Annotated in this window: 55 protein-coding genes (1 of these 55 running past the window's edge); 37 read left to right on the forward strand and 18 right to left on the reverse strand. The window is 74.4% G+C overall.

Features of this window, described 5'->3' with window-relative positions:
• On the forward strand, positions 1–282 hold the end of the coding sequence (locus FJQ57_RS15740; protein ID WP_139981962.1) for an amidohydrolase family protein. The gene continues 801 nt to the left of window position 1, outside the view; 282 of the gene's 1083 nt are visible here — the last part of the coding sequence; the start codon falls outside the window, past its left edge; it ends in the stop codon at positions 280–282.
• Between the two features lie 6 nt (positions 283–288).
• Here the strand turns inward: FJQ57_RS15740 and FJQ57_RS15745 are convergent, their stop codons facing one another.
• The 3 genes from FJQ57_RS15745 to FJQ57_RS15755 form a co-directional block, all read right to left on the reverse strand.
• A complete protein-coding gene (locus FJQ57_RS15745; RefSeq protein WP_139981964.1) occupies positions 289–840 on the reverse strand; it encodes a hypothetical protein in 552 nt (183 codons plus the stop codon).
• Positions 837–1754 (reverse strand): VanW family protein, encoded by a 918-nt coding sequence (locus tag FJQ57_RS15750; RefSeq protein ID WP_139981967.1) that lies wholly within the window; start codon positions 1752–1754, stop codon positions 837–839. The genes FJQ57_RS15745 and FJQ57_RS15750 overlap by 4 nt, the downstream gene beginning before the upstream one ends.
• A 66-nt stretch (positions 1755–1820) precedes the next feature.
• Positions 1821–3944 (reverse strand): sulfatase, encoded by a 2124-nt coding sequence (locus tag FJQ57_RS15755; protein ID WP_211348960.1) that lies wholly within the window; start codon positions 3942–3944, stop codon positions 1821–1823.
• A gap of 225 nt (positions 3945–4169) precedes the next feature.
• Between FJQ57_RS15755 and rpsP the strand changes: the two genes are divergently transcribed.
• From rpsP to FJQ57_RS15795, 7 genes are all read left to right on the forward strand, one after another.
• On the forward strand, positions 4170–4688 hold the full coding sequence (rpsP, locus tag FJQ57_RS15765) for a 30S ribosomal protein S16 (RefSeq protein ID WP_139981970.1): 519 nt from the start codon (positions 4170–4172) through the stop codon (positions 4686–4688).
• Positions 4688–4930, forward strand: a complete 243-nt coding sequence (locus FJQ57_RS15770) for an RNA-binding protein (protein ID WP_139981973.1) — start codon at positions 4688–4690, stop codon at positions 4928–4930. The genes rpsP and FJQ57_RS15770 overlap by 1 nt, the downstream gene beginning before the upstream one ends.
• Before the next feature lie 68 nt (positions 4931–4998).
• Positions 4999–5538, forward strand: coding sequence for a ribosome maturation factor RimM (rimM, locus tag FJQ57_RS15775; RefSeq protein ID WP_139981976.1), 540 nt, complete (start codon positions 4999–5001; stop codon positions 5536–5538).
• A 19-nt stretch (positions 5539–5557) separates the two neighbouring features.
• Positions 5558–6712, forward strand: a complete 1155-nt coding sequence (gene trmD / locus FJQ57_RS15780) for a tRNA (guanosine(37)-N1)-methyltransferase TrmD (RefSeq protein ID WP_139981979.1) — start codon at positions 5558–5560, stop codon at positions 6710–6712.
• Positions 6713–6920: 208 nt separating this feature from the next.
• Positions 6921–7271 carry a 50S ribosomal protein L19 gene (gene rplS / locus FJQ57_RS15785; protein WP_139981982.1) on the forward strand — a complete coding sequence of 117 codons (351 nt, stop codon included), beginning with the start codon at positions 6921–6923 and terminating at the stop codon, positions 7269–7271.
• A 46-nt stretch (positions 7272–7317) separates the two neighbouring features.
• Positions 7318–8178: a signal peptidase I gene (lepB, locus tag FJQ57_RS15790; protein WP_246081843.1), complete on the forward strand. Its 861-nt coding sequence runs from the start codon at positions 7318–7320 to the stop codon at positions 8176–8178.
• 22 nt (positions 8179–8200) lie between these two features.
• A complete protein-coding gene (locus FJQ57_RS15795) occupies positions 8201–8953 on the forward strand; it encodes a ribonuclease HII (protein WP_139981985.1) in 753 nt (250 codons plus the stop codon).
• On the opposite strand, the gene FJQ57_RS15800 is transcribed toward FJQ57_RS15795, so the two are convergent.
• The gene (locus tag FJQ57_RS15800) at positions 8882–9658 is read right to left on the reverse strand and encodes a YqjF family protein (protein WP_139981988.1); all 777 of its coding nucleotides are present in this window, start codon (positions 9656–9658) and stop codon (positions 8882–8884) included. The two genes, FJQ57_RS15795 and FJQ57_RS15800, sit on opposite strands and share 72 nt — an antisense overlap.
• Positions 9659–9737: 79 nt before the next feature.
• Between FJQ57_RS15800 and FJQ57_RS15805 the strand changes: the two genes are divergently transcribed.
• From FJQ57_RS15805 to FJQ57_RS15835, 7 genes are all read left to right on the forward strand, one after another.
• The gene (locus tag FJQ57_RS15805) at positions 9738–10046 is read left to right on the forward strand and encodes a DUF2469 domain-containing protein (protein WP_139981991.1); all 309 of its coding nucleotides are present in this window, start codon (positions 9738–9740) and stop codon (positions 10044–10046) included.
• A 176-nt stretch (positions 10047–10222) separates the two neighbouring features.
• Positions 10223–10705 carry a TadE/TadG family type IV pilus assembly protein gene (locus FJQ57_RS15810; RefSeq protein ID WP_139981994.1) on the forward strand — a complete coding sequence of 161 codons (483 nt, stop codon included), beginning with the start codon at positions 10223–10225 and terminating at the stop codon, positions 10703–10705.
• Positions 10705–12771, forward strand: coding sequence for a pilus assembly protein TadG-related protein (locus tag FJQ57_RS15815; protein ID WP_139981996.1), 2067 nt, complete (start codon positions 10705–10707; stop codon positions 12769–12771). Before FJQ57_RS15810 ends, FJQ57_RS15815 begins: the two co-directional genes overlap by 1 nt.
• 140 nt (positions 12772–12911) lie before the next feature.
• Complete coding sequence (locus FJQ57_RS15820) at positions 12912–13292, forward strand: YraN family protein (RefSeq protein ID WP_139981999.1); 381 nt, start codon at positions 12912–12914, stop codon at positions 13290–13292.
• The gene (locus FJQ57_RS15825; protein ID WP_139982002.1) at positions 13292–14899 is read left to right on the forward strand and encodes a YifB family Mg chelatase-like AAA ATPase; all 1608 of its coding nucleotides are present in this window, start codon (positions 13292–13294) and stop codon (positions 14897–14899) included. Before FJQ57_RS15820 ends, FJQ57_RS15825 begins: the two co-directional genes overlap by 1 nt.
• Entirely contained in the window at positions 14896–16032 is a 1137-nt protein-coding gene (gene dprA, locus FJQ57_RS15830; RefSeq protein WP_139982004.1) for a DNA-processing protein DprA, read from the forward strand. The genes FJQ57_RS15825 and dprA overlap by 4 nt, the downstream gene beginning before the upstream one ends.
• Positions 16033–16111: 79 nt before the next feature.
• Positions 16112–17011: a tyrosine recombinase XerC gene (locus FJQ57_RS15835; protein WP_139982199.1), complete on the forward strand. Its 900-nt coding sequence runs from the start codon at positions 16112–16114 to the stop codon at positions 17009–17011.
• 9 nt (positions 17012–17020) lie between these two features.
• On the opposite strand, the gene FJQ57_RS15840 is transcribed toward FJQ57_RS15835, so the two are convergent.
• Entirely contained in the window at positions 17021–17563 is a 543-nt protein-coding gene (locus FJQ57_RS15840) for a murein hydrolase activator EnvC family protein (protein ID WP_139982007.1), read from the reverse strand.
• A 403-nt stretch (positions 17564–17966) separates the two neighbouring features.
• Here FJQ57_RS15840 and rpsB point away from each other — a divergent pair, with 403 nt between their 5' ends.
• The 9 genes from rpsB to FJQ57_RS15880 all read left to right on the forward strand — a co-directional run bounded on the left by rpsB (position 17967) and on the right by FJQ57_RS15880 (position 25631).
• Positions 17967–18959, forward strand: coding sequence for a 30S ribosomal protein S2 (gene rpsB / locus FJQ57_RS15845; protein WP_139982010.1), 993 nt, complete (start codon positions 17967–17969; stop codon positions 18957–18959).
• Between the two features lie 40 nt (positions 18960–18999).
• The gene (gene tsf, locus FJQ57_RS15850) at positions 19000–19812 is read left to right on the forward strand and encodes a translation elongation factor Ts (protein WP_139982013.1); all 813 of its coding nucleotides are present in this window, start codon (positions 19000–19002) and stop codon (positions 19810–19812) included.
• A gap of 202 nt (positions 19813–20014) precedes the next feature.
• The gene (gene pyrH / locus FJQ57_RS15855) at positions 20015–20728 is read left to right on the forward strand and encodes a UMP kinase (RefSeq protein WP_139982016.1); all 714 of its coding nucleotides are present in this window, start codon (positions 20015–20017) and stop codon (positions 20726–20728) included.
• Between the two features lie 78 nt (positions 20729–20806).
• On the forward strand, positions 20807–21361 hold the full coding sequence (frr, locus tag FJQ57_RS15860; RefSeq protein WP_139982202.1) for a ribosome recycling factor: 555 nt from the start codon (positions 20807–20809) through the stop codon (positions 21359–21361).
• 21 nt (positions 21362–21382) lie between these two features.
• A complete protein-coding gene (locus FJQ57_RS15865) occupies positions 21383–22261 on the forward strand; it encodes a phosphatidate cytidylyltransferase (protein ID WP_139982019.1) in 879 nt (292 codons plus the stop codon).
• Between the two features lie 98 nt (positions 22262–22359).
• Positions 22360–22833 carry a hypothetical protein gene (locus FJQ57_RS22610; protein ID WP_170219464.1) on the forward strand — a complete coding sequence of 158 codons (474 nt, stop codon included), beginning with the start codon at positions 22360–22362 and terminating at the stop codon, positions 22831–22833.
• 43 nt (positions 22834–22876) lie between these two features.
• The gene (rlmN, locus tag FJQ57_RS15870; protein WP_139982022.1) at positions 22877–24007 is read left to right on the forward strand and encodes a dual-specificity RNA methyltransferase RlmN; all 1131 of its coding nucleotides are present in this window, start codon (positions 22877–22879) and stop codon (positions 24005–24007) included.
• A gap of 5 nt (positions 24008–24012) precedes the next feature.
• Positions 24013–24849 (forward strand): GNAT family N-acetyltransferase, encoded by an 837-nt coding sequence (locus FJQ57_RS15875; protein ID WP_139982025.1) that lies wholly within the window; start codon positions 24013–24015, stop codon positions 24847–24849.
• Positions 24846–25631 carry a GNAT family N-acetyltransferase gene (locus FJQ57_RS15880; RefSeq protein ID WP_139982028.1) on the forward strand — a complete coding sequence of 262 codons (786 nt, stop codon included), beginning with the start codon at positions 24846–24848 and terminating at the stop codon, positions 25629–25631. The genes FJQ57_RS15875 and FJQ57_RS15880 overlap by 4 nt, the downstream gene beginning before the upstream one ends.
• 123 nt (positions 25632–25754) lie before the next feature.
• Here the strand turns inward: FJQ57_RS15880 and FJQ57_RS15885 are convergent, their stop codons facing one another.
• The gene (locus FJQ57_RS15885; RefSeq protein WP_139982030.1) at positions 25755–27512 is read right to left on the reverse strand and encodes a TIGR03767 family metallophosphoesterase; all 1758 of its coding nucleotides are present in this window, start codon (positions 27510–27512) and stop codon (positions 25755–25757) included.
• Between the two features lie 116 nt (positions 27513–27628).
• Here FJQ57_RS15885 and FJQ57_RS15890 point away from each other — a divergent pair, with 116 nt between their 5' ends.
• Positions 27629–28843 carry a glycosyltransferase family 4 protein gene (locus FJQ57_RS15890; protein ID WP_139982033.1) on the forward strand — a complete coding sequence of 405 codons (1215 nt, stop codon included), beginning with the start codon at positions 27629–27631 and terminating at the stop codon, positions 28841–28843.
• Positions 28844–29033: 190 nt separating this feature from the next.
• On the opposite strand, the gene FJQ57_RS15895 is transcribed toward FJQ57_RS15890, so the two are convergent.
• The 6 genes from FJQ57_RS15895 to FJQ57_RS15920 all read right to left on the reverse strand — a co-directional run bounded on the left by FJQ57_RS15895 (position 29034) and on the right by FJQ57_RS15920 (position 37380).
• Entirely contained in the window at positions 29034–30146 is a 1113-nt protein-coding gene (locus FJQ57_RS15895) for an LOG family protein (protein ID WP_139982035.1), read from the reverse strand.
• Between the two features lie 28 nt (positions 30147–30174).
• Positions 30175–31026, reverse strand: a complete 852-nt coding sequence (locus FJQ57_RS15900) for a serine protein kinase RIO (RefSeq protein WP_139982038.1) — start codon at positions 31024–31026, stop codon at positions 30175–30177.
• A 219-nt stretch (positions 31027–31245) separates the two neighbouring features.
• Positions 31246–32487 carry a YeeE/YedE family protein gene (locus FJQ57_RS15905; RefSeq protein ID WP_139982041.1) on the reverse strand — a complete coding sequence of 414 codons (1242 nt, stop codon included), beginning with the start codon at positions 32485–32487 and terminating at the stop codon, positions 31246–31248.
• 12 nt (positions 32488–32499) lie between these two features.
• The gene (locus FJQ57_RS15910) at positions 32500–33882 is read right to left on the reverse strand and encodes a hypothetical protein (RefSeq protein WP_139982044.1); all 1383 of its coding nucleotides are present in this window, start codon (positions 33880–33882) and stop codon (positions 32500–32502) included.
• Positions 33883–33887: 5 nt separating this feature from the next.
• Positions 33888–35852 (reverse strand): hypothetical protein, encoded by a 1965-nt coding sequence (locus FJQ57_RS15915; protein WP_211348961.1) that lies wholly within the window; start codon positions 35850–35852, stop codon positions 33888–33890.
• 157 nt (positions 35853–36009) lie between these two features.
• Positions 36010–37380, reverse strand: coding sequence for a rhodanese-like domain-containing protein (locus FJQ57_RS15920; RefSeq protein ID WP_139982047.1), 1371 nt, complete (start codon positions 37378–37380; stop codon positions 36010–36012).
• A gap of 128 nt (positions 37381–37508) precedes the next feature.
• Between FJQ57_RS15920 and FJQ57_RS15925 the strand changes: the two genes are divergently transcribed.
• The 4 genes from FJQ57_RS15925 (at position 37509) to mctP (ending at position 42516) form a co-directional block, all read left to right on the forward strand.
• Positions 37509–38978 (forward strand): M1 family metallopeptidase, encoded by a 1470-nt coding sequence (locus FJQ57_RS15925; RefSeq protein ID WP_139982050.1) that lies wholly within the window; start codon positions 37509–37511, stop codon positions 38976–38978.
• A gap of 73 nt (positions 38979–39051) precedes the next feature.
• Positions 39052–40479, forward strand: a complete 1428-nt coding sequence (locus FJQ57_RS15930) for a M1 family metallopeptidase (protein WP_139982053.1) — start codon at positions 39052–39054, stop codon at positions 40477–40479.
• Between the two features lie 76 nt (positions 40480–40555).
• On the forward strand, positions 40556–40837 hold the full coding sequence (locus FJQ57_RS15935) for a DUF3311 domain-containing protein (protein WP_139982056.1): 282 nt from the start codon (positions 40556–40558) through the stop codon (positions 40835–40837).
• A 17-nt stretch (positions 40838–40854) separates the two neighbouring features.
• Complete coding sequence (gene mctP / locus FJQ57_RS15940) at positions 40855–42516, forward strand: monocarboxylate uptake permease MctP (protein ID WP_281284280.1); 1662 nt, start codon at positions 40855–40857, stop codon at positions 42514–42516.
• 25 nt (positions 42517–42541) lie between these two features.
• On the opposite strand, the gene FJQ57_RS23035 is transcribed toward mctP, so the two are convergent.
• The gene (locus FJQ57_RS23035; protein WP_139982058.1) at positions 42542–43465 is read right to left on the reverse strand and encodes a calcium-binding protein; all 924 of its coding nucleotides are present in this window, start codon (positions 43463–43465) and stop codon (positions 42542–42544) included.
• Positions 43466–43529: 64 nt separating this feature from the next.
• Between FJQ57_RS23035 and FJQ57_RS15950 the strand changes: the two genes are divergently transcribed.
• From FJQ57_RS15950 to FJQ57_RS15970, 5 genes are all read left to right on the forward strand, one after another.
• Positions 43530–44663, forward strand: a complete 1134-nt coding sequence (locus FJQ57_RS15950) for a 1-deoxy-D-xylulose-5-phosphate reductoisomerase (protein WP_139982061.1) — start codon at positions 43530–43532, stop codon at positions 44661–44663.
• Positions 44660–46042 (forward strand): M50 family metallopeptidase, encoded by a 1383-nt coding sequence (locus tag FJQ57_RS15955; RefSeq protein WP_139982063.1) that lies wholly within the window; start codon positions 44660–44662, stop codon positions 46040–46042. Before FJQ57_RS15950 ends, FJQ57_RS15955 begins: the two co-directional genes overlap by 4 nt.
• A 447-nt stretch (positions 46043–46489) precedes the next feature.
• Positions 46490–47650, forward strand: a complete 1161-nt coding sequence (gene ispG / locus FJQ57_RS15960; protein WP_139982067.1) for a flavodoxin-dependent (E)-4-hydroxy-3-methylbut-2-enyl-diphosphate synthase — start codon at positions 46490–46492, stop codon at positions 47648–47650.
• A gap of 57 nt (positions 47651–47707) precedes the next feature.
• Positions 47708–48553 (forward strand): GNAT family N-acetyltransferase, encoded by an 846-nt coding sequence (locus FJQ57_RS15965; protein WP_139982069.1) that lies wholly within the window; start codon positions 47708–47710, stop codon positions 48551–48553.
• A gap of 27 nt (positions 48554–48580) precedes the next feature.
• On the forward strand, positions 48581–48949 hold the full coding sequence (locus FJQ57_RS15970; RefSeq protein WP_139982072.1) for a DoxX family protein: 369 nt from the start codon (positions 48581–48583) through the stop codon (positions 48947–48949).
• On the opposite strand, the gene FJQ57_RS15975 is transcribed toward FJQ57_RS15970, so the two are convergent.
• The gene (locus FJQ57_RS15975; protein ID WP_139982075.1) at positions 48946–49926 is read right to left on the reverse strand and encodes a hypothetical protein; all 981 of its coding nucleotides are present in this window, start codon (positions 49924–49926) and stop codon (positions 48946–48948) included. The two genes, FJQ57_RS15970 and FJQ57_RS15975, sit on opposite strands and share 4 nt — an antisense overlap.
• A gap of 110 nt (positions 49927–50036) precedes the next feature.
• Here FJQ57_RS15975 and FJQ57_RS15980 point away from each other — a divergent pair, with 110 nt between their 5' ends.
• The gene (locus FJQ57_RS15980) at positions 50037–51818 is read left to right on the forward strand and encodes a proline--tRNA ligase (protein ID WP_139982078.1); all 1782 of its coding nucleotides are present in this window, start codon (positions 50037–50039) and stop codon (positions 51816–51818) included.
• Between the two features lie 219 nt (positions 51819–52037).
• Here the strand turns inward: FJQ57_RS15980 and FJQ57_RS15985 are convergent, their stop codons facing one another.
• Genes FJQ57_RS15985 through FJQ57_RS15995 form a run of 3 tightly spaced genes read right to left on the reverse strand, consistent with a single transcriptional unit; the run spans position 52038 to position 54397 of the window.
• The gene (locus FJQ57_RS15985) at positions 52038–52652 is read right to left on the reverse strand and encodes a TetR/AcrR family transcriptional regulator (protein WP_139982081.1); all 615 of its coding nucleotides are present in this window, start codon (positions 52650–52652) and stop codon (positions 52038–52040) included.
• Between the two features lie 9 nt (positions 52653–52661).
• Positions 52662–53564 carry a serine hydrolase gene (locus FJQ57_RS15990; RefSeq protein WP_139982084.1) on the reverse strand — a complete coding sequence of 301 codons (903 nt, stop codon included), beginning with the start codon at positions 53562–53564 and terminating at the stop codon, positions 52662–52664.
• The gene (locus FJQ57_RS15995; protein WP_246081844.1) at positions 53561–54397 is read right to left on the reverse strand and encodes a LysR family transcriptional regulator; all 837 of its coding nucleotides are present in this window, start codon (positions 54395–54397) and stop codon (positions 53561–53563) included. Before FJQ57_RS15995 ends, FJQ57_RS15990 begins: the two co-directional genes overlap by 4 nt.
• An 82-nt stretch (positions 54398–54479) precedes the next feature.
• Here FJQ57_RS15995 and bla point away from each other — a divergent pair, with 82 nt between their 5' ends.
• Positions 54480–55382 (forward strand): class A beta-lactamase, encoded by a 903-nt coding sequence (gene bla, locus FJQ57_RS16000; RefSeq protein WP_139982090.1) that lies wholly within the window; start codon positions 54480–54482, stop codon positions 55380–55382.
• A gap of 38 nt (positions 55383–55420) precedes the next feature.
• The gene (locus FJQ57_RS16005; protein WP_139982092.1) at positions 55421–56131 is read left to right on the forward strand and encodes an HAD family hydrolase; all 711 of its coding nucleotides are present in this window, start codon (positions 55421–55423) and stop codon (positions 56129–56131) included.
• A 16-nt stretch (positions 56132–56147) separates the two neighbouring features.
• Here the strand turns inward: FJQ57_RS16005 and FJQ57_RS23645 are convergent, their stop codons facing one another.
• On the reverse strand, positions 56148–56273 hold the full coding sequence (locus FJQ57_RS23645) for a hypothetical protein (RefSeq protein WP_281284281.1): 126 nt from the start codon (positions 56271–56273) through the stop codon (positions 56148–56150).
• Positions 56274–56324: the final 51 nt, after the last annotated feature.

A 56324-nucleotide genomic window follows, 5' to 3' on the forward strand; every position in this document is an offset into this window, starting at 1 on the left:
GGTGTCGCGCTGTATGTCGGCTCCGACGGCGGCGGCACCGGCCGGCACGGCTACCTGGCCGAGGAGGTCGCGGCCATGGTGGCGACGGGGCTGCCCGCGGCCGACGTGGTCGCGGCGGCGTCGTGGCGCGGACGGGGGTGGCTCGGGTTCGAGCCGCTGCTGGGCGAGGGCGCCCCGGCCGACTTCGTGGTGCTCGACGCCGACCCGCGGGTCGACCTCGACACCCTGGCCCGGCCCGCGTGCGTCGTGCTGCGGGGCGCGGTGGTGGCGACCCGCGTCTGAGGCGGTCTAGGGGCGTGCGGGCCGGGTCAGCCAGAGGACCCCGGTGACGACGAGGACCACGAGGCCGGCCAGGCCGAGGACGGTCGAGCCGCCGATGGCCAGGACGAGGCCTGCGGCGATGCGGTCGCCCGACGGGACCTCGCCGATCCGCACCCGGGCGTCCGTGCCGTTGCCCGAGGCGGTGCAGTCGAGCACGACGTCGCCGGCGCCGGTGTCGAAGCGCTCCCGGGCCGTCCACTCGTTGACGGTGGTGGTGCTCGAGACCGGGCGCAGCTCGACGGTGGCGCCGTCGGCGTCGGTCGCCGTGCAGGAGACCTGCCGGCCGTCCTCGGTGAACAGCGCACGCTCCTCGCCCGGAGGCACCTCGACCATCACCGGTCCCTGGCCGACGGTCACCACGGCGTCCTCCTGGGCCAGCGGAGCGAGGGCGAGGAACAGTCCCCCGGCCAGGGACGCCGCCGCCAGGACCAGCAGGAGGACGCCGACGCCGAACCACCGGGCGCGGGGTCGGGGCTTGCCGGCGGGCGGCTGGGGCGGGGCGGCGTACGGCGGGGTCATGCCCTCCGGGGTGCCCGCTCGGTGGCGGGCCGAACCAGCGCCTCGTCGGGCACGTACGTCACGAGCGCGTGGTTGCGCTTGACCAGCTCCTCGCCGACGGTGCGGCCGGTGCGCTTGTCGATGACGGTGCGCCAGATCTCGTTGTGCCGGTAGACCTGCCGCTCCGCGCCAGCGCCGTACGCCGTGAACCCCTCGGCCCGGGCCTCGACCCGGTAGGAGCGGTCGACCGGCCGGTCGGCGCGCAGCTCGCCGCGCAGGTGCCGCTCGCCCACCCAGGTGCGGAGCTGGAAGGTGGTGTCGGTGTCGTTGCGGACGACCAGGTCGACGTAGTTGTAGACGATCGAGCAGCCGACGCCCCACGGCAGCACCCGCCCCTTGTCGGGGAACGGGTCGAAGGAGTGCTCGCTGCGCTCGACGACGGTGAGCGGGGAGTGGAGCACCATCCAGTGCACCAGGTTGGCCAGCTGGCAGATGCCGCCGCCGACGCCCGGCGCGGCCCGGCCGTTGGAGAGCCGCATGCCGGCGACGTACCCCTTGCGGGCGGTGCAGCTGCCGACGACCTTGTTGAACGAGAACGTCTCGCCCGGTCGCAGCACGATCCCGTCGGTGCGGGCGGAGGCGAGGCGCAGGTTGGTGACCTTGCCGTGCTGCAGCGCCATCTCGTCCTCCGACAGCTCGCGCACCAGCAGCGACCCGTGCTGCTTGACCCGCACCGGGAGGTCGGTGGTCTCCCGGCTGGTCGCCCAGGTGACGTCGGAGCGCAGCCACTGCACCTGGCGGCGGGCCTGGTGGGCGCGCACCGCCCACGGGTAGAGCCACGGGTGGCGCTGGGAGAGCCGCGGCGTGGGTGGCGGAGGCGGTGCGGGTGGCGCCGCGACGATCGCGCCGTCGAGGAGCTGGTCGGTGGTGGTCATGCCCGTACGACGCAGCGGGGACCGCAGGTTGTTGCGGTCGAGGACGAAGAATCCGCTGAGGACGCCTCAGCGGGCCCGGCGGCGCCCTCGCGCGGCGCCGGTGGTGAGCGGCCCGAGCTCGAGCGTGGTGCCCTGGACCCGCGCGCCGGCCGTCCACCGGGTGCGCCCGCGCAGCGCCCGGTCGCGCAGGTCGAACGCACCCGCGGTGTCGAGCTGGAAGAGGAACTCCCAGCCGGCGCCGCGCGCCTGGTCGGCGTACGCCGCCACCTGGGCGCCGCGCAGGCAGAACGCCAGGCGCGACCCGGGGGCGGAGAGGTCGGTGGTGCCGTCGAGCGTGGTCAGCGGCTCGGCGCCGCCGTCGAGGAGGGTGCCGTCGACGCGCAGGTCCCAGCCGACACGCTGCAGGTCGTGGCGGTAGCGGACGAGCAGGTAGGTGGCGGCGTCGACGGCCAGGCCGACGAACGCCGTCTCCTGGGTACCAATGCCGCTGAACCCGCCGAGCTCGAGCACCGCGGCGGCCCGGTCGGAGGCCGGGGCGGTGCGCGAGCGCAGCAGGGCGTGGGCGACCTTGCCCGCGCTGACCCGGACCCGGTCGCCGGCGACCCGCGTGGTGGCGGTCGCGCCGTTGGTGCCGGGCACCGCGAGCACGTCGGCGGTCGACCAGTCGACGGTCGTCGCCGCGCCGGGGTACGCCGACCGCGACGGTGCGGGCGGCAGCACCTCGACCTCGCGCAGGTGGGCGTCGAGCAGCCGGCCCAGGCGCCGGGCGTCGCCGCGACGGGTGCGGGCGAGATCGGTGGTCTCGGCCTCGTCGGCGGCGAGGTCGTAGAGCTCGTCGGTCCCGTCACGCAGCGACCGCACGAGCTTGAGGTCGCCCGCCCGCACCGCGGCGTGGGGGTGGGTCTGGCCGATGTGGTGGGGGTAGACCCAGTACAGCGCCTCGCGGTCCTCGACGGTGCCCGGGCGCTCGGCCACGAGCGGGGCGAGGCTGATGCCGTCGAGGGCCCGGCGACGGCCGTGCGGCTGCCGTCCGCCGGCGAGCTCGATCGCGGTCGGCAGGAGGTCGACGGTGCTGACCGGGGTGTCGACGGTGCGGGCCTCGCGCTGCGGGCCGCCGGCCCACGCCGCCACCATCGGCACCCGGATCCCGCCCTCGTGGAGCACGCCCTTGCCGCCGCGCAGCGGCAGGTTGGCCGCCCGGTCGGGACCGCCGTTGTCCGAGACGACCACGACGAGCGTCCGGTCGGCGACGCGGTGCTCGCGCAGGGCCGCCACGACGGTGCCGACCTGGGCGTCGACGTCCTCGAGCATCGCGGCCAGCGCCGGCACCTGGCCGGGCTTCCCGGCACCGGGCTTCGCGCGGTACTTCGCGAGCAGCCCCGGCTTCGGGTCGAGCGTGGAGTGCACGGCGTAGTTGGACAGGTGCAGGAAGAACGGCTCGTCGGCGTGGTCGGCCACGAAGTCCGCCGCCTCGCGGGCCAGCCGGTCGGTGAGGTGCTCGCCGGGCTCGGCGTCGGCACCGGGCAGGAAGAAGTACGGCGCCACGTAGTCGCCGCCCGCGATGTAGCGCTCCTCGCTCAGCCGGACGTCGTCGAAGCCGTGGGCGAGGGGGTTGCCGGGCCGGTCGGCGTACGGGCCGCTGTAGGTCTCGCTGAGGTGCCACTTGCCGATGAGGCCGGTCGTGTAGCCCCGGGGTCGCAGGAAGTCGGGCACGGTCGGGATGCGCGGGGACAGGAATCGGTTGCTGACCGCGTCCTCGGGCCGCAGGAAGTCGGTGACGCCGGTGCGGGCGGGGTAGCGGCCGGTGACCAGGGCGGCGCGCGTGGGCGAGCAGAGCGGCGCGGCGGCGTACGCCTGGGTGAAGCGGACGCCGCGGCTCGCGAGGGTGTCGATGTGGGGCGTCTCGTTGAACGTGTTGCCGTAGCAGCCGAGGTCGTCCCAGCCGAGGTCGTCGATCGAGACCACGACGACGTTGCAGCGCGCCGCGGGGTAGACCGGGCGGGCCGACGGGCCGGCGGCAGGGGCCGGGGCGCCGGGCGCCGGTGGCCGTCCGGCCGGGGCGGGTGCCGGGCGATCGACGGCGCGGGCGCCCGCGGTCAGGACCGGGGTGGCGGCGGCGGCGGCGCCGCCACCGGCCAGGCCGAGCAGGACCGAGCGGCGGCCGGGGAGGGAGGAGGGGGCAGTGGTCATCGTGGAGCCTTCCGAGAGAACAATCTCGACCAACTTACATAGGTTTGCGCACCGGCCGTGGATTGGGTGGCCCCCGGTGGGTCTGGCAGACTTCCCGGCTGAGTCCCGTGCGTCCGGACCCTCTCTCCAGACGCGGCAGGGCCCCCGAAGGTTGCCGACCTCGTGTTCCCCACCAGGTCGCGCGCCCTCACCGACACACGAAACTTCCGAGGAGACACCACAACCGTGGCCGTCAAGATCCGTTTGAAGCGCCTGGGCAAGGTCCGGGTGCCGCAGTACCGCATCGTCGTCGTCGACTCCCGCAAGAAGCGCGACGGCAAGGTGATCGAGGAGATCGGGCTCTACCGCCCCAAGGAGGAGCCGAGCTTCATCAGCGTCGTCTCCGACCGCGCGCAGTACTGGCTGGGCGTCGGCGCCCAGCCCAGCGAGGCCGTCGAGAAGCTCCTCAAGATCACCGGCGACTGGCAGACCCACCGCGGCATCAAGGGCGCCGACGGCACCCTGAGGACCGCGGCGCCCAAGCCGTCGAAGCAGGACATCTTCAACGAGGCGCTCAAGGAGGCCGGCGGCGGTTCGTCCGAGGCCGTCACCAAGAAGGCCGCCTCCAAGAAGGCCGAGAAGAAGGCCGAGGCCCCGACCGCGGCTGCCGACCCGGCTCCTGCCGGCGAGACCCCGGCCGAGGCGACCGAGTCGGCCGAGACCGCCGAGACCGCTGCGGCCGACGCCGACAAGCCGAGCGCCTGATGCTCGCCGACGCGCTCGAGCACCTCGTCCGGGGGGTCGTCGACCACCCCGACGACGTCTCCGTGCGTGACAAGCGGCTGCGTCAGGGCTCGATCCTCGAGGTCCGGGTGCACCCCGACGACCTCGGCAAGGTGATCGGTCGGGGCGGGCGCACCGCGTCGGCGTTCCGCACCGTCATCTCGGCCCTCGCCGGCCGGGGCGGCGCCCGCATCGACTTCGTCGACGTCGACCGCCGCCGGTAGACCGCACCACCACGCTGACCCGTCGTAGATCTACGACGGGTCAGCGTGATTTTCGGACAGGGAGTGACGTGGAAGAGCTCGAGGTCGTGGTCGGCCGCATCGGCAAGCCGCACGGCATCCGCGGCGAGGTCACCGTCGACGTGCGCAGCGACGAGCCCGACCGCCGGTACGCCGACGGGGCGGTGCTCCGCGCCGAGGCGCCCCGCGGGTCGGCGTTCGCGCACCGCGCGCTGACCGTCGACCGCACGCGGTGGCACCAGCAGACCCTGCTCGTGACCTTCGCCGAGCTGACCGACCGCACCGCCGCCGAGGGCGCCCGGGGCGTCGTCCTGCACGCGATGGTCGCCGCCGACGAGACGCCGGAGGACCCCGAGGAGTTCTACGACCACCAGCTGGTCGGCCTGACCGTCCACGACGTCGACGGCACCCTCCTCGGCGAGGTCACCGGCCTGGTCCACGGCGCCCAGGACCTCCTGCAGGTGCGCTCGGTCGACGGCCGCGACACCCTCGTGCCGTTCGTCGCGGCGCTGGTGCCCGAGGTCGACGTGGCCGGCGGCCGGGTGGTCGTCGCCGACCGGCCGGGGCTCGTCACCCCGCTGCCCGACTGAGGCGGCCGAGGACCACGCCGTGCGCCTCGACTACGTCACGATCTTCCCCGACTTCTTCGCCCCGCTGGAGCTCTCGCTCGCGGGCAAGGCCGTCGAGGCCGGCCTCATCACCGTGGGCGTCCACGACCTCCGCTCCTGGACCACCGACCGCCACCGCACCGTCGACGACACGCCGTACGGCGGCGGCGCGGGCATGGTGATGAAGCCCGAGCCGTGGGGCCAGGCGCTCGACGTCCTCCTCCCCGACGGCGGCACGCTCGTCGTGCCGACCCCGTCGGGACGGCCGCTGACCCAGGCCCAGGCCCGCGACCTCGCGACCCGCGAGCACCTCGTCTTCGCCTGCGGCCGCTACGAGGGCATCGACCAACGGGTCCTCGACCACGCCGCGACCCGGGCCGAGGTGGTCGAGCTGAGCCTCGGCGACTACGTGCTCAACGGGGGAGAGGTCGCCTCGCTGGCGGTGACCGAGGCGGTCGTGCGGCTGCTCCCGGGCTTCATGGGCAATGCCGCCTCGCTGGTGGAGGAGTCCCACGAGGACGGGCTGCTGGAGTACCCCGTCTACACCAAGCCCGCCTCCTGGCGCGGCCACGACGTCCCGCCGGTGCTGCTCTCCGGCGACCACGCCCGGATCGCCGCCTGGCGTCGCGACCAGGCCGTGCGCCGCACCGCGGCCCGCCGCCCCGACCTGCTGCACGCCAGCGCGGTGGCGGGCGAGTGGGAGGTCGTCCGGGCGACCCGTGCCGACGCCGCGGAGGTGCTGACCCTCCAGCTGGCGTGCTGGGTGCGCGAGGCGCTGGTCAACGGCGACCTGACCATCCCCCCGCTGCACGAGGACCTCGACGACGTGCTCGCCTCGATCGCGACCTGGGACACCTACGTGGTGCGCGTCGCCGGCCGGCTCGTGGGCTCGGTCCGGGGTCGGCTCGACGGGTCCGAGTGGGACATCGGCCGGCTGATGGTGGCTCCCGACCAGCGCGGTCGGGGACTGGGCCGGGCCCTGCTCGAGCACGCGCAGGCGGTCGCCCCGGCCGAGGCGTCGGCGTACCGGCTGCTGACCGGCAAGCACAGCGTCGACAACCTCCGCATGTACAAGAAGGCGGGCTTCCGGGTGCGGGAGGTGCTCGACGGCCCGTCGGGTCCCGTGGTGCTCGTCAAGCGGATTCGCCGGGCCTGAACCGCCTGTGGCAAACTCGACCACCGGTCACGACCGGCCGAAGGTCCGCTCCGGCGCCTGTCTTCTCAGGTGGTCCGGGGGGATTGCGTCGAGCGCCTGCCACAGGGGACGCCTCACGCCGCCGGCCACCACGGTCCTGGCCTGCAGCACCCACACGTGAACACCCTTCCGTTCCGCGGCTGACCTGTGGCACCCGCGAGGAGAACCCATGAACAACCTCATCGCCGAGCTGGGCGCCGCCCAGAAGCGTGACGACGTCCCCGCCTTCCGCGCGGGCGACACCATCAAGGTCCACGTCAAGGTCGTCGAGGGCAACCGCTCCCGCGTCCAGGTCTTCCAGGGCGTGGTGATCCGCATCCACGGCTCCGGCATCGGCCGCACCTTCACCGTCCGCAAGGTCTCCTTCGGTGTCGGTGTCGAGCGCACCTTCCCGCTCAACAGCCCGATCTTCGAGGAGATCGAGGTCGTGACCCGCGGCGACGTGCGCCGCGCCAAGCTGTACTACCTGCGCAACCTGCGCGGCAAGGCCGCCAAGATCAAGGAGCGCCGCGAGGCGTGAGTCGCGTCTCCACGCGATTCGCCTCCGCGGTTCCTACACTCTGCGCGTGAGCAGCGACGACGAGCGTCCCGGGCCTGCCCGGGGACGCGGATCCGTGTCGACCGGCGCCGACGAGGCGCCGGTCGACGAGACCTCTCCCGACGCGGCCGTCCGAGCCGACGGCGAGCCCGAGGGCGGGGCGAGCGCCGACGCCGAGGGGACCCGGGAGAAGAAGCGGCTGCCCGTGTGGCAGGAGCTCGGCCTGCTGGTCGCCCTCGCCGTGGTGCTCGCCATCGTGGTCAAGGCGCTGTTCCTGCAGGCGTTCTACATCCCGTCGGCCTCGATGGAGCCGGGGCTGGTGGAGAACGACCGGATCCTGGTCCAGAAGGTCTCCTACTGGTTCGGCGGCGAGCCCGAGCGCGGCGACATCGTGGTCTTCGAGGACCCGGGCGGCTGGCTCGGCAACACCGAGGACGACGACCCCGGTCCGCTGCAGGACCTGCTGTCGACCGTCGGCCTCTACCCCGAGGGCGGCCACCTGGTGAAGCGCGTGGTCGGCGTCCCGGGCGACGTCATCACCTGCTGCGACGACCAGGGCCGCATCATGGTCAACGGCGTCCCGCTCGACGAGGACTCCTACATCGCCCCGCGCCCCGAGGACGTCGAGTGCAACGGACCGATGGTGCCGTGCGACTGGACCGCGGGCCCGGTGCCCGACGGCGAGGTCTTCGTCATGGGCGACAACCGTTCCGACTCCGCCGACTCCACGGTGCACCTGTGCCTGCCCGACGAGGTCGACTGCACCCGCGACCCCTTCGTCGACGACGACCTCATCGTCGGCAAGGTCTTCGCCGTCGCCTGGCCGCTGGGCCACGCCGGCTTCGTGGGTCGGCCCGACGAGCTGGCCGACGTACCGTCGGAGAAGTGACCGTCGAGCCCGCCTCGCCCCGATGAGCACCCTCCCCCGCGGTCTCGCCGTACGCCGCGACGCCGGCCTCTACGGCTACGAGCGCGCCCTGCGCCGCCACGGCGCCGAGCTGGTCGCCGGGGTCGACGAGGCCGGCCGCGGTGCCTGCGCCGGGCCGCTGGTCGCCGGCGCGGCGATCCTGCCGCCCGGCCGGGCCGGGATCGTGCCGGGGCTGGCCGACTCCAAGCTGCTCACCGCAGCCGCCCGCGAGCGCTGCTACGACCAGGTCGTGCGGCGGGCGCTGGCCTGGGCCGTCGTCGTCGTGCCCCACGACGAGTGCGACCGGCTCGGCATGCACGTCGCCAACGTCCAGGCCCTGCGCCGTGCGGTCGCACGGCTCGCGGTGCGGCCCGACTTCGTGCTCTCCGACGGCTTCCCGGTCGACGGGCTCGGCGCGCCCGGGCTCGCGGTCTGGAAGGGCGACAAGGTCGCGGCCTGCGTGGCCGCCGCCTCCGTCCTGGCCAAGGTCACCCGCGACCGGATCATGGTCGGGCTCGACGCCGAGCACCCGGCGTACGACTTCAAGACGCACAAGGGCTACATCACCGACGTGCACGCCGCCGCGCTCTCCGAGCACGGGCCCTCGCCGGTGCACCGGATGCGCTTCGTCAACGTGCGCCGCGCGGCCGGCCTGGAGCCGCCGCTGCCGGGCCTGGCCGAGGAACTAGCCGACGACGACGGGCGGCCCGAACCAGGTGTGGACCCCGGTCGAGAAGAGCACCGACTCGGGGCGTGAGCGGGCGACGCCCGGCAGGCCGGCGGCGGCGACGAGCTCGTCGTGCAGCCGCAGCAGCCGGGCCTCGCGCAGCGGCCACGGGGAGTGGGTGTTGGGCACCCACAGCGTGCGGCCCCAGGCTCGGGTGTGCGCGCCGAAGCGGGCGCTGAGGAAGTGCTGCAGGGGGTCGGGGTCGGCGATGGGCGCCCCCACCTCGACCACCACCTCGCTGCTGGGTCGCCCCGGTGCGCGGCGCCGTGTGCGGTAGGTGATCGTCGTCCCGGTCGGGTCGGCGGGCAGTGCGGTGTCGCGGCCGGGCACGCGGTCCATGTCGGCCCACTTGTAGGGCACCCGCAGCGCCGCGTTGGCCGCGGCCACCATGGCCAGCCGCTCGGTCTCGAGCGAGCGGAACACCACGCCCCGGCGACCGTCGTCGTCGATCGAGTAGAGCCGCACGTTGGTCTCGAGGAACGTGCCGAGGTAGGGCACTCCCGGCGTCCGCCCGCCCAGCGCGCCCTCGGCGAGGGTGAACGGGATCAACCCGACCCAGGTGGCGCCGTCGTGCACGTCGGGACGAGTGCCGCGGGGGAGGAGCGGGGCCACGCGGTCGGGGTCGACCCGCCAGTGCAGGTAGGTCAGGTCGCGCCAGTGCTGGTGGGTCCAGGCCGGACCGTCGAGCGGCGGACCCTGGGGGTCGAGGTGCTGCTCGTCGTGCGTGCCGGCCACCAGCCCAGGGTCCCGCAGCAGGCCGAGCGTGCGGTCCACCCCCGTGGCCCGGCCACCGCCCGGGGCCTAGGCTCGCCCCATGAGTGCCGAGGAGCTCGAGGCCTACGAGACCGAGCAGGAGCTCACGCTCTACCGCGAGTACCGCGACGTCGTCGGCATCTTCAAGTACGTCGTCGAGACCGACCGTCGCTTCTACCTGTGCAACCAGGTCGACGTGAAGGCCCGCACCGAGGCCGACGACGTGTTCTTCGAGGTCTCGATGTCCGACGCCTGGGTGTGGGACATGTACCGGCCCGCCCGGTTCGCCAAGAACGTCAAGGTGCTGACCTTCAAGGACGTCAACGTCGAGGAGCTCCAGCAGGCCGACGTCGACCCGCCCAAGCCCTGACCGACAGCTGCGCCAGGAGCCTGGTCCCCCCGGGCCGTCGCCCTCCTCCGATCGGCCATTTCTGGGTCTAGTCCCTCCCGTGGGGGCCTCGCGCCGACCTACCCTCGGACCCGGCGGTCTCGTGACCGCGGTCGGGGGCGACGAGTCATATCTGCGTGGGGACAGGGCACGGGGTCATGGTGGGACGACGAGGTCGGCGCGCGCGCGGGCGAGACAGGGACCGCGGGGCCGCGGCGCTGGAGTTCGCGCTCGTCGTGCCGTTCCTGCTGCTGCTCCTGCTCGGCATCATCAGCTACGGGATGATGCTCAGCTTCCGCCAGAGCATGAGCCAGGCGGCCACAGAGGGCGCTCGGGCCGCTGCGGTGACCATCGACCCCAGCAAGCGGAAGTCCGAGGGGTACGCCGCGGTCCAGGAGGCGCTCTCGGCCTTCGACGTGCGTTGTGACTCCGGCAACGTGGTCGTCGACGGCGCCGACGCGGGAGACTGCTCGGTCACCAGTCCCGGTCCGTGCACCCCGGCCGCGGCGGCCGGCGTCCAGTGCGTGACGGTCACGGTCACCTACCGCTACCGCGACTTCCCGCTCGTGCCGAACTTCCCGGGTGTGGGGGTCGTCATCCCGGAGACGCTGTCCTACTCCGCCCAGGCACGGGTCAGCTGATGCGAGCCCGTCTCCGGGGCTCGCTCGCCGCGCGCCGACGCCGTCGCGACGAGCGAGGAGCCGTCGCCGTGGTCGCGGGGCTGATGGTCGTGGTCGTGGTCATCGTCGCGGCGCTGGCCGTCGACATCGGCATGCAGCGCGTGGCGCGCACCGACATGCAGTCCCTGGCCGACGTCGTGGCCCTCGACCTGTCCCGCGAGCTGGGCGAGCGCACGGTCTCCAGCTTCCAGCAGGCCAGCCCCACGATCGACCGGCTCGCCGCCGAGAGCCGCGACCGCAACCAGGACACCCTCGGGTCGACCCCGACCCTCGACGTCGACCTCGGCGAGGTCGGCGTCGACGGCGAGTTCATGGAGAGCACCGACCCGGGGTTCGTCCCGACCGCCGTGCGGGTCACCGCGCGCACGGACGTCGCGTTCGCGTTCGGCGTGATGGACAGCGGCAGCGCGCAGCGCGAGGCCGTGGGGCAGCAGACCGAGGACGCCGGGTGCTTCGAGATCGGCTCCTTCACCGCTGCGCTCGACCTGGGTGACTCGGCCCTCGCGCCCCTCGCCGACCTGCTGGGGCTCGAGACCACCCTCGACCTGGTCAGCTACCGCAACCTGGCGGCGGCCTCGGTGTCCCTGTTCGACGTCGCCGCGGCTCCCAGCATCGGCACCACCGAGGCCCTGCTGGCCCCGAGCGGGGTCCGCGTGGGCGACCTGGTCAGCGCGACGGCGTACGCCCTGCAGTACGGCGAGGGCGGGTCGTCCTCCGCCGTGGCGGCCTCCGTGCTGCGAGGGCTGCTCGCGCCGTCCGCGGGCCTCGACCTCGACACCCTGGTCGAGGTCGCCGACGTGGTGAGCGTCGACGCGGGCAACACCGCCGCCCTGGCCAGCAAGGTCAACGTGCTCGAGCTCATCGGCGCGTCGCTGTCGCTGGCCAACAAGAGCAGCCTCCTCGACACCCGCGTGCCGGTGGACCTCAGCGCCGTCGGCCTCGGGACGGCGTCGCTGTCGCTGACCGCGGTCCAGGGGCCGCGGTACGCGTGCGGCACGACGTGGCCCGACCCCTCCGACGAGTGCGAGGTCGTGACTGCTGGTGGCGGTGCGTGCGCCCGTCAGTCCCAGGTCCGGTTGGAGCTGCGCGTCGACCAGAAGACGCTGCCGCTGTTCTCCTCCACCGACCCCCTCGTCAGCGGCGGCATCAACGCCGTCGTCGGGCCGATCTCGCTCACGGGCGGTGTCGGCAACGCCAAGGGCGTGCTGACGTCGGTCGACAGCTGCGGGCCACCGGACCAGATCACGGTCAACGTCCGCAGCGGACTGCTCGGGGTCCAGCTGCAGGTGCCCGTGCGGGTGTCCGGGTCGGTCTCGCTCAACCTGCAGAACGTCCTTCCCGGACCGCTCCAGAACCTGGTCGGCAACGTCCTCAACCTGCCGGGCCTGCTCACCGGCATCCTCGGTGGCACCCAGTACGAGTACCGCAACTACCGGGTCACGGTCGACGTGTCCGAGGTGGGGGTGGACCTCGGAGCGACGTCACCCGGCACGACGGGCAACGACGACGCCCGGCTCGTCAGCCCGACCAACGACCGGACCGGCTCGCCCGTCAAGGTGCCGTCGTCCCCGCAGGCGCTGAAGCTCGGCTCGGTCGGCCTGCCGTCCACCTTCCTCAGCGGCCGGGTCACCGTCCGGCTGGCCTACGAGTGGCGCAGCCGCCAGGTCACCCTGCTGGGGCTCCCCGTCCTGGGCTGGCGGTGGGGTCCGACCAACCCCGGCACGGGCCCGAGCAACGGCTGGACGTCCAACGCCGTGCAGGCCCCCCCGGGCACCAACGGCGGTGTGCTGCTGACCGGCAACCTCGCCGACCTGGCGAGCCTGCCGGCACCGCTGGGCGGGGTGGGAGCCACGGTCACCACCGCCCTGAACGGCGTCACCAACGCGGTCAACACCCAGGTCGTGGGGGCGGTCAACGGGGTCCTCGACGGTGTGCTGCTGCGGCTGCTCGGCATCTCCGGCGCGGGCGCTGACCTCTACAGCGTGTCCCGGCCGTTGTGCGGCGGACCGCCGCGCCTCGTCGACTGACCTCACCCGGCCCGGTCGCAGGCCTGCAGTCCAGGAGTCGTCCACAGGCGCCCCGCCCGCCCTCGTCCTCCACAGGCCGGCCCCGCTCGGGGGCGACCTGTCGGCGCGCGCGCCGATGCTGCCGTCATGGAGCCAAGCAGATGACGCCCGGCACCCGGGCCACGGCCGCGAGCCGCACGGCCCTCGGGGCCTACGGCGAGCAGGTCGCCGTGCGCCACCTCGTCGAGGCCGGCCTCGTGGTGCTCGACCGCAACTGGCGGTGCCCCGAGGGCGAGATCGACGTGGTGCTGCGTGACGGCGACGTCCTCGTCGTGTGCGAGGTCAAGACCCGCACCTCGGTGCTCGCCGGCACCCCGCACGAGGCCCTCACCGACGCCAAGCTCGACCGGCTGCACCGCCTCGGCCAGGCCTGGGCGCGCGCCCACGGGCTGAGCCCGGAGCGCACCCGGGTCGACCTCGTCGCCGTGCTGCGGCCGCGACGCGGCCCGGCCGTGGTCGACCACGTGGCGGGGGTCGTCTGATGGCCTTCGCCGTCACCCGCACCGTGAGCCTGCACGGCGCGCTGGGCCACCTGGTCGACGTGCAGGCCGACGTCTCGGCGGGCCAGGCCGGGCTGGCCATCGTGGGTCGGCCCGACCAGTCCCTGCGCGAGGCCGGCGACCGCTGCCGCATCGCCATCGTCAACAGCGGGCGCCTGTGGCCCGGCACCACCCGCAAGGTCACCGTGCTGCTCTCCCCCGCCGACCTGGTCAAGCGCGGCCCCCACTTCGACCTGGCCATCGCGGTCGCGGTGCTCGCCGCCGACGGCGTGCTGGAGGAGCCGGCCCACCTCGAGCGCACGGCGTTCATCGGCGAGCTGTCGCTCGACGGCGGCCTGCGCTCGGTGCCCGGGGTGCTGCCCATGGTGCTGGCGGCCGCGGCGCGGGGCGTCCGGCTCGTCTTCGTCCCCGAGCCGCAGGTGCCGGAGGCCTCGATGGTGCCCGGCATCGACGTGCTCGGCGTGCGGTCGCTGGCCCAGGTCGTCGCCGAGCTCAACGACGAGCCCACGCCCGACGCGCCGCCCGTGGCCCCGATCTCGGGCGCCCGGCTGCTGACCTGGCGGGGCGAGGAGCGGCTGGAGGAGGTCGACCTGGCCGACCTGCGCGGCATGGACGACGCCAAGCTCGCCGCCGAGGTCGCCGCCGCGGGCGGCCACGCGCTGCTGCTGTCCGGTCCCAAGGGGGCGGGCAAGACCAGCCTGGCCGAGCGCATCCCCGGCCTGCTGCCCGATCTCGGGCCCGAGGAGTCGCTGGAGCTCACCGCCGTGCACTCGCTCGCCGGGGTGCTCGAGCCCGGTGACGGCCTCATCACGCGCCCACCCTTCTCCGCCCCGCACCACGACGCCAGCAAGGCCAGCCTCGTCGGCGGCGGCAGCGGCCAGGTGCGCCCGGGCGAGATCAGCCGGGCCCACGCGGGTGTCTTGTTCCTGGACGAGTTCCCCCTGTTCCGGCACGACATCATCGAGGCCCTGCGCCAGCCCCTCGAGAGCGGCGACATCACCGTCGCCCGGGCCGAGGAGTCGGTGACCCTGCCCGCCCGCGGCATGCTCGTCCTGGCGTGCAACCCGTGCCCCTGCGGCGACTGGACGTCCGACCCCGGTGACAGCCGGTGCCGGTGCAAGGCCACCGTGCTGCGTGACTACCGCAGCAAGCTCACCGGTCCGCTGGTCGACCGCGTCGACATCACCCGCCACGTCGCTGCCCTGCGCCTCGACCAGGGCGACCCCTTCCACCCGGCCGAGACCACGGCTGCCGTCCGAGCGCGGGTCACCGCGGCCCGGGCCCGCCAGCTCGACCGCTACGCCGGGTGCTCGTGGCGCCTCAACGCCCACGTGCCAGGACCCGTCCTCCGTGACCGCTGGCCGCTGACCGAGGCCGGTCAGCGGCTCGTCGACCGCGAGCTGTACGCCGGCCGGCTCAGCAGCCGCGGCGCGGTCCGGGTGCAGCGGGTCGCCTGGACGTTGGCCGATCTCGACGCCGTCGCCTCCGGCCGCGAGGTCGTCCCGGGCACCGCCCAGGCCGCGCTCGCGCTCCAGCTCCGCACGGGCGAGCCCCTCGCCGTCCGGGCGCTGCGGAGGTCGGCCGGATGAGCGCCCCCGACGATGAGCGCCTGGCCCGGGCGGCCCTCAACCAGCTCGGCGAGCCGGGGGACACCAAGATGCTCGGCCTGGTCGCCGAGCTCGGCGCGGTCCGCCTGCACCGGCTGCTGGTCGAGGAGGTCGATCCCGAGGGCCTGCGCACCGACGTGGCGCTGCGCCTGGCCGCGGTCGACCCGGCCCGCGAGCTCGAGCGCGCCGACCGGCTCGGGCTCCGCTGGGTCGTGCCCGGTGACGACGAGTGGCCCGCGGGGCTCGACGACCTCGGCGGCGCGGGGGCCGTCCAGGAGCGCGGCGGGGTGCCGCTCGGGCTGTGGGTGCGCGGTCCGGCCCGGCTCGACGAGCTGGCCCGTGGGGTCGCGGTCGTCGGCTCTCGCGCCGCCACGACGTACGGCGACGACGTGGCCGGCGAGGTCGCAGGGGCCGTCGCCCGCGCCGGCCGCCCGGTCGTCTCGGGCGGCGCCTTCGGCATCGACTACGCCGCCCACCGGGGCGCCGTCAGCGCCGGCGGGACGACCGTCGCGGTCGTGGCCTGCGGCGCTGACCGCGTCTACCCGCAGGCGCACGCGGCGATGTTCGACCACGTCGTGCGCACCGGCGCCGTCGTCTCCGAGGCGGCCCCGGGCTGCGCACCCCACCGGGTCCGGTTCCTCGCCCGCAACCGCCTCATCGCCGCCCTCACCGGCGGCACGGTCGTGGTCGAGGCGGCCCTGCGCAGCGGCGCCCTCAACACCGCCAACTGGGCCGGCCGGCTCCAGCGCCCGTTGATGGGCGTCCCGGGTCCGGTGACCAGTGCCGCGTCGAGCGGGGTCCACGAGTGGATCCGCACCGGCGCGATGACCCTGGTGACCCGCGGCGCCGAGGTGCTCGAGCTGGTCTCGCCGGCCGGGGTGGCCACCGTCGCGCCCCTGCGCGCGGAGGAGACGGCGTACGACCGCCTCAGCCCCAAGCAGCGGCAGGTGCTCGACGCGGTCCCGGTCGCGATCGCGGCCGGCACCGAGTCGGTCGCCCGCACGGCCGGGCTCGGGCTGCGCGAGGTGCACGGGGCGCTGGCGCGGCTGCGGGAGGCCGGGTTCGTCGAGGCCGGCCCCCGGGGCTGGCGGCTCGCCGAGGAGGCTCGCACGTGACCGCGGCTCGCGCTCCTACGATCGACGGGTGACAGGTCTCGGGGACGGCGAGGGCGACGAGTCCGGCCTGCCCGAGGCGATGGCCCGGGTCCTCGGCGACTACGAGCGCCACCTCGTCTCCGAGCGCGACCTCACGCCCCACACCGTCCGCGCCTACCTCGGCGACGTGGCGAGCGTCCTCGAGCACGCTCGTCGGCTCGGGATGTCGGACCCCGCCGAGCTCGACCTGCGCGCCCTGCGCGGCTGGCTCGCGCAGCAGCAGAGCCGCGGGAAGTCGCGCACCACCCTGGCCCGCCGGGCCACGGCAGCCCGGGTCTTCACCGCCTGGCTCGCCCGCACCGGACGCGCCCCGACCGACGTCGGAGCCAGCCTGGGCGCGCCGAAGCCGCACCGCACCCTGCCGCCGGTGCTGCGGGCCGACGAGGCGGGCGACCTGATCGCGGCCGCGGTCGCCGCGGTCGACGACGGCAGCCCGGTCGGGCTGCGCGACGTCGCCATGCTCGAGCTGCTGTACGCCACCGGCATCCGGGTCGGCGAGCTGTGCGGTCTCGACGTCGACGACGTCGACCGCGACCGCGACGTCGTCCGGGTCCTGGGCAAGGGCCGCAAGGAGCGCACGGTGCCGTTCGGCCGCCCGGCCGGCCGCGCACTCGACTCCTGGGTCCGTCGCGGCCGGCCGCTGCTGGCCACCGACGGCGCCGGCCCGGCGTTGTTCCTGGGCGCCCGGGGCCGGCGCATCGACCAGCGGGCGGTCCGCACGCTGGTGCACCGGCGCATCGCGGAGGTCCCGGGTGCACCCGACATCGGCCCGCACGGCCTGCGGCACACCGCGGCCACCCACCTGCTGGAGGGCGGCGCCGACCTGCGGTCGGTGCAGGAGCTGCTCGGGCACGCGTCCCTGGCCACGACGCAGCGCTACACCCACGTCACCACCGACCGGCTCCGACGGGCCTACCAGCAGGCCCACCCCCGGGCCTGAGCCCGTCGGTCAGCCGAACAGCCGGAGGAGCACCCCGCTCGCGGGTCCGACGCCGGTGGGCTCGTCGCGCCACAGCGGCAGCAGCCGCACCGGCCCGGCGCCGACCAGCCGCAGCGGGTCGAGGTAGGTCCGGGCGCCCTCGATCCACCCCCAGTGCAGGCACGACCGCGGGAAGCAGTGCGACCCGGTCGTCCCGAGGGTCCCGATCGGGTCGCCCGCGTCGACCGGGTCGCCCACGGCCAGCGAGGCGTCGACGGGTTCGTAGGTCGTGCGGGTCGACCCGTGGGCCATCACCACGACGCCACGGCCCGCGAGGAGGCCGGCGTAGGCGACGCGGCCCGGCAGGGCGGCCCGGACGACCTGTCCGGGGGAGCCCAGCAGGTCCACCCCGCGGTGGCCGGCGCCGTACGGCGTGTCGGGCGGGTCGAACGGCGCCACCACCTGCGGCTCGGGGCGCAGCGGCCAGGTGCCGACGGGGTCGGCCCCGGCGGCGTGCGCGGCCGTGGGGAGCAGGGTGAGCAGGAGGACGAGCGCGGACAGCAGGCTTCTCATCACGGCAGGTTCCGCCGGGGACCCGGTCGGGCGCCTCCACCTCCGCCCGACCTGGGGACGACGGCACCAGGAGCGACCCCTGTGGACGACTGCGGGACGGGCGGGCCGGATTCGTGGCAGGACGGGCGTGCGGTCTACCCTGGACGGACCTGCTCCCTGGAGCAGGAATTCGCACGCCCTCGTTCCACGGACCTGTTCGTGGGCGTCGGCCCTCGGTCCTGTCCGGTCACCACACCGGACCGGTCGGGCCGCGCGAGGACGTCAGGGCCCGAGGCACCCGCCGACGGCATCGAACTGAAAACCCGACCGGACCATCACCGGTGCGCCCTGCCGAGCCCCCCCGGGCCGGTCGAAGGGACGCACAGCACGGTGCGGTCCGACACACGAGAAGAGAACACCTCACATGGCAGTCGTGACCATGCGCCAGCTCCTCGAGAGCGGCGTCCACTTCGGACACCAGACCCGTCGCTGGAACCCGAAGATGAAGCGCTTCATCATGACCGAGCGCAACGGCATCTACATCATCGACCTGCAGCAGTCGCTGGCCTACATCGACCGGTCCTACGCCTTCGTCAAGGAGACCGTGGCCAAGGGCGGCACGATCATGTTCGTGGGCACCAAGAAGCAGGCCCAGGAGGCGATCGCCGAGCAGGCGACCCGTGTCGGCATGCCCTACGTCAACCAGCGGTGGCTGGGCGGCATGCTCACCAACTTCCAGACCGTGCACCAGCGCATCAACCGGCTCAAGGAGCTCGACGAGGTCGACTTCGACAACGTCGCGGGCTCCGGTCGCACCAAGAAGGAGCTCCTGCAGATGAAGCGGGAGCGCGACAAGCTGGAGAAGACCCTCGGCGGCATCCGCGAGATGGGCCGCACCCCGTCGGCCGTGTGGGTCGTCGACACCAAGAAGGAGCACCTGGCGGTCGAGGAGGCGCGCAAGCTGCGCATCCCGATCATCGGCATCCTCGACACCAACTGCGACCCCGACGAGATCGACTTCCCGATCCCCGGCAACGACGACGCCATCCGCGCCGTCGGCCTGCTGACCCGCGTGGTCGCCGACGCCGTGGCCGAGGGCCTCATCGCCCGCTCCGGCGCCAAGACCGGTGAGGGCAGCGCCGCCACCGCCGAGGAGCCGCTGGCCGAGTGGGAGCGCGAGCTCCTCGCCGGCGACGCCGCCCAGGCTGCCGAGGCCGCCACCTCCGCCGAGCCCGCCGCCCCCGCCTCCGAGGCCACCGGCGCCTCGTCCGAGGGTGCCGAGTCCGTCGAGGCCGCCGACTCCGCTGCTCCGGCCGCCGACCAGGCCGAGGTCGCCGAGGCGACCGACGCCACCGAGTCGACCGAGTCGACCGAGTCGACCGAGGCCACCCCGGCCGAGGCGACCACCGAGTCCTGATCCCTGGTCCCTGAACCACCCGACGTACGAAGGAGTACGCATGGCGAACATCACCGCCGCCGACGTCAAGAGGCTCCGCGAGCAGAGCGGCGCGGGCATGATGGACTGCAAGAAGGCCCTCACCGAGGCTGACGGCGACTTCGACAAGGCCGTCGAGATCCTCCGGATCAAGGGCGGCAAGAAGATGGCCGAGCGGGCCGCCGAGCGCGAGGCGTCGGCCGGTCTGGTGGCGACCTCCGGTGGCGCCCTGGTCGAGCTCAACTGCGAGACCGACTTCGTCGCCAAGGGCGAGCCGTTCATCGCGGCCGCCCAGCGCATCGCGGAGGCGGCCGACGCCGCCCAGGCCGCCGACGCCGAGGCCCTCAAGGCCGTCGAGCTCGACGGCAAGACGGTCGGCGAGGTCGTGGCCGAGCTGGCCGTCTCGATCGGCGAGAAGATCGAGCTCGGCCGCGTGGCGTACTTCGGTGGCGACACCGTCGTCTACATGCACAAGCGCGCCGCCGACCTGCCGCCCGCCGTGGGCGTCCTGGTCGAGTACGCCGGCGACGCCGACGCCGCTCGGGCCGCCGCCATGCAGGCCGCGGCCATGCGCCCGCAGTACCTCACCCGTGACGAGGTCCCCGCCGACGTCGTCGCCAAGGAGCGCGAGATCGCCGAGGCGACCTCGCGCGAGGAGGGCAAGCCCGAGCAGGCCATCGCCAAGATCACCGAGGGCCGCCTCAACGGCTTCTTCAAGGACGTCGTGCTCCTCGAGCAGGCCTCGGTGACCGAGAGCAAGAAGACCGTCAAGGCGGTCCTCGAGGAGTCCGGCACCACCGTGAAGCGGTTCGCCCGCTTCGAGGTCGGCGCCTGACCCCAGCACCACCCGTACGCCGACGCCCGGCGTCGCAGGTCGTCCCGTCACCGGGGCGGCCCGCGGCGCCGGGCGTCGCTGTTACCGGGCCCGGGGGTCTCAGGCCCGCGGGTCCCAGGGCCCGGGCCGTCCCGGCTCGACGCGAGGGGGTACCTGGCGGGTAACCTCGGCCCGCGACCTGCGGCCCGTGCGAAAGGACCAGATGACCGGCTACCAGCGTGTCCTGCTCAAGCTCTCCGGCGAGGTGTTCGGCGGCGGCAAGGTCGGGGTCGACCCCGACGTCGTCCAGCGGATCGCCCGGGAGATCGCCGACGTGGTCGAGTCCGGCGTGCAGGTGGCCGTGGTCACCGGCGGCGGCAACTTCTTCCGGGGCGCCGAGCTGCAGCAGCGCGGCATGGACCGCGTCCGCGCCGACTACATGGGCATGCTCGGCATCGTCATGAACTGCCTGGCCCTCCAGGACTTCCTGGAGAAGCTCGGCGTCGACACCCGCGTCCAGACCGCGATCACCATGGGCCAGGTGGCCGAGCCCTACATCCCGCGCCGCGCGATCCGGCACATGGAGAAGGGCCGCGTCGTCATCTTCGGCGCCGGCATGGGCATGCCCTTCTTCTCCACCGACACCGTCGCGGTCCAGCGGGCCCTCGAGAGCCGCTGCGACGCGGTGCTGTTCGACAAGAACGGCGTCGACGGCATCTACACCGCCGACCCCAAGCAGGACCCCACCGCGACCCGCATCGAGCAGATCACCTACGACGAGGCGCTCGAGCGCGGCCTGCGGATCATGGACCAGACGGCGTTCACCCTGGCCCGCGAGAACAAGGTCCCCATGATCGTCTTCGGCCTCGCCGAGCCCGGCAGCATCCTGCGCGCCGTGCGGGGTGAGAGGATCGGGACGCTGGTGACCCCGGCCTGACGCGACCGGACGCGCCCCCCGACGTACCCGAGCGGCCTGCACCACGGGCCGCCCCGACACCCAGGAGACTCCACCGTGATCAACGACATCCTCAACGAGGCCGACGGCAAGATGGACAAGTCGGTCGAGGCGACGCGTGAGGAGTTCGCCGCGATCCGGGCCGGCCGTGCGACTCCCGCCATGTTCAGCAAGATCATGGTCGACTACTACGGCACCCCGACGCCGCTGCAGAGCCTGGCGTCCTTCACCGCGCCCGAGGCGCGGATCATCATGATCCAGCCCTTCGACATGGGCGCGATGGCCAACGTCGAGAAGGCGATCCGCGACTCCGACCTCGGCGTCAACCCGGCCAACGACGGCAAGGTCCTGCGCTGCGTGTTCCCCGAGCTCACCGAGGAGCGTCGCAAGGACTTCGTCAAGCTCGCCCGGTCCAAGGCCGAGGAGGGCCGCGTGGCCGTCCGCAACCTGCGCCGCACCGCCAAGCAGAACCTCGAGAAGCTCGAGAAGGACGGCGAGGTCGGCAAGGACGACGTCACCGGCGCCGAGAAGCGGCTCGACGGCGTGACCAAGAAGCACACCGACGCCATCGACGAGATGCTGAAGAGCAAGGAGGCGGAGCTGCTCGAGGTCTGAGACCCCGATCACCCGCACCGCATGACGACCTCGTCCGGCCCCGCCGCACCGCCCCAGAAGGACCACGGGCGGGCCGGGCGCGACCTCAAGGCGGCGGTGGCCTCCGCGGTCGTGCTGCTCGCCGCGATCGCGGCGTCGCTGGCGTTCTGGAAGCCGGCATTCATGCTCATCGTGGTCGTGGCCGTCGTGGTCGCGGTCTGGGAGCTGCGCCAGGGCCTGCTGGCCCACGACATCGACCTGCCCGAGCAGCCGCTCATGCTCGGCGGGGCGATCATGGTCGTCGTCGCCTACGTCTGGGGCACCGACGCGATGGTCACCGCCACCGCGGTCACCGCGCTCGTGGTGATGTTGTGGCTGCTGCACCGCGGCACCGCCGGCTACGTCAAGACGGCGACGGCCTCGGTGTTCACCCTCGTCTACGTGCCGTTCCTCGGCTCGTTCGTGGCCATGCTGCTCGCCGAGGGCGGCCTCGGCGGCGGCGGGCTCGACGACGACGGGGTGCAGGGCATCCTGGCGTTCATCCTGGTCACCATCGCCTCCGACATCGGCGGGTACGCCGCCGGCGTGCTGTTCGGCAAGCACCCGATGGCCCCGGTCATCTCCCCGAAGAAGTCGTGGGAGGGCTTCGCCGGCTCGGTCGTGGCCTGCCTCGTGGCCGGGGTCCTCCTGGTCGTCCTCCTGCTCGACGGCCCCTGGTGGGCCGGCGTCGGGCTCGGCCTCATCGCGCCGGTGATGGCCACCCTGGGCGACCTGTGCGAGTCGGTCATCAAGCGCGACCTCGGCATCAAGGACATGAGCCAGGTCATCCCCGGCCACGGTGGCCTGATGGACCGGCTCGACTCCCTGCTGGCCACGATCGCCCCGATCTGGCTGCTGCTGCACTACGCCGTCTTCGCCTGAGCGCGCGGCCCTCGACCACCGGTCGCGACGCGCTGGCCACGCCGTGATCGTGGTCGACCTCACGCGGAGGACGGCCCGCCTGTCTACGATCAACGGTGATGAGCACCGAGAGCGTGCGGGCCGTGCCTGCCGACGACGCCCCCACGGCCGCCCGGGGCGGCCGCCGCCGGCGTGCCCGACGCGGGCAGGAGGCCGACGCGGCCCCCGGTCCGGACGGTGCGGTCGCCCAGGAGGCGTTCGGTGACCCGGCTGGGCCGCCGCGGTTCTGGCACCGCTCGCACCCGGTGTTCACGCCGTTGGCCGGCTTCTTCACCGGCATGCTGCTGGTCGTCGTCGTGCTCGGGCTGCTGGGCGCGATCCTCGACCAGGTCGTGGGGTACGACGTCAGCGCCCACCCCTGGGTCTTCCTGCTCGCCCTCGGCGTGCTGCTGGTCGTCAACCTGGGCCTGGTCGTGGTCGAGGGCACCCGCCGCTTCGCGCGCTACATGCTCTTCGGCATCCTCACCACGCCGGCCGTCGTGGCCGCGGTCGCGGCCCTGACCGCGTGGATCCTCATCAGCCGCGACGGCTGAGGGTTCGGCCGCGCCACCGCCCCGGTGCGAGGATGGGGTGGTCATGAGCGAACCCATCAAGACCCTGCCCCTGGTCTTCGACGAGCCTCGCGGCCGCCGCAAGCCGCCGCGCCACCTCGCCGACCTCGACGCGGCGGGGCGCAAGGCGCTGCTGGAGGAGCACGGGCTGCCGGGCTTCCGGGCCAAGCAGCTCTCGACCCACTACTTCGGCCGGCTGGTCGACGACCCCGCCGAGATGACCGACCTCCCGGCCGCGCAGCGCGACGAGCTGGTCTCGGCGCTGCTGCCGGAGTTGATGACCCCGCTGCGCACGATGGAGGCCGACAAGGGCACCACGCGCAAGACGCTGTGGCGGCTCTTCGACGGCGCGCTCGTCGAGTCGGTGCTGATGCGCTACCCCGACCGCGCCACGATGTGCGTCTCCAGCCAGGCCGGCTGCGGGATGGCCTGCCCGTTCTGCGCCACCGGCCAAGGCGGCCTGCAGCGCAACATGTCGACCGCCGAGATCGTCGAGCAGGTCGTCGCCGGCGCCCGGGCGCTGGCCCGCGGCGAGGTGCCGGGCGGTCCCGCGCGGGTCTCCAACGTGGTGTTCATGGGCATGGGCGAGCCGCTGGCCAACTACAAGGCGGTCGTCGGCGCCGTACGCCGGCTGGTCGACCCGGCGCCCGACGGGCTCGGCATGAGCGCCCGCGGCGTCACCGTCTCGACCGTCGGCCTGGTGCCGCGCATCCGTCAGCTGGCCGAGGAGGGCGTCCCGGTGACGCTCGCCCTGAGCCTGCACGCGCCCGACGACGAGCTGCGCAACGAGCTCGTGCCGATCAACACCCGGTTCTCGGTCGCCGAGACCGTCGACGCGGCGTGGGACTACGCCCAGACGACCAAGCGCCGGGTCAGCATCGAGTACGCCATGATGCGCGGCATCAACGACCAGGCCTGGCGCGCCGACCTGCTGGCCGACGTGCTCTACGCGACCGGGGCCGACTGGGGCTGGGTGCACGTCAACCTGATCCCGCTCAATCCCACGCCGGGCAGCAAGTGGACGGCTTCCGACCCGGCCGACGAGCGCGAGTTCGTGCGCCGCCTCGAGGCCCGCGGGATCCCGACCACCGTGCGCGACACCCGCGGCCGCGAGATCGACGGCGCCTGCGGGCAGCTGGCGGCCACGGAGGCCTGAGCCCGGTGGCCGGCGACAGGGGCGACGGAGCGCTGCGCGAGCGGGTGCTCGAGGCCTCGGCCTCCGGCCTGTGGCAGCCGCCCGACTCGGTCACCACCGACACCGGCCACGGCCTGCTCGTGCAGTACCCCTCCTGGGCCTACACCCGGCTCGTGCTGGCCCGCTTCGCCGTCGGTGACGCTGCCGACGTCGGCGCGGCCCTCGACCGGGTGCTGGAGGCGGCCCGCGGCCTCGACCTGGACGACGGGGTCGACGAGGTCACCTGCGAGGTCGTGCTCGGCTCGCCGACGGGGTACGCCGACGCGCTGGCCGCCCGGGGCAGCCGCGTGGTCGACACCGTCGACGTGCTCGCGCTCGACCTGACCGCGCCGCTGCCCGACCCCGGACCGGTCGACGACCGCGTCGGCCTGGCCTGGGTCGACGACGTCGAGCTGGCCCGCGGGTTCGCCGAGGTGGCGCGGGCCGGGTTCGGCGGCGAGCCGTCGACCGAGGAGCGGCTCGTGGCCAACGCGGCCGAGGGGCGTCGTACGGTGCCGGCGGGGGAGGGCGGACGGGCCGTGGCCCTGCTCGACGGCCGGGTCGTCGCCGGTGGCGGCGTCACGGTGGAGGGCGAGGTCGCGCGGCTCTGGGGCGCCGCCGCACTGCCGGAGCACCGCGGCATCGGGGCCTACCGCGCGGTGCTGCACGAGCGCCTGCGCCACGCCCGCGACCACGGCGCGACGCTGGCGCTCGTCAAGGGCCGGATCGCCACGTCGGGGCCGATCCTGCTGCGCTACGGCTTCGCCGCCTTCGGCCGCGAGGACACCCACCAGCTGCCGCTCGGCGGGAGGCCGGGCCGGTGAGCGGCCCGACCTCCGAGGCGGTGGCCGCCGCCTGCGCGGCCTGGACCTGGTACCCCGCCGACGCCACCGTCGTCACCACCGCCGACCTGCTGCTCGTGCGCTGGCCGACGTACTACGAGGCCCCGCCCACCGCCCTGACCGTCGACCCGGCCGCCGATGTCGGCCCGGCCCTCGACGAGGCGCTCGACCAGGCCCGCGAGTGGGGTGGCGAGGAGCTCCTGGTGTGGGTGCGTCTCGACTCCCCGGCGACCCTGGAGGACGAGCTCCGCCGGCGCGGTGGCCGGCTCGAGGAGACCGTCGACGTCCTCGCCCTCGACCTCGACGCGCCGGCCCCCGACCTCGACGTGCCCGGCGACGTCCGCGTCGTCTGGCAGACCGACGTGCCGACGACCCGGGCGGTCATCGAGATCGGCATGGCGGCGTTCGAGGAGGGCTCGGTGCCCGACGACGAGACGCTGGAGGCGCTGGCCGACGAGGCCCGGGCCGACCTCGCCGCCGGCCGCGGCGGTTCGGCCCTCGCGCTGGTCGACGACCGGCCGGTCGCCACCGGTGGTCTGTCGCTGTTCGACGGTGTCGCCCGGCTCTGGGGTGGCGGCGTGTTCCCCGGGGCCCGCGGCCGGGGCGCCTACCGTGCCGTCCTCGACGCCCGCCTCCGCCGAGCCCGGGCCGAGGGCGCGACCATGGCCCTGGTCAAGGGCCGCGTCGACTCCTCCGGCCCGACGCTGCGTCGTACCGGCTTCACCGGCTTCGGTCAGGAACGCTCCTACGTCCTCTCGACCTGATGCCCCCCGGGGTGTCCGGGGCGTCGGCTCGGGGCATGCAACTCACCGTCCGCACGACTTCCCCGCCCGCATTCGGGCGGGGGAGCGGGTACGACGGTGAGGTAGTGCCCCGCCGGCGCCGAGTCAGCGACCGCGACGGGGGCGGGGATCGCGGACGAGCAGCTCGACGTTGCGGTCGCGACGAGTGCCGAGGCCGCGGTCGGAGCGGTCCTGCCAGTCGTTGGCGGCGAGCTCGCGGGCCAGGCCCGCCAGGCCGGTGGTCGTGCGGGTGTCGCGCGAGCGCAGCGGACCGGCGTGGTCGACCATCGTGGTGAACAGCGACAGCGTGCCGTCGCGGTTGTCGACGACCTCGATGATGCGCGACTGCTGCGGCCAGTCGATGTGCGAGGCCGTGTTGACCTCCCACAGCCCGCCGGTGCGACCCGCGCCCGGCCGCCGGTGGGCGGTGACCGCGTTGCGGTGGGTGTGCCCGTTGACCCAGGCGACGACGTGCGGCTGCTGGAGGAGCAGCGCCAGCACCTCGGCGCCGGTCACGCGCGGCTCCACGTCGGCCCCGGTGCCGACGAGCACGTTGCCCATCGTGGCGCTGGTGTGGTGGCTGAAGACCATCGTGACCTGCCCCTGGCTGCGCGCACCGGCGAGCACCCGTCGCAGCCACGCCATCTGGCCGGCGTCGATCGAGCCGTCGGCGTACCCATTGGGGTTGACGGTGTCGAGCACGACGAACCGGCAGCCGCGCTCGACGAAGGTGTAGTACGCCGTGCCGTCGCGGCGGTTGGCCGCGGTGAAGCCGTGCCCGCGCGGCAGTCCCGTGGTGGTGAAGTGCTGCGCGACGGTCTCGGCCCGGCTGAGCAGCCGGCGGGCCCGGTCGGGCGTGACGAGACGCGCTCCGGGGGTGGCCGAGAGGGTGGCCACGAGCCCGGCGAGGTCACCCGCGGCCAGGGCGGTCAGCACCGCCAAGGGGCTGAGCCCCGCGGGCGGCGAGACGACCTTGAGGGCACCGGTCGCGATGGCGCCGATCGGCAGCGTCGCGGCCGGGAAGTTGCCCTGCACGAGGCCGTCGTGGTTGCCGAAGCAGGCGTACCACGGCATCCGCAGCCCCTGGGCGCGGAACGGTCGCCGGGCCGCGTCGAGCAGGCCCGGGACCGTCGGGAACCCGTAGCGGGTCTTGGCCAGGTCGGGCGCGCGTCCGGGCGGCGGCGGGTCGGGGTGCCAGTAGCTGCGGTCGTAGTACAGCGGGTCGCGGTCGGCGACGCCCTCGAAGCGGCGCAGGTCGCCGGAGTCGGGCCGCACCCGGCCGCCGTCGAGGAGGTCGATGTTCCAGCGGACCTCGTTGAGCTGGGAGTTGTCGGAGTTGTCGCCGGTCTGGATGGCCAGCGCCAGCCGGCGCCCGGTGACCGGGCCGCGACCGACCCGGTTGACCTCGCGCACCATCGCGTCGGCGACCTGCGCGGAGAGCATCTCGTGCGGCCGGTACGCCGAGGCGAAGATGCCCGTGGCCGTCGGCACCGGTGAGGGGTCGTCGAACCGGTCGGTCCACTCCACGCGCAGCGGCGACTGCACGTCGACCACGTGCACGTCGCTGAGCTGCACGAAGGCCAGCAGCCCCCGGCGCCGGCGTGCCCGGCCGGCCCGCGCCCGCACGCCGAGCTCGGCGCGCACCAGGTGCGGCTCGCCGGGTCGGCGGACCAGGCCGCGGTAGCCGAGCCGGCCCGCGGGGCCCTTGCGCACCGTCCGCGCCAGCGTCGCGACGCGGGCCACCTTGCGCGGCCCGGTGCGCACCGCCGAACGGGCGGCCGAGCGGGCGCTGGAGCTCGCCACGGTCGACATGGCGGCGGCGAGCGCGGCGGCGCGGCCGAGGCCGCGGCGGGTGACCTGCATCCGGCGGATGCTACCCGGGGCATGCCGGCCTCGCGGGCAGTTCGGCCAACCGTTGTTCACGCGGCGGCCACGCCGATCCCGTCGCGTGTTGCCTGCGGCTCCCTAGCGTCCTGGACATGGCCGAGCTCCTCCCGCTTGTCCGTCCCGCGGTCGCGTCGCGCCGCCCGTCCACCCCCCGGCACCGGCTCCGCGTCCTGGTGGTCGCGGAGTCCTTCCTCCCGCAGGTCAACGGCGTCACCGGCTCCGTGCGCCGGGTGCTGGACCACCTCGCCGCGCAGGGCCACGAGGCCGAGCTGGTCGCCCCGACCGGGCCGGCGTCGTACGCCGGGTTCCCGGTGCACCACGCCCGGGGCGCCCACCTGCCCTTCTACCGCGACTTCAAGATCGGCCTGGAGACCCGGCGCCGGCTGCGGGGCGTCATGCAGCGGTTCCGGCCCGACGTCGTGCACATCGCCTCGCCCGCCACCCTGGGCTACCAGGCCGCCCGCGCCGCCGCCGAGCTCGACATCCCGACCGTCGCGATCTACCAGACCGACCTCGTCGGGTTCGCCGAGCGGTACGACGTGCCGGGCGGCACCGCGGCGATGGCCGCCCTCACCCGCCGCATCCACACCCGGGTCGACCGCACCCTGGCCCCCTCCACGGCCAGCCTGCGCCAGCTCGACTCGCTCGACGTCCCCGGTACCGCGTTGTGGCCGCGGGGCGTCGACCTCGAGCAGTTCCACCCCTCCCGCCGCGACCCCGCGCTGCGCGCCCGCCTCCTCGGCCCGGACACCCGTGGTGCCGGCGACCGGGTGCTGGTGGGCTACGTCGGTCGGCTCGCCCCGGAGAAGGAGCTGGACCTGCTCACCGCCCTGACCCGCGACCCCCGTCACGCACTGGTGGTCGTCGGCGGGGGACCCGAGGAGCAGCGGCTGCGCGCCCTGCTCCCCGGGGCGCACTTCCTCGGCGTGCTGCACGGCGAGGAGCTCGGCGCGGCGTACGCCTCGCTCGACGTGTTCGTCCACACCGGCCGCCACGAGACCTACTGCCAGTCGGCCCAGGAGGCCCTCGCGTCGGGCGTCCCGGTGGTCGCCCCGCGTCAGGGCGGCCCGGTCGACGTGGTCGACGACGGCACCGCCGGCTTCCTCTACCGCCCCGGCGACGCCGCCGACCTGGCCACCTACGTCGGCCTGCTCACCGACAACCCCGTCCTGCGCCGTCGTACGGCGCTCGCGGCCCGCCGCTCGGTGGCCGACCGCTCCTGGGCCTCGGTGATGGACCGGCTCGTCGCGCACTACCGCGACGTCATCGGCGCCCGCGCCGACCTCGAGGCCGCCCTCGCCGGCTGATGCTGGCTGGTGCAGGAATTGCCCGCCCAGCGCGGGAACACCCGGTCGACCGGGGATTCCTCACCCCCGAGCTGGACGGGGAGAACTCGCGCTGGGAGGGCAGTGCACCGCCCGTCCAGCGCAAGAAGAGCCCGTCCAGCTGCAGGAACACCCGGTCGACCGGGTGTTCCCCACCCCCTCCGACCGGCCCTCAGGCCGGCGCGCCGCTTCCGCGGAACGCGCCGAGGATCGCGGCGGCCTCGTCGACGGTGTCGACCAGGTGCACGTGCTGCTCCATCCCGCGGCCGCGGGCCAGGGCCTGCAGCAGCGGCCAGGCGGGCAGGGTCTCGGTCCAGTGGGTGCGGTCGACGAGGACCATCGGCGCGACCGAGGCCTCGTCGGCGTAGTAGTTCTCGCAGCCGTCCTGGAAGACCTCCTGCACCGTGCCCGCCGCGCCGGGCAGGAAGACGATGCCGCCGTCGCAGATCTCGAGCAGCACGGCCTCGCGGGCCGGGTTGCGGACGTACTTGGCGATCGCGGTGGCGAACACGTTGGGCGGCTCGTGGCCGTAGAACCACGTCGGGATGCCGAGGGAGTCGTCCGCCGGCAGGTCGGCCACCGCCTCACGGGCGCGGGCGGCCCAGGCGTCGATCGAGGGCCGGAACGACGGCACGTCGGCCACGGCCGCCAGCGCCGCCGCCAGGTCGTCCTCGGTGGCGCCGGCGAGCCGGGCACCGAGGTTGGCGGCCTCCATCGCGCCGGGTCCGCCGCCGGTGGCGACCAGCGCCCCGCCGGCCGCGAGCAGCCGGCCGAGCCGGGCGGCGTCGGCGTACCCGGTCGAGCCGCGCTGCAGCGCGTGGCCACCCATCACGCCGACGACCCGCCGGCCGCTCTCGGTGGTGAAGCGGCCCAGCGCGTCGTCGATCGCGTGGTCGTGCAGGGCGGCGGCGAGGGAGTCGTCGCGGTCGGGCACCCGCTGCGCCCAGGCGTAGGCGCGGGCGTCGAGGCTGCGGGCGTAGGGCTCGCGGTCGTAGAGCTCCTCGGCGGTGTAGAGGTGGGGACGGTAGACGTCGAGCGGCGAGCGGCCGACGTCGGGCAGCACCAGCGCGCCCGCCGCGGCCAGCGCGTCGTCGTCGCCGTCGGCGAAGGTGCAGCCGAGGAACGCCGTGCCGCGCACGTCGTGGGCGAACAGCGCCGGCGCCCGCTCGCGCAGGTCGAGGCGGTGGACCCGCCACGACCCCAGCTCGGTGGCGCCGGCGGCCAGCCGCCGGTCCAGGTCGGCGAGGGACTCGACGTTGACGACACGACCGTGGCTGCGCTTCACGACGCCACCCTGCCCCAGCCGCGGCCCGTCAGGGCGCGTGCGCGACCAGGTCGGCGAACAACGCGTCGGCGTCGGCCGACTCCAGCCCCTTGCTGGCGAACCAGGTGCACACGTTGGTGCAGTCGCGCATCAGGAACTCAAAGCCGTTGAGGTTGCCCACCAGGTCGACCACCTGCGGCAGGTCGATGATGACCAGCCGCTCGCCCGCCGCGAGCATGTTGTACGCCGACAGGTCGCCGTGCACGAGGCCCGCCTGCACCAGCGTGGCCATCGCCTCGCGCAGCTGCTCGAACCAGCCCTCCAGCAGCGCTCGGGTCGGCCGGGTCTGGGCCAGGCGCGGGGCGGTCTCGCCGTCGACGCTGACCCACTCCATGAGGATCTCGGTGCCGTCGACCTGCACGGGGTAGGGGACCGGGAGGCCGAGGCCCCAGCAGCGCACGAGCGCCGACCACTCCGAGATGGCCCACTCGCCGGCGGCGACCTCGCGACCGAAGGTGGACTTGCGCTTGACCGCCCGCTCGTCGCGCGAGCGCTTCATCGACCGGCCCTCGGTGTAGGACGCGGAGCGGTGGAAGGTGCGGTGGTCGGTGGAGCGGTAGCGCTTGGCGGCCATCACGACCGCCTTGTCGGGCTCGAGCGGGTCGGCGCGCTCGAGCAGGAAGACGTCGGCCTCCTTGCCGGTCTTGAGGATGCCGAGGTCGGTGTCGATCGCGCCCTGCGAGGTCACGACCCAGTCGGGCCGGGGCTCGGGGCCACGGGCGAGCGGCTCGACCGAGAGCCAGGTCGACCAGCGCTGCGAGGCGTCGTCGACGTCGTCGTAGGTGGTCCAGTCGAAGGTGAACTCAGGTGAGGGGTCCTGCGGGAGGTCCTGCGTGGTCATGGGTGGTGGTGCTCGTCTCTGTGCTGAGGTGGTCGGCGGGCAGGCCGGGGACAGTCATGGACATGTCACGCTCCTCTCGACGGCACCGGGCAGGACGCCGGTGGCTCGCCGACGATGGTCGGGCACCCGCCCCGACCCCCGCAACGCATTAAAGACACGCTGACCCGTCGTGGATCCACGACGGGTCAGCGCGAGGGTCAGCGCGAGGGGCCGGGTCGACTAGCAGACGGAGTCGGTCGGCTTCGGGTTGCTGAGGCCGAACAACGGCCGGAGGGCGAGGCCGCCGACGGTGCCGACGATGGCCATGACGCCCCAGATCCAGCCGTGCAGGCTGAAGGAGGCGATGCCGCCGAAGTAGGCGCCGATGTTGCAGCCGAAGGCGAGGCGGGCGCCGTACCCCATCATCACGCCGCCGATGACGGCGCCGAGGGCGAGCTTGCCGGGGATGCGGCGGTGCAGCACCCACTGACCGGCCATGGCCGAGGCGATGAGGGCGCCGACGATGATGCCGAAGTCCATGACCGAGGTCTTCTCGACGAAGATGCCGGCGTCGTACTTGGCCAGGTTGGCCGGGTCGGACCAGAAGCCCCACGACAGCACGTCGACACCGATCGCGTCGAGGATCTTCGAGCCCCACAGCGCGAAGGCGAACGTGACGCCCCAGGCGCCGCCGGAGACGAAGAGCGTGAGCGCGTTGAGGCCGGCGAGCAGCAGGGCGCCCACCCACAGCGGCCAGGACCCGCGGACGGCGCGGGCCCAGCCGTGCGCGACCGGCGGCTCCTCGACGGGCGGCGGGGGGTTGCGACGGCCGACGACGTAGGTCAGGCCGACGATCGCGGCCATCGCGAGCAGCGAGATGGCCAGCGCGCCGGGGTAGCCGCCCCAGCGGGTCAGCGACACCGGCTCCCACGACGGCAGGCCGTTCCACCAGGGCAGGTGGTAGGCGCCGAGGGTGGCGCCCCCGACGAAGCCGCCGAGGGTGAGCAGGATCGCGCTCTGGCCCGACCCGATCGCGAAGAGCGTGCCCGAGGCGCACGAGCCGCCGAGCTGCATGCCGACGCCGAAGAGGGCAGCCCCGACGAACAGGCCCCAGCCGATGGGGGCGAGCGAGCCCGCCACCGGCACGTCCTGGAACGAGACCTGGTTGGCCAGGATCGGGGCGAACAGGATGCACGCGGCGGCCAGCATCAGCATGTGGGCGCGCAGCGCCTTGCCCTGCCGCACCGCGACCAGCTGCCGCCAGGCCGAGGTGAAGCCGAAGCGCGAGTTGAACAGCACCAGCCCGAGCGCGAGGCCGATGAGGAACAGCAGGCCGGGGACCTGGCCGCTCTGGGTGAAGATCCAGCCGCCGAGCACGACGGCCGCACCGACGCCGGCGACGACGATGCCGGCCTGCGGTGGCGGGGCCTCCTTGGGGGGCGGCGCGGTGCGTGTCTCCTGGGGGCGGTCGACGAGAGCCATGGTGGTTCCTTTCTACTGCGCGGGGGTGCGCTGGGGGAGGGAGCGGGTGCTGTCGGTGCCGAGCGGGCCGACCGGGGTCACCGTGCCGCCGGGGAACCAGGAGACCTGGGTCGAGTGCGCGGCGTGGCCGGGGGTGTCGGGCATGTACGCCGCGCGCGAGGCGGCGTACAGGGTGTGCGGCGAGGGCTCGCCGCCGCGGGCGGTGCGCCAGGCCTGGTAGCCGGACGCGGTGGGGGCCTGGCCGGGGAAGAAGGTCGCCAGGGTCTGGCTGTACTCCTGGGCGGCCCCGTCGCGGATGTCGAAGTCGAGCGGCAGGACCGCGCCCGAGGTCGAGTCGACCACGCCGGGCGTGAGCAGCCACGGCGCGAGCCAGGTGCCGTCGGATCGGATCGGCTGCTGTCGCAGCGGCAGCCGCGAGACCGCGGCCAGGTCGTCGGCCGCCTCCGACCAGCCGCCGACGACGAGCAGGGCGTTGCGCACGCCCTGCGTCGACGACGCCGGCGCGTCGGCCGGGGCCAGGCGTACGCCGAGCCGGTCGGCCTCGCCGCGGACCAGGTCGGTCGCGGCGCGCGAGCGCGGGGAGCCGTCGCCCTGGAGGGTCAGCTCCTCGACCCCGCGGCCGGCGAGCCAGGCGACGGTCTCGCGCAGGGCGTCGGCGTCGTGGTCGGCCAGGCGGGCCGACGGGCAGGCCGTCGGCACCTCCCCGCCGGCCAGCACGGCCGTGGTGGCGGCGGTCAGGCACTCGGGCCCGTCGGGGCCCTGCCAGTCCTGGGGAGCGGGGCCGCCGGCCGCGCGGGCGTCGTCGGCGAACCCGGTCTCGACCGCGAACGGCACCCGGTGGTCGGGCCCGTGCGAGACCAGCACCGTGCCGCTGCCCTCGGGCAGGTCGACCACGGCCCACACCCCGTCGGCGCCGGGCCGCGGGGTCGCGGTGGTGAGCGCCGCCGAGCCCGGCGTACCGACCTGGAAGGACTCGGTGCTGTGCTCGCTGTGCTCACCGTGCTCACCGTGCGCATCGCCGACCGCAGAGACGTCGATGCGGACCAGGTTGGGGCCCGGACGGGCGGGGGCGACGGTGACGGTGAAGTCGACGTCGTCGTGGCGCAGGCGCTGGACGCTCGGGACGCCGGGGTCCCGCTCGCCGCCGAGGACCTGCTGGCCCCCGGCGCGTGCCTCCTGGTCGGAGCGGAGGGCCTCGGCCGTGGTGGTGCCGCCGGACCCGGACCCGCTGCCGTCCGCCGGTCCTGCCGTGGTCGCCCACGCGGCGCCCGCGACCAGGACGGTCGCAGCGGTGCCGGCCAGGGCGGCCGCCCGCAGGCGGGACCGGTGGTGCCGGTCCCGCCCACGGGTGGTGCCGCTCTCGTGCTGGTCCTCGTGCGTGACGAGAGGAGCCACGACGACTACTCCTTGATGTCCTCGTCGGCGGTGACGAAGACCATCGAGTGCGGCTTGGCCGGGCCCCAGGCCCCGTGCGGCCAGGACGCACGGTCGAAGTCGATGCAGTCCTCGACGGCCCCGTGGGTCTTGAAGTCGGGGTCGAGGGTCATCTTCTCGTCCTCGCCGACGTCGACCATGCAGACACGGTGGTCGCCGTTGAGACCGGTGCGGGCCACGAAGTAGTTCGAGTACGCGATCCGCTTGACGTCGGTGGTCTCGCGGTAGAAGCCGTCCTGGCCGAGCTCGAGGTTGTCGAGCGCGCCCCAGTGCGGGCCACCCGGGGCGGCCAGCGTGTCGTGGACGGTCGGGCAGTCGGCCTCCTGGCCGCCCTCGGTGATCTCGACCTGGGTGTCGATGCTGCAGGTCGGCGACGTGCCCGAGGCGACGAGGTCCTGGATGTCCAGCTTCAGGATGTACTGCGGGGACCCCTTGTCCTCACCGCTGGGCTGACGACCGACGACGGCGACGTAGAGGTACTTGTCGTCGAGGCTGGTCTGGGTCCAGCCCGCGTTGGAGCCGCCGCCGTACCAGCTGCTCCCGGGGTCGGCGATCTTGTTGGAGGTCGTCAGGTCGAAGACCTCGCGCCACTGCGGCTTCGCCGCGGTGATGTCGGGCGTGTAGTAGATCGCGCCGCCCTGCATGGTCGAGGCGAACGCGCCCTTGTTGCCGGGCAGGTTGGTGACGGTGGTCTCCATCGCCGCCCGCGGCTCCTCGTGGTGGGGCACCTTGCCGACCCGCGGGCCGTCGGGCAGGAACGAGACCGCCTTCAGCCTCGGCTTGTCCGGGTCTGAGATGTCCCAGGTGCGCACCGTCGGGCGTCGCAGGTACGACGACGGGGCCTGCACCGGGTTGAGGATGATGTTGCGCGGCTCGTTGTAGTCGCTGGTGACGAGCGTCTTGAGGTCCTCACGGGCCTGGACGCCGTGCGGGTTGGCGCAGGTCGGCAGCTGCAGCTGCGGGATGTTGTCGCAGCGCTGCTCGGTCTCGGCCGTCTCCGGGGTCGCCGGGGCCTCCCACAGCGTGCGGCCGTCCTCGTCGAGGCGGACCAGCTCGCCGGGGGACCCGGCGAAGCCGTTGCCCAGGCGCACCGAGCCGTCGCTGTAGACGCACGGGCCCGGGACGTCGGGCCCGCCCATGTAGGTGCCGTAGGCCTTGTGGTCCTGGGTCACCCAGTAGGCGTCGGGCACCGAGCCGCACAGGGTGTCGGTGGGCAGGTTGATGTTCTTCAGCTTCAGCGCCGGGAGCTGGCTGGTGTCGATGACGTAGGTGACGTCGGTGAACAGGCCGCCGGCGAAGAGGTTGTCGCCCTTGTGCCAGATGTACTGCATGTGGTGCGGCTCGTTCTCGACCAGCGGCCCCACGGTGGCGGTGTTGACCACCTGGCCGTAGGAGGGGGAGCCCTCGGTCGCGTCGACCACGGCGAAGAAGTCGGGACCGATCAGGTCCTTCTGGCCGATCAGGTCGGGGCCGATGGTCTTGGGGAGCGTGGTGAGCTCCGCGCCCGACTTGTCGAGGATGTTGTTGTCGCCGGCCCAGACCACGAGGTACTCGCGGCGCAGGCCGTCGTCCTCGACCGTGCCGCCGGCGTCGCCGCCGGTGAGGCCGAGCCCGGTCAGGGCGTCGTCGAGGCCGAGGTCCTGCAGGAGGCCGGGCGGGACGGCCGAGGCGTCGAGGTGGTTCTTGACCCAGTAGTCCTGGCCGCCCTTGGCGACCTTGCTGACCTCGGTGACGATGTCGCCGCCGGCGGCCTGGTCCAGCAGGTCGGTGATGGCGCCGGCCGAGAGCACGGAGACCGGACCGTCGTCGCTGTCGACCGCGGAGGCCAACGAGCCCGACTGGGTGCCGGCCACCAGGCCGACGGCGAGCCCCAGGGCGGCCGTCGCGGCGGCGAGCCGGCGCCGGGCGCGGGGAGAGAGATGTGTGTGCACGATGGAAGTGGTGCCTTCCCGAGAGGGCGCAGCCCCATGTGACTGCGCTGGGTGTGTCCTGGCGTGCGCCAGGGGTGCTGCCGTGTGCGGGTGGGTGGTGGGGGCCTCCTCCTGGTCGGGGACGGGACGGGTCGGGGTGCGGCGCGCCGGGCCTGGGTCAGGCGGCCGCGGGCGTGGTGGTCTCGATCTGCAGCTCGCCGACGCGCTCCCAGGCGTCGTCGACGTGCACGACGTCGCGGCCCGCGCGGTGCAGCAGGCTGGCCGCGATGCCGGCGCGGTAGCCCGAGCGGCAGTGCACCCACAGCTCGCCCGGCGGCAGCCGGCGCCCGGCGCGCTCGACGTCGTGCACGGGCAGGTGGATCGCGCCGGGCAGGTGCCCCTCGCGCCACTCGTCGAGCTGGCGCACGTCGACCACGACCGGGGGCCGGGTGCCGGCGGCCCGACGGGTCGCCCGGGCCTCCCGGTAGGCCGCCCAGCCGGCCCGCCGGTAGCGGGCGGTCAGCGCCGGCTCGGGCGCGGCCAGCACGTGGGCGCCGACGCCGTCGATGCCGATCCGGGCCAGGTCGCGCAGGGCGGGCTCGAGCACGTCGGGGGAGTCGGTGAGCAGCACGATGTCGTCGCTCCACGGCACCAGCCAGCCGACGTACGTCGCGAACTGGGCGCCGTACTCGACGCTCACGCTGCCCGGCAGGTGGCCCGAGGCGAAGGTGGCCCGGTCGCGCAGGTCGACCACCCACGCCCCGGCCAGCACCGCGTCGCTGACGTCGTGCGCCGTGGCCGGCCGGGCCGGACGGGGACCGCTCGCGCCGGCACCGGAGCGGTTGAGCGGGTCCATCCGCTCGTAGTAGCGGGGGACGGGGCCCAGGCCCGCGACGAGTCGCTCCACGAAGTCCTCCAGGTCGGTGGTGAGGGCGGGGTGGGTGTCGAGCTGGTCGGCGAGGGTCACCGGGCCGTCGGGGGCCGCGACCGTCGCCGAGGCGCAGAAGCTGCCGAAGCCGTGGGTGGGCAGCAGCACCGTCGCCGGGTCGAGCGCGGCCAGCCGCCGGCTCGTGCGCCACTGGGCCGCGGCGAGGGTGGTGGTCAGGTGCGGGTCGACCAGGTCGGTGCGCCCGACGGTGCCGAGCAGCATGCTGCCGCCGCTGAGCAGCGCGGCGGGCTCGGCGCCGACGCGCGCGACGTAGGCCTGGTGGTGGCGGGTGTGGCCGGGGGCGTCGAGCACCTGCACCGCCACGTCGCCGTACCTCAGCTCGTCGCCGTCGCGGACCCCGAGCCGCTCGAACGCGACGCGCTCGTCGGCGGAGAGGAGCAGGTCGGCGCCGTGGCGGCGGGCCAGGGCCAGGCCGCCGGAGACGTAGTCGTTGTGCACGTGGGTCTCGGCGACCGCGGCGACCTCGACGCCGGCCTCCTCGGCCGCCCGCTCGACCAGCGCCGTGTCGCGCGGCGGGTCGACGACCAGCGCCACCCGTCCGTCGTGCACGAGGTGGCAGCGGTTGCCGAGGGAGGGGACCTCGATGGTGACGACCGGCATCCCGAGAGCTCCTGACGTAAGTCGATCAAGTCAGTAGGGTTTTATCACCGGTCGGGGTCTGTCCGTCAACCTGTCCGTCCGCGGTGTGTCGTGGGCGGGCTCCCGCAGGGGTTCTCTACGGTCGGGGCGTGCGAGGTCTCGGGAGCGCGTCGACGACGGCTGCCCTGGCCCTCGTCGTGGGCCTCGGCGCCGCGCTGGCGCCGGCCCCGGGTGCTGTGCCCCGGGAGCCCCTCGATCCCGTCCCGGCGGCCGGTGTCGCCGGGCCCCGCGGGCCCGACCCCTACTTCCCCGACGACGGCAACGAGGGCATCGACGTCCTCTCCTACGTCGTCCGTGACCGCTACGACCTGCCGACCGGCCGGCTCGTCGGCTCCACCCGGCTGCGGGTCCGCGCCACCCAACCGCTCCACGGCTTCCACCTCGACCTGCTGCTCCCGGTCCGCGGCGTCCGGGTCGACGGGCGGCCGGCCCGGTGGAGCAGGCCGACGCGGCACGAGGTCCGGGTCGAGACGCACCGCGCGGTCCCGACCGACGGCGTCGTCACCGTCGAGGTCGCCTACGCCGGCCGCCCCGGCGGAGTCGGTTGGCCGGGACGCCGGGGCTGGGTCGCCGGTCCGCACGAGGTCGCGGCGATCGGCCAGCCCCGGTCGGCCCCGTGGTGGTTCGCCGCCAACGACCACCCCAGCGACAAGGCCACGATGGACGTCGCGATCACCACCGGCGCCGACCTCGACGTCGTCTCGGTCGGCCGGCGGGTGTCCCGCCGCCCCGCCGGCCCCGGCCTGGTGACCACCCGCTGGCGCGCGGGCGCGCCCATGGCGCCGTACCTCGCCTTCTTCGTGGCCGGCGACCTCGAGGTCCGTCGGGGCCGGCGCCTCGGGCTGCCGTTCACCGCGGCCGTCTCCCGGGCGGTCCCGCAGCCCCAGCGGCGCCGCGCGATGCGGGTGCTGCTGCGTTCCCCCGCCGTGGTGCGGTGGCTCGAGCGCCGGGTCGGTCCCTACCCGTTCGGCACGACCGGCGGCGTGGTCACCAGCCTCAACCCGGGCTTCGCGCTCGAGACCCAGACCCGGCCCGTCTACCCCGTCGTCGACGCCTCCGCCGCCCCGACGCTGCTCGTGCACGAGCTGGCCCACCAGTGGTTCGGCGACGCGGTGACGGTGCGGCGGTGGAGCGACACGTGGCTCAACGAGGGTCCCGCGACGTGGGCCGAGGTGGCGTGGACGGCCTCGCGCGGCGGTCCGAGCGCCGCCGCCACCCTCCAGCGCTGGTACGACGACCGGGCGGCCGAGAGCGGGTTCTGGGACTTCCCGCTGGCCGACCCCGGGCCGGCCCGCATCCTCGACCGCGCGGTCTACGTGCGCGGTGCCATGGTGCTGCTGGCCCTCGGGCAGCGCGTCGGCGAGCCCGGGCTGCAGCGGGTCCTGCGGACCTGGGTGGCCCGCCACGGCGGCGCCACCGCCGGCACGGCCGACTTCGAGGCCCTGGCGACCGAGGTCACCGGGGTCGACCTCGACGGCTTCTTCCGGGCCTGGCTGCACACGCCCGCCCCGCCCGACCGCACCGCCGCGAACGGTCTCGTGCCCGACGTCGCCGGCTGAGGGAGCCGGGCCGGCCCGACGCCGTACGTCGTCGAGGCGGGTCCTGGGGGTCGCGGGGGTTACGGTCCCACCCGTGATCCGTCGCTCCGCCGCCGCGGCCCTCGCGGCCGTGCTCGCCCTCACGCTGCTCCCGGGCGCCCCGGCGCCCGCCGCCCAGGTCGCGGCAGGCGCGCCCTCGCCGGGCGCCCCGGGCGTCGGCGACCCCTACTGGCCGTTCGACGGCAACGGCGGCATCGACGTGACCCACTACGTCGTGCGCGACCGCTACGACTTCGCCACCGGCGTCCTGTCCGGCACCACCACGCTCACCCTGCGGGCCACCCAGGCGCTCTCGCGCTTCGACCTCGACCTGCTGCTGCCCGTGCGCGCCGTGAGCGTCAACGGCGCCGCCGCCCGGTTCGACAAGCCCGACGGCCACGAGCTGCGCATCACCCCCGCCCGGCCGGTGGCCCGCGGTGCGGTCGTCGACGTCGTCGTCTCCTACGCCGGGCGGCCCGCGGGCCTGCGCTACGCCGGCGAGGACACCTGGCTGGCCGACGGCCGCGAGGTCGTCACCATGAACCAGCCCCACATGGCGCCGTGGTGGTTCGCCGCCAACGACCACCCGCAGGACAAGGCGACCTTCGACATCAGCGTCACGGGTCCGGCCACGCACCAGGTCGTCTCCAACGGCCTACCGGTCTCGCGCACGGTCTCGGGCTCGCTCGCCACCACCCGGTGGGTCGCCCGCGACCCGATGGCCACCTACCTCGCCTTCTTCGCCCTCGGCCGCTACGCCGTCGAGCGCACCGAGCGCGGCGGCCTCCCGTCGATCATCGCGGTCTCGCGCGACCTCGGGCCGCTCGACCAGGCGGCCGCGCTGCGCGGCCTGCGCCGCACCGGCGAGATCACGGCCTGGCTGGCCCGCCGGGTCGGTCCCTACCCCTTCGAGTCGACCGGCGGCCTGGCGACCTCGCTCGACCCCGGGTTCGCGCTGGAGAACCAGACCCGGCCGACCTACCCGGGCACCTCGCCGCGGTCGGCCCTGCTGCTCGTGCACGAGCTGGGCCACCAGTGGTTCGGCGACTCCGTCACGCTGCGTCGCTGGCGCGACATCTGGCTGCACGAGGGGTTCGCCACCTTCCTCGAGCACCACTGGACCGAGACCCACGGCGGCCCGTCGGCCCAGACGTGGCTGCGCCGCACCTGGGCCGCGCGCCAGGCCGCCCGCGGCTACTGGCGCACCTCGCTGGTCGACCCCGGCGCCGGCCGCATCTTCAGCGCCCCGGTCTACGAGCGCGGCGCGATGACGCTGCAGGCCCTGCGGCACCGCATCGGCAGCCGGGCGTTCTTCCGGGTGCTCCGCACCTGGGCCCGCGAGCGCCGCCTCGGCCACGGCACCACCGGGCAGTTCCGACGGCTGGCGGAGCGGGTGGCCGGCGAGCAGCTCGACGGGTTCTTCCGGGCCTGGCTGGTCGCGCCGCGCCCGCCGGCGCAGACCCGCCGCAACGGCCTGCGCTGACCGGCTCGCAGGCCGGCTCGCAGGCCGGTCCGACCGGCCTCCCCGCCGGGGTGTGACGGGAGTAACGTCACGCCGCATGAGTCTCGGCAAGGACACCCCCGCGCGCCCGCAGGACGCACCGCCGCCCACCGACCGACGCAAGATCGTCGCCGCCTGCGTCTGCCTGGCCATCCCCGTCGTCGCGCTCCTCGCGGTGCCGACGTACGCCCGCGACGAGCCGGAGCTGTGGGGCTTCCCCTTCTTCTTCTGGTACCAGTTCATCTGGGTCTTCCTGTGCTCCGCGCTGACCTGGACGGCCTACAAGCTGGTGCTGTCGGCGCGGCCGCCCCGCGGTGACCGCGACGGGGGCGGCAAGTGAGGGCCGCCGTCCCGCTCGTGACCGACGCGAGCACCAACACCTCGGCCCTGGTGGTGCTGGTCGCGCTGTTCCTCCTCGTGACCGTGCTGGGCTTCATGGCGACCCGCTTCCGCCGGGCCGAGAAGCTCGACAACCTGGAGGAGTGGGGCCTCGGTGGCCGCAAGTTCGGCACCTGGGTGACCTGGTTCCTGCTCGGCGGCGACCTCTACACCGCCTACACCTTCGTCGCGGTGCCGGCGGCGATGTTCGCCACCGGTGCGGTCGCGGGGTTCTTCGCCGTGCCCTACACGATCATGCTCTACCCGATCATCTTCATCTTCATGGCGCGGCTGTGGTCGGTCAGCCACCGCCACGGCTACGTCACCACCGCCGACTTCGTCCGCGGGCGGTACGACGACCGGCAGCTCTCCCTGGCCGTCGCGGTGACCGGGTTCGTGGCGACCATGCCCTACATCGCCCTGCAGCTCGTCGGCATCCAGGCCGTCCTCGAGGTCGCGGGCGTGGGCGGCGGCGACAACATCGTGGAGAAGGACGCGCCGCTGTTCATCGCCTTCGCGATCCTCGCGGCCTACACCTACTCCTCGGGCCTGCGCGCCCCGGCGGTCATCGCGTTCGTCAAGGACGCGCTGATCTACGTCGTCATCATCGTGGCGATCATCTACCTGCCCGGCCAGGTCGGCGGCTGGGACGCCATCTTCGGTGCGGCCAAGGACAAGATGGAGACGACCAACGAGGCCACCGGCGCCCCGACCGGCTCGTTCATCCCCGGGGACGGGCAGATGTGGGCCTACGCCACCCTCGGCCTGGGCTCGGCGATGGCGCTGTTCATGTACCCGCACTCGGTCACCGCCAGCCTGTCCTCGGCCAGCCGCAACACCATCCGGCGCAACGCGGCCATCCTGCCGGCGTACTCCTTCGTGCTGGGGCTGCTCGCCCTCCTCGGGTGGGTGGCCATCGCGGCCGGCACCAAGCCCGTCGGCCTCGACGGCGAGCCCAACGCCCAGCTCGTCATCCCGCAGCTGTTCGAGGACTTCTTCCCGGGCTGGTTCGCCGGCGTCGCCTTCGCCGCCATCGCCATCGGCGCCCTGGTGCCGGCCGCGATCATGTCCATCGCCGCCGCCAACACCTTCGCCCGCAACATCTACAAGGAGTGGCTGCGGAAGGACGCGACGCCGCAGCAGGAGGCCAAGGTCTCCAAGCTGATGTCGCTGCTGGTCAAGGCGTTCGCGCTGGTCTTCGTGCTCACCCTCGACAAGCAGAACGCGATCAACTTCCAGCTCCTGGGCGGCATCTGGATCCTGCAGACGTTCCCGGCGATCGTCTTCAGCCTCTACACGCGCTGGTTCCACCGCAAGGCGCTGCTCGCCGGCTGGGCCGTCAGCATGGTCTACGGCACCTACGCCGCCTACGGCGTCTCGAGCGCCACGACCGACCACTTCGGTGGCAGCCTGGCCGAGATCCCGGGCCTCGGCGACATGGGCTACATCGCGATGACGGCGTTCGCGCTCAACCTCGTCGTCACCGTGGTCCTCACGCTGGTGCTGCGCCAGCTCGGCGTCTCCAACGGCCGCGACGTCACCGTGCCGTCCGACTACCACGCCGACGCAGGCGACCCCCGGGTCGACGCCGACCTCGCGGTCGAGGACCCGCTGGCCACGGGCGAGCCCGACCCGCGCTGACCCGGCTCCGCGCCGCTCCGTCAGGTCAGGCGGCGCTGACGACCTCGCACTCGAAGACCCGGTCGGAGGCGTCACGGTAGGCCGCGTCGCGGCCCGGCCCGCCCTGCAGGCGGTCGGCCCCGGCGTCGCCGTGCAACGCGTCGTTGCCCGGGCCGCCCGAGACGATGTCGTCGCCCGGACCGCCACGCAGCACGTCGCGCTCGTCGCCGCCGGCGAGGCGGTCGTTGCCGGGCCCGCCGTCGACCCGGTTGGTCCCGAGGCCGGCGCGGGTCCAGTCGTTGCCCGCTCCGAGGCTGATGACGTCGTCACGGAAGGCGCCGTTGACGAAGTCGTTGCCCGCGCCGGTGCTGATGCGGTCGCGGCCCTCGTCGGTCAGGGCCCAGGAGCGGTAGCGCGCCGGCAGCGTCCTGGTGTCGACGACGTCGTCGCCGAAGCGCGGGAAGACCTCGAGGAACATCCGACCCGCGCGGAAGCGCTGCGGCACCCGGCAGGTCGCCGCCACCCCGCGGGCGGCGGGGGTGCGGCGGCACGCGCCGGGCAGGCCCCGCCACGACCGGGCCGCGGTGTCGGCGTACCGGAGGACGCCGGGGGCGACCTCGGTGATCGTCAGCCGGTTGGGGCCCTTGCCGCCCCAGAACCGCAGGCCGAAGCGCGAGACCTCGAGGCGGGCCTGGCGCGGTCGCACGTACGGCGTCGGGAACTGCCCGACGAGCTGGAGCACCGGGTGCCCGCGCCGACGGTCGCGTCGGGCGGCGGGAGCCGGCGAGGCCGGCACGGCGACCTCGGGGGAGGCGAGGAGCGAGGCGGTGGCGGACGCGAGCGCGGGCGGAGCGGCGGACGCGCCGCCGGCCGGGACGACGGCGAGCAGCGTGGCCGCGAGGCCCAGGGCGACCGCGACGGGTGGGGACAGGCGGGCGCGGCGGTCAGGACGAGCGGAACGAGCGGGCACGGGGCACCTCCGAGGTCGGCGTCCCTGACGACGCTACGCCGGCGCCGACTGCCAGACTCCACCCGTGACTGCGAGCCCGCCCCCCGCCCCCGAGCGCCGCGACGTCGTCGTCCTCGGCTCCACCGGGTCGATCGGCACCCAGGCGCTGGAGATCTGCCGGCGCCACCCCGAGCGCTTCCGGGTCGTCGGCCTGACCGCCGGCGGCAGCAACCCCGGGCTGTTCGAGCAGCAGGTCGCCGAGCTCCGCACGGCGTACCCCGACCTGTGGCACGGGCTGGGGGAGGAGGCCTCGGTCGAGGCCGCTGGCCGGCCGTGCGACGTCGTGCTCAACGGCATCACGGGCGCGGTCGGGCTCCGGCCCACGCTCGCCGCGCTCGACGCCGGCACGACCCTCGCCCTGGCCAACAAGGAGTCGCTCATCATGGGCGGTCCGCTGGTCCTCGAGCGCGCCCGGCCGGGACAGATCGTGCCGGTCGACTCCGAGCACAGCGCCCTGGCCCAGTGCCTGCGCGGCGGGCGGCCCGACGAGGTGCGCCGCCTGGTCCTCACCGCCAGCGGCGGGCCGTTCCGCGGCCGCAGCCGTGACCAGCTCGCGGACGTCACCCCCGAGCAGGCCATGGCCCACCCCACCTGGGACATGGGGCCCGTCATCACCATCAACTCCGCCACCCTGGTCAACAAGGGCCTGGAGGTGATCGAGGCGCACCTGCTCTTCGGCATCCCCTTCGACCGCATCGAGGTCGTCGTGCACCCCACGAGCGTCGTGCACTCGATGGTCGAGTTCGTCGACGGCTCGACGCTGGTGCAGGCGAGCCCGCCCACCATGCTCATCCCCATCGCGCTCGGGCTGGCCTGGCCCGACCGGGTGCCCGACACCGCACCGCCGGTGGACTGGACGCGGCCCGAGACGTGGGAGTTCACCCCGCTCGACGACGACGCCTTCCCGGCCGTCCCCCTGGCCCGCGAGGCCGGCGAGCGCGGCGGCACCGCCCCGGCGGTCTACAACGCCGCCAACGAGGAGTGCGTCGCCGCCTTCCGCGACGGCCGGCTGCCCTTCGTCGACATCGTCGAGCGAGTGGCCGACGTGGTGCGGGCCCACGACGTACCCTCAGGGGGGACCCTCACGGTCGACGACGTGCTCGCCGCCGACGCCTGGGCCCGTGACCTCGCGCAAGACCTGATCGGGAGCCCTCGTTGACCGTCGTCCTCTTCGTGCTCGGCGTGGTGATCTTCGCCGTCTCCATCCTCGTCTCGATCGGCCTGCACGAGCTCGGCCACATGATCCCGGCCAAGAAGTTCGGCGGGAAGGTCACCCAGTACTTCGTCGGTTTCGGCCCCACCGTGTGGAGCAAGCAGGTCGGCGAGACCGAGTACGGCGTCAAGGCCATCCCCCTCGGCGGCTACGTCAAGATCGTCGGGATGCTGCCGCCCGCGGCCGCGGACCTCGTCGACGAGGTCGCCTACGACGCCGACGGCCAGCGCGTCCAGCGCATCCGCAAGTCCAACACCGGCCTGTTCACCCAGCTCATCAGCGACGCCCGCGCCGCCGAGTGGGAGCTGGTCCGGCCCGAGGACTCCGACCGCCTGTTCTACAAGATGGCGTCCTGGAAGAAGATCGTCGTCATGGCCGGCGGGCCGACGGTCAACCTGCTGATCGCCTTCTTCCTGTTCTGGCTCCTCTTCTCCACCCACGGCCGCGAGCTGCCCCCCGAGGTGCCCGACGGCGCCCCGACCATCGCCGCCGTCTCCGAGTGCGTCCTGCCGTACGCCGAGAGCGGCCGCGCCTGCACCCCGACCGACCCCGAGACGCCCGCGGCCCAGGCCGGCCTGCGCCCCGGCGACACCATCACCTCCTTCAAGGGCCAGGAGATCGGCAGCTGGGACCAGCTCACCCAACTGATCCGCGCCAACCGCGACGCCGCCGCCCCGCTGGTCTACGAGCGCGACGGCCAGACGGTCACCACCACCGTGACCACCACCGTCACCGCCCGCCCCGCCTCCGAGGACAACCCCCAGCTCCAGGAGGTCGGCTTCCTCGGAGTCACGCCCGTCCAGGTCTCCCCGCTCGAGACCGGCGGCCCGGTCTACACCCTCGACCAGATGGGCACCATGACCGTCGACACGGTCAAGGCCATCGGCACCCTGCCCGTCAAGGTCTGGGGTGTGGCCAAGGCCATCGTCGGCGTCGAGGACCGCGCCCTCGACAGCCCCATCAGCGTCGTCGGCGGCGGCCGCATCGCGGGCGAGGCCACCGCCGCCACCCAGCTCAGCACCGGCGAGGACTTCACCACCAGCGACAAGTTCTTCTTCCTCATCAGCCTCGTCGCCGGCTTCAACCTCTTCATCGGCCTGTTCAACTTCGTCCCCCTCCTCCCGCTCGACGGCGGCCACATCGCCACCGCCACCTGGGAGGCCCTCCGCCGCCGCCTGGCCCGCCTGCGCCGCAAGCCCGACCCCGGGTACGCCGACGCCGCCAAGCTCCTCCCCATCGCCTACGTCATGGCCGGCGCCATGCTCGTCCTCGGCGTCGTGCTGATCGTGGGCGACCTGGTGGCGCCGGTGCAGAGTCCCTTCTGACCGGTCGGCCGGCGGGTGGGCCTGGAGCCGCCCGGGTCGGCGGCGCGGCGGCCCCAGGCGCCACCCCACCCGCCGGCCGACGTGCGCCGTGTGGCGGACCCTGGCCCGGCCGGCTGCTCCGCGCGCCGTGTGGCCCGGTCCTGCCAAGGCCCGGGCGCCTCAGGGCGGTTGCGCCCTGGTGGTGACCTCACGGTGGTCGAGGAGGGCGCGCTGGCGCCCGTCTCGAGACCACCCGACCGCAGCGCGGGGGACAGCAGGACCGGCTGACGGTTCGTGGTCTCGAGACAGGACGTCGTCCTTCCTCGACCACCGCGTGCCATCCACGGTGGTCGAGGAGGGCGCCCTGCCGCCGGTCTCGAGGCCCCCGCAGCCGACGTACCCGACCCGGCTCCTCGCCGATCCGTCATCGATGGAGGGTGGGTGGGGGGAGGGAAGTAGATTGGGGGCATGACCTCGACGCCCGTCAGCCTGGGCATGCCGGCCGCCCCGCCGCCGGTGCTCGCCCCCCGCCGGCCTACCCGCCAGATCAAGGTCGGCAAGGTCGGGGTCGGAAGCGAGTCGCCGGTCTCGGTGCAGTCGATGACCACGACGGTGACCGCCGACATCAACGCGACGCTGCAGCAGATCGCCGAGCTCACCGCGGCCGGCTGCGACATCGTCCGGGTGGCCTGCCCCGACCAGGAGGACGCGAAGGCGCTGCCCGCCATCGCGCAGAAGTCGCAGATCCCGGTGATCGCCGACATCCACTTCCAGCCCAAGTACGTCTTCGCCGCGATCGAGGCGGGGTGCGCCGCGGTGCGCGTCAACCCGGGCAACATCCGCAAGTTCGACGACCAGGTCAAGGAGATCGCCCAGGCGGCCTCCGACCACGGCACGAGCATCCGCATCGGCGTCAACGCCGGCTCGCTCGACAAGCGGCTGCTCGCCAAGTACGGCAAGGCCACGCCCGAGGCGCTCGTGGAGAGCGCGATGTGGGAGGCCAGCCTCTTCGAGGAGCACGGGTTCCGCGACTTCAAGATCTCGGTCAAGCACAACGACCCCGTCGTCATGGTCCGCGCCTACGAGCTCCTCGCCGAGGCCGGCGACTGGCCGCTCCACCTCGGCGTGACCGAGGCCGGGCCCGCGTTCCAGGGCACCATCAAGTCCGCCACCGCCTTCGGGGCCCTGCTCAGCCAGGGCATCGGCGACACGATCCGCGTCTCCCTCAGCGCCCCGCCGGTGGAGGAGGTCAAGGTCGGCATCCAGATCCTGCAGTCGCTCAACCTGCGCGAGCGCAAGCTCGAGATCGTCAGCTGCCCCTCCTGCGGCCGCGCGCAGGTCGACGTCTACAAGCTGGCCGACGAGGTCACCGCCGGCCTCGACGGCCTCGAGGTCCCGCTGCGGGTCGCGGTCATGGGCTGCGTCGTCAACGGTCCCGGCGAGGCCCGCGAGGCCGACCTGGGCGTCGCCTCCGGCAACGGCAAGGGCCAGATCTTCGTCAAGGGCGAGGTCATCAAGACCGTGCCGGAGTCGCAGATCGTCGAGACCCTCATCGAGGAGGCCATGCGCATCGCCGAGGGCATGGAGGCCGTCGAGGGCGCCGGCGCCGAGGTCAGCGTCGGCGGCTGAGGCTGCCACCCCTGGCTCACCCCCTGGGGGCGGTACGCCGACCACTAGGCTCGGCGCGTGCCAGCCAGTCGCCACGGGGTCCGGGTCCTGGGGACCCCTGACCTCGACGACTTCGTCCGGCTGGCCCAGCGCGACCCGGTCGTCAACGTCTTCGCCCTCTACCGCGCCCGCACCACCAGCCTCGAGCCGCGCTGGCTCGGGGGCGAGATGTGGGGGCGCTTCGACGAGGGCACCCTGGTCGCCGCCTGCCACGTCGGCGCCAACCTGGTGCCCATCGAGGCCACGGCCGACGACGCCCGTGCCTTCGCCGAGCGGGCGCTGGCCCGCGGCCGCACCGCGACCACGATCGTCGGACCGCACGAGGCCGTCCGCACGTTCTGGAACGGCGTCGCCGCCGGCTGGGGCCGCCCCCGCGAGGCCCGCTGGATGCAGCCCCACCTGGCCATCGACGGCCCGCCGGAGGCCGAGCCCGACCCCGAGGTGCGGCGTACCGAGCGGTCGGACCTGTCGACGCTCTACCCGGCCTGCGTGGCGATGTACACCGAGGAGGTCGGCGTCTCGCCCGAGGCGGGCGGGTCGGGCGACCTCTACCGCGCCCGGGTGACCCAGCTGGTCTCCCGCGGCTGGTCCTTCGCCCGCTTCGACCGCGGCGAGCTGGTGTTCAAGGCCGAGGTCGCCTGCGCCACCGCCGACGCCGCGCAGGTGCAGGGCGTGTGGGTGCCGCCCGAGCGGCGCGGGGAGGGCCTCGCGGTGGCCGGCATGGCCGCCGTCGTCGAGCACGTGCGCCGCGAGATCGCGCCGACGGTCTCCCTCTACGTCAACGAGTGGAACCAGCCCGCCCGTCGCGCCTACGAGCGCGTCGGGTTCCGCGAGACCGCCCGGTTCTCGACCGTCATGTTCTAGGCCCGCGCACCGCCCTACGCTCCACCCGTGGCCCTCTCGCGCAGCACCCGGTTCCTCGCCCTCGGCTTCCTCGGCAGCGGGGTCGTCCACCTCGCCAAGCCGGAGGTCTACGAGCCGATCATGCCGTCGTGGGTGCCCCGGCACCGCGAGGTCGTGCTGGGCAGCGGCGTCGCCGAGCTGGTGCTCGCCGCCGGCCTGCTCGCCCCGCAGACCCGGCGCGCCGCGGGCTGGGGCAGCGTCGGGCTGCTCCTCGGCGTCTACCCCGCCAACCTCAAGATGGTCGGCGACGCGATGGGCGGACGCAGCACCGCCCTCAAGGCCGTGGCCGTCGGCCGACTGCCGCTGCAGCTGCCGATGGTCCGCATCGCCCTGAGGGCGGCCCGCGAGGGCGTCTAGAACCGCGGGTTGCGGCGCAGCGAGGTGGTCCGCTCGCACGCAGCCCGCACGCAGCGCACCGTCGCCCACCGGCGGTCGCCGTACGCGTCGAGCAGCAGGGTGCGGGCGCCCTCCCACCGCACGGTCCCGAAGAAGCTGCCGACCGTGTACGTCGCGAGCGGGCGGCCGGTGACGGTCCACAGGCGCAGCCTGTCGGGGCCGAGCCCGTCGACGAGCTTGTCCTGCGTCACGATCCGCGAGCCGTCGGGGGAGAAGGACCGCACGGCCTGGCGGCAGGAGCGCCACAGCACGGTGCGCGGCACCGAGAGCGTGGTCACCTGGCTGCAGCCACCGTCGTAGGGGTCCTTGTCGAACGACGCGAGGCGGTTGCTGCCCAGGTCGGCGGCGTAGGGGAACCCGGTGCCGATGGCGGTGCGCCGGTTGGTGCGCACGTCCCACACCGCGCCGCCGTCGGGGCCGCCCACCACCGCGCGGCCGCCGTCGAGGTCGAGGACCCGCGGGTAGCGGCGGAACGTCGCGCTCCGCACCGTGGTGCCGTCGCGGGCGTCGAGCACGGTGACCCAGGTGCGGCCGCGCGGGATGCGGTACTGGTGGGCCGCGAACGTCGCCCCGTCGTCGGCGAGCAGGACCTCCTCGGGCAGGAAGTTCTCGGCCAGGGTGCGCCTCGCGCCGTCGCCGACCCGCAGGGTCTTCCAGGTGCCGCGCACGAGCGTGACCACGACGTACCCGCGACCGGAGGCGCCCGCCAGCGACGGGGTGCGCCCCGGCACCGTCGTACGACGAGCGCCGTCGACGACGACGTTGCCGTCGAGGTAGGGCACGGCGGGCCTGGCGCCGCGGGAGAGGCCGGCGGGCTCGATGTCGACGGTGCGGGTCGCCGCCGAGGCCGACCCGGCGCCCAGGCCCAGCAGGGTGGCGGCCAGGACGACCGCGAGGAGGGTGGTGACGGTGCGGCGGACGCGTGGGGTGCTGCTCATGGGAGTCCTCCCGAGCTCGGGGCCGGCCGGACGCCGACCCTCCATGACACCAGAGACGCACGCGAGAACCCGTTGGTTGCTCCGGGCGCGTCACCCGTAGCCTTCGCTCCATGATCCTGCGGATGTCGACCCTGTTCGTGCGCACCCTGCGCGACGACCCTGCCGACGCCGAGGTCCCGAGCCACAAGCTCCTCGTGCGCGCCGGCTACATCCGCCGCGCCGCGCCCGGCATCTACTCCTGGCTGCCGCTGGGCCTCCGGGTGCTGCGCCGCATCGAGACCATCATCCGCGAGGAGATGGACGGGATCGGCGCCCAGGAGCTGAGCTTCCCGGCGCTGCTGCCGCGCGAGCCCTACGAGGCGACCAACCGCTGGACCGAGTACGGCGACGGCATCTTCCGCCTCAAGGACCGCAAGGACGGCGACTACCTCCTCGGGCCGACGCACGAGGAGATGTTCACCCTCGTGGTGAAGGACATGTACTCCTCCTACAAGGACCTGCCCCTCTCGCTGTACCAGATCCAGACCAAGTACCGCGACGAGGCGCGGCCCCGCGCCGGGCTGCTGCGCGGGCGCGAGTTCACGATGAAGGACTCCTACTCCTTCGACGTCGACGAGGCCGGCCTCGACGAGAGCTACCAGCGCCACCGCGACGCCTACGTGCGCATCTTCGACCGGCTCGGCTTCGACTACGTCGTCGTCAAGGCCACCTCGGGGGCCATGGGCGGGTCGCGGTCGGAGGAGTTCCTGGCCCGGGCCGCGGTCGGCGAGGACACCTACGTCCGCTGCACGACCTGCGACTACGCCGCCAACGTCGAGGCCGTCGAGGTGCACCCGCCCGCCCCCTCGTCGTACGACGACGCCCCGGCCGCGAGGCCTCTCCCGACCCCCGACACCCCGACCATCGACACGCTGGTCGCCCACCTCAACGCGGCGTTCCCGCGCGACGACCGGCCGTGGACGGCCGGCGACACGTTGAAGAACGTCCTCGTGGTGCTCACCCACCCCGACGGCACCCGTGAGCCGGTCGCCATCGGCCTGCCCGGTGACCGGGAGGTCGACCAGAAGCGGCTCGAGGGCCAGCTGGAGCCGATCGAGGTCGAGCCGATGGACGAGGCCGAGATGCGCAAGCACCCGGCGCTGGTCAAGGGCTACATCGGTCCCGGCGCGCTCGGCTCCGAGAGCGCCTCGGGCATCCGCTACCTCCTCGACCCGCGCGTGGTCGAGGGCACCCGCTGGGTGACCGGCGCCGACGTCGCGGGCAGCCACGTCATCGACCTGGTCGCCGGCCGCGACTTCACCGGCGACGGCACCGTCGAGGCCGCCGACGTCCGCGACGGCGACCCCTGCCCGCGCTGCGCCGCCCGCGGCGACGGGGGCGTGCTGGAGTCGGCCCGCGGCATCGAGATGGGCCACATCTTCCAGCTCGGCCGCAAGTACGCCGAGGCGCTCGACCTCAAGGTCCTCGACGAGGGCGGCAAGCTGGTCACCGTCACCATGGGCTCCTACGGCATCGGCGTGACCCGCGCGGTCGCGGCGATCGCCGAAGGCACCCTCGACGACATCGGCCTGTGCTGGCCCCGCAACGTCGCCCCGGCCGACGTCCACGTCGTCGCCGCCGGCAAGGACGAGGCCGTCTTCGCCGCCGCCGAGCAGATCGCCCGCGACCTCGACGCCGCCGGCGTCGAGGTGCTCTACGACGACCGGGCCGGCAAGACCAGCCCCGGCGTGAAGTTCAAGGACGCCGAGCTGATCGGCGTCCCGACCATCGTCGTGGTCGGCAAGGGCCTCGCCGCCGGCACCGTCGAGGTCAAGGACCGGCGTACGGGCGAGCGGGTCGAGCACCCCGTCGGCGACGTCGTCGACCACCTGGTCGCGCTCGTCCGGTCGTGAGAGTGGCCGGTCGACGGGGGTGAGGAACACCCGGTCGACCGGGTGTTCCTGCAGCAGGGCAGGGAGTTCATGCGCTGGGCGGGCAATGCATTGCCCTCCCAGCGCGAGAACTGCCCGCCCAGTCCGCGCTGGCGAGGAAACCCCGGCCGACCGGGGGTTCCCACGCTGGGCGGGCAGTTCCAGCAATTGCCAGACAACCGGTGGGCGCAGGAGTGACCGTCAGGAGCGCCCGCCGGCCAGCCCCTCGACGAGGGTGAGCAGAGCGGTGCGGGCCTCGGCGGTGGCGCGGTCGCGGTCGGCGGGCTCGGCCCGGGCGGCGTACAGCGCGGCCTCCTCGAGCGCGCCGATCAGCACGTGGGCGAGCGGGGTGGCGGGCTGCGCGCGGATCAACCCCGACGCGACGAGGTCGGCCACCACGTCCTCGACGAGCCCGACGCCGTGGCGGCGGCCGATCTCGCGCCACTGGGCGTAGCCGAGGGCAGCCGGGGCCTCGAGGAGCACGATGCGGTGCACGTCGGGCCGGGCGCACACGGCCAGCCAGGCGTCGATGCTCGCCCGCACCGCGACGAGCGGGTCCGCGGCGCCGGAGCCGGGGGAGCGGTGCCCGCCGAGCTGCTCGACGATCTCGGCCGAGAGCTCCTCGTAGACCGCGGCGAACAGCCCCTCCTTGCCGCCGAACTGGTGGTACAGCGCCCCGCGGGTCACGCCCGCGGCGGTGGCCAGCTCGTCGGTGCCGACGCCGGCGTACCCCTTGGTCGCGAACAGCGGCCGGGCCGCGGCGACGAGCGCGGCGCGGGTGCCGGCGGTCCGCTCGGCCTGGGTACGTCGCGCCACGTCCCCACCCTAGGGCGGGTCGTCGACGGGGCGGCGCAGCACGGTGACCGCGGTGCGCGCCAGCTCGCCGATGGCGGCGTCGACGAGCGGCAGGTGGCGCTCGGGCCGCACCGCCTCGGTGAGCACGGTGACCGCCACCGGGTGTTCGTGGGGGAAGCAGACCACGGCCGCCTCGTGCCGCAGCCGCCCGAGCGTGCCGGTCTTGCCGTGCACCACCACGTCGTCGTGCGGGAACCCCGAGCCGATCCGGTGCCGCCAGGCCTGCAGCGCCATCGCATCGCGCACGCAGGCGTGCGCCGGGTGCCGGCGTGACCACAGCACCTCCAGCACCCGGCAGGCCTCTCGTGCGGTCGAGGCACTCGCGTACGCCGCGTCGTACTCCCGCGTGGCGACGTCGCGGTCGGGGTCGGCGAGCACCCGGTCGACGTCGTCGACGCCCGAGCCGAGCTCGCGCTTCATCCGTCGCCGGGAGGCCCCCGTGCCCCGTCGTACGACGGTGCGCGGCACGCCTGCCGCCGCGAGGTGGGCGTTGAGGCGGTCGCGGCCGACGAGGTCGAGCAGGGCGTCGCCGCAGGCGTTGTCGGAGACCGCGAGCATCAGCCGCACGCCGTCGCGGGCCGTGAGGACCACGTCGTCGAGGAGCATCCCGACCCCGGTGGGCCCGGGGGTCCGGCCGGTGCGGGGCAGCGGCAGCGGGTCGCGCAGGCCGAGGTCGCCGGCGGCCACGAGGTCGGCCCAGGCCAGGGCGAGCGGCAGCTTGTAGAGCGAGGCGACGGCGACCGGCTCGTCCCCGTCGAGGTCGACGCGCGCACGGTGCTCGTCGTGGTCGAGCCGGACCGCGTGCAGCCGCACGCGCACGCCGGCGTCACGGGCGACGTCGTGGAGCCGGTCGACGACCGTCGCCCCGCTCACCTGCGCAGCGCCTGCTCGAGCGCTGCGGCCAGCCCGGCGTGGTCGACCTCCGGCCGGCGCTCGCGAGCGGCGGGCAGCACGACGCGGACCCGCAGCGGCGGCAGGCCGCCCGACGCCTGGGCGCCCGGGGAGGTCTCGAGGGCGACGCCCGCTCCCGCGGCGACGAGGGCGGCCCGCTGCGTCGGGTCGGCCGCCTCCAGGACCCGGCCGTCGTGCCCGGCCCGGCGCAGGGTGTCGACCAGCTGGTCGTGGGCGGGCGGCTGGTGCCGTCGCGGGGGTACGACGAGCGGCCGGTCGACCTCGGCGAGGGGGACGTCGAGGGGCCCGTCGGCGCCGAGCAGGCGGGTGGGCAGGCCGACGACGTCGCCGCCCACCAGCCCGTCGACGACCCCGGGATGGCGCACGACGGCCACGTCGAGCGCCCCCTCCCGCAGCTCGGCGAGGAGCCGGTCGCTGCCGGCGACCCGCGGCACCACGAGACCGGGACCGCTCCCGCCGGCCAGCGCCCGGCACGCCACCGGGGTCCAGCCGCCGAGGTCGCCGCACAGGCCGACCCGGGCCCGGACCGGGCCGCCGAGCCGGCCGGCCTGGTCGAGCAGGTCCTCGGCCGCGTCGACGAGCGCCCGGGCCGGGCCGAGCAGCCGGCCACCGGCGACGGTGAGCCGCACGCCGCGGGCGTCGCGGTCGAACAGCCGCACCCCGAGGTGGCCCTCGAGCTTCTGCACGCCCTGCGACAGCGGCGGCTGGGTGATGCCGAGGTCGGTCGCGGCCCGGCCGAAGTGCCGGGTCTCGGCAACGGCGACGAAGAAGCGGAGGTGACGCAGCAGGTCCACCACCGCACGATAGCCGTCACCTATCGACATGATCCTTTGATCGTCTTTGACTCTCGCCGAGCCGGACCGTTGGATCGAGCGCATGACTCCTCGGACCCTCACCCGCCGCACCGTCCTCGCCGCCGGAGCGGCCGGAGCAGCCGGAGCAGCCGGAGCCGTCACCGCAGCCGCCGCCACCTCCGTCGACGCCACCGCCGCGGACTCCCTCGACCCCGAGCTGACCGCGCTGGAGGCCGAGCGCGGCACGACCATCGGCCTCGTGGCCCGCCACCGCGGCACCGGCCGCGAGCTGCGGCACCGCCCCGACGCCCGGCAGCCCCTGTGCTCGACCTTCAAGCCGCTGGTGGCCGCCGCCCTGCTCGTCCGCGGCGACTGCCTCGACCGCGTCGTGCGCTACGACGAGCGCGACCTGGTCGAGTACGCCCCCATCACGGGCGAGCGCCGGGCGATGACGGTCGGCGAGCTCGCCGACGCCGCGATCCGCTTCAGCGACAACCCCGCGGGCAACCTCCTGCTGCGCCGGCTGGGCGGTGGGCGGGGCCCGGCCGCGCTGACGGCGTTCCTGCGCCGCACCGGTGACCGGGTCACCCGGCTCGACCGCTTCGAGACCGAGCTCAACAGCGCCGTGCCCGGTGACCCCCGCGACACCACCACCCCGCGCGCCCTCGCGGCGACGTACGAGCGCCTGGTCTGCGGTGACGTCCTCGACGCCCGCGACCGCTGGGTCCTGCGGGGCTGGCTGCAGTCCAGCACGACGAGCGTCGACCGCTTCCGCTCCGGCCTGCCCGCGGGCTGGTGGTGCGCCGACAAGACCGGGTCGGGCTCCTACGGCGTCGCCAACGACGCCGGCGTCGTCACCGCGCCCGACGGCACCGAGCTGGTCTTCGCCATCCAGACCCGGCGCTCGACCACCGACCCCGGGGCGACCTCCGACCCGACCCTGATGGCCGCCCTCGCCCGGCTGCTGGTCCGCCGCCTCGCCTGACCTGTTGCGGCCGGCCCGACCTGGCTACCCTCGCCCCCGTGATCGACGCGGTGGTCTTCGACTGGGGCGGCACGCTGACGAAGTGGCACGACGTGGACTTCCACGCCGAGTCCCTCGCGCTGGCCCAGGCCGTGGTCGGGGCCGACCACGAGGTCGAGGTGTCGGCCGAGCGCCTGCACCGCGCGGGCGAGACGATCTGGGGGCGCAGCCGCGACCACCAGCAGAGCTCGACGGTCGGCGACCTCTTCACCGAGGCGGGCCTCGACCACGACCCGGCGCTGCTCGAGGCCTACTACGCGTTCTGGGAGCCGCACACGCTCACCGACCCGGAGGTGCGGCCCCTGTGGGAGGCGCTGCACGAGCGCGGCGTCAAGGTCGGGGTGCTGTCCAACACCATCTGGCCGCGCAAGGTGCACGAAGGCTTCTTCCGCCGTGACGGTGTGCTCGACCTGGTCGACGGCGACGTGTACACGAGCGAGGTCCCGTGGACCAAGCCGTCGCCGCACGCCTTCCGGGCCGCCCTCGACGCGGTCGGCGCGAGCGACCCCGCCCGGTGCGTCTACGTCGGCGACCGGCTCTTCGACGACGTCTGGGGGGCCCAGAACGCCGGCCTGCGGGCGATCCACGTGCCGCACAGCACGATCCCGCCCGCCCAGGTCGGCCACACCGAGGGCGAGCCCGACGCCGTGGCGCCCACGCTGCTCGACGTCGTCGACGTCGTCGACGGGTGGCTGGCCGAGCCGGGGTGAGGCCCTCACCGGGGCGTCACCGCGGGCGCACCAGCGCCTCGCGGGCCAGGACGATGCGCACCGTCGTGGTGCATGGCGCCGCCTGCGGGCCGCAGGGGCGGACCACGACCGCGGCCGCGGCGACCCGCCCGCGCTCTGTCACCAGGCGCCGGCCTGCCTCCGACAACGGCAGCCGCAGCCGGACCCGCTGGCC

It is taken from the genome of Nocardioides litoris (genome assembly GCF_006346315.1).
In the GTDB taxonomy this organism is placed as follows: domain Bacteria; phylum Actinomycetota; class Actinomycetes; order Propionibacteriales; family Nocardioidaceae; genus Nocardioides; species Nocardioides litoris.

What these genes read in the sequence shown, in the direction of transcription:
- FJQ57_RS15745 (WP_139981964.1), bottom strand. Translation starts at nt 840, where the DNA reads ATGACCCCGCCGTACGCCGCCCCGCCCCAGCCGCCCGCCGGCAAGCCC.
- FJQ57_RS15750 (WP_139981967.1), bottom strand. Translation starts at nt 1,754, where the DNA reads ATGACCACCACCGACCAGCTCCTCGACGGCGCGATCGTCGCGGCGCCA.
- FJQ57_RS15755 (WP_211348960.1), bottom strand. Translation starts at nt 3,944, where the DNA reads ATGACCACTGCCCCCTCCTCCCTCCCCGGCCGCCGCTCGGTCCTGCTC.
- FJQ57_RS15770 (WP_139981973.1), top strand. Translation starts at nt 4,688, where the DNA reads ATGCTCGCCGACGCGCTCGAGCACCTCGTCCGGGGGGTCGTCGACCAC.
- rplS (WP_139981982.1), top strand. Translation starts at nt 6,921, where the DNA reads ATGAACAACCTCATCGCCGAGCTGGGCGCCGCCCAGAAGCGTGACGAC.
- FJQ57_RS15795 (WP_139981985.1), top strand. Translation starts at nt 8,201, where the DNA reads ATGAGCACCCTCCCCCGCGGTCTCGCCGTACGCCGCGACGCCGGCCTC.
- FJQ57_RS15805 (WP_139981991.1), top strand. Translation starts at nt 9,738, where the DNA reads ATGAGTGCCGAGGAGCTCGAGGCCTACGAGACCGAGCAGGAGCTCACG.
- FJQ57_RS15810 (WP_139981994.1), top strand. Translation starts at nt 10,223, where the DNA reads ATGGTGGGACGACGAGGTCGGCGCGCGCGCGGGCGAGACAGGGACCGC.
- FJQ57_RS15815 (WP_139981996.1), top strand. Translation starts at nt 10,705, where the DNA reads ATGCGAGCCCGTCTCCGGGGCTCGCTCGCCGCGCGCCGACGCCGTCGC.
- FJQ57_RS15820 (WP_139981999.1), top strand. Translation starts at nt 12,912, where the DNA reads ATGACGCCCGGCACCCGGGCCACGGCCGCGAGCCGCACGGCCCTCGGG.
- FJQ57_RS15825 (WP_139982002.1), top strand. Translation starts at nt 13,292, where the DNA reads ATGGCCTTCGCCGTCACCCGCACCGTGAGCCTGCACGGCGCGCTGGGC.
- dprA (WP_139982004.1), top strand. Translation starts at nt 14,896, where the DNA reads ATGAGCGCCCCCGACGATGAGCGCCTGGCCCGGGCGGCCCTCAACCAG.
- FJQ57_RS15835 (WP_139982199.1), top strand. Translation starts at nt 16,112, where the DNA reads ATGGCCCGGGTCCTCGGCGACTACGAGCGCCACCTCGTCTCCGAGCGC.
- FJQ57_RS15840 (WP_139982007.1), bottom strand. Translation starts at nt 17,563, where the DNA reads ATGAGAAGCCTGCTGTCCGCGCTCGTCCTCCTGCTCACCCTGCTCCCC.
- rpsB (WP_139982010.1), top strand. Translation starts at nt 17,967, where the DNA reads ATGGCAGTCGTGACCATGCGCCAGCTCCTCGAGAGCGGCGTCCACTTC.
- tsf (WP_139982013.1), top strand. Translation starts at nt 19,000, where the DNA reads ATGGCGAACATCACCGCCGCCGACGTCAAGAGGCTCCGCGAGCAGAGC.
- pyrH (WP_139982016.1), top strand. Translation starts at nt 20,015, where the DNA reads ATGACCGGCTACCAGCGTGTCCTGCTCAAGCTCTCCGGCGAGGTGTTC.
- FJQ57_RS15865 (WP_139982019.1), top strand. Translation starts at nt 21,383, where the DNA reads ATGACGACCTCGTCCGGCCCCGCCGCACCGCCCCAGAAGGACCACGGG.
- FJQ57_RS22610 (WP_170219464.1), top strand. Translation starts at nt 22,360, where the DNA reads ATGAGCACCGAGAGCGTGCGGGCCGTGCCTGCCGACGACGCCCCCACG.
- rlmN (WP_139982022.1), top strand. Translation starts at nt 22,877, where the DNA reads ATGAGCGAACCCATCAAGACCCTGCCCCTGGTCTTCGACGAGCCTCGC.
- FJQ57_RS15885 (WP_139982030.1), bottom strand. Translation starts at nt 27,512, where the DNA reads ATGCAGGTCACCCGCCGCGGCCTCGGCCGCGCCGCCGCGCTCGCCGCC.
- FJQ57_RS15890 (WP_139982033.1), top strand. Translation starts at nt 27,629, where the DNA reads ATGGCCGAGCTCCTCCCGCTTGTCCGTCCCGCGGTCGCGTCGCGCCGC.
- FJQ57_RS15900 (WP_139982038.1), bottom strand. Translation starts at nt 31,026, where the DNA reads ATGACCACGCAGGACCTCCCGCAGGACCCCTCACCTGAGTTCACCTTC.
- FJQ57_RS15905 (WP_139982041.1), bottom strand. Translation starts at nt 32,487, where the DNA reads ATGGCTCTCGTCGACCGCCCCCAGGAGACACGCACCGCGCCGCCCCCC.
- FJQ57_RS15920 (WP_139982047.1), bottom strand. Translation starts at nt 37,380, where the DNA reads ATGCCGGTCGTCACCATCGAGGTCCCCTCCCTCGGCAACCGCTGCCAC.
- FJQ57_RS15935 (WP_139982056.1), top strand. Translation starts at nt 40,556, where the DNA reads ATGAGTCTCGGCAAGGACACCCCCGCGCGCCCGCAGGACGCACCGCCG.
- ispG (WP_139982067.1), top strand. Translation starts at nt 46,490, where the DNA reads ATGACCTCGACGCCCGTCAGCCTGGGCATGCCGGCCGCCCCGCCGCCG.
- FJQ57_RS15975 (WP_139982075.1), bottom strand. Translation starts at nt 49,926, where the DNA reads ATGAGCAGCACCCCACGCGTCCGCCGCACCGTCACCACCCTCCTCGCG.
- FJQ57_RS15980 (WP_139982078.1), top strand. Translation starts at nt 50,037, where the DNA reads ATGATCCTGCGGATGTCGACCCTGTTCGTGCGCACCCTGCGCGACGAC.
- bla (WP_139982090.1), top strand. Translation starts at nt 54,480, where the DNA reads ATGACTCCTCGGACCCTCACCCGCCGCACCGTCCTCGCCGCCGGAGCG.